The following is a 57671-nucleotide window of genomic DNA, read 5'->3' on the forward strand; positions in this document are numbered from 1 at the left end:
ATTCGAACCCTCGATAGAGCTACAAACTCTATACTCCCTTAGCAGGGGAGCTCCTTCGGCCACTCGGACACCTCTCCGTCTTGTGGGGCGTATAATAAAGATTTCAGAAAATATGTCAAACACTTTTATGCCAAAAATGACTATCTGGTTACAGAACGCACATAAGTCAGCTTTAATTGTATAATTGGTTTGAAAAGTAAACGATTTAAATATTTTTGTCTTGTGGATTAACGCCCATTAAAGGCACTAAATCATCTTTGAGCTGCGCTAAATATTGCTCTTGGTAACCTAATTGCTGAAACTCAGCAATACAGGCTCGGTAATAAGCTTGTCGCTTTTGCTCTGTGGTGTCAGTTTCTGGCGATTCTTCAACTCGGTTGTCTTTCATATTATATTCTAAGTCCATTTGAGAATTCATATTTAGAGTGCTATTTTAACCCAGCTCAAAATTTTGGCGTATTTTAGCTAAGTTTTTTACATAAATACAACATAATGTTTAAAAAACAGTCATAAAATTACGTTATAGCACTGTTATTAAGGTCATTTAAAACAAGGCTACATTAAATAACCCAATCTGAATTAACTATTAATAAGTACTAATAACTAGCTTTAAAATTTAGTTTAGTACTAATTAATTAAAAAGCGAACAATCTTATCCTCTCTTTCGTCTGTTTTTATAAAGCAATTTACTCTCCAACTTTTCCTGCATTGGCGCTTATTTTTGTACTCACACAAAAACGCCGCTAAAATTTAGCGGCGTTTATCACATTTATTTTGTTTAAGCTTAGTCAGCTTGTGGGCGCATATGCGGGAACAAAATAACATCTTTAATGGTTGGTGAATCAGTAAATAACATTACTAAGCGGTCAATACCAATACCTTCACCGGCAGTAGGCGGTAAGCCGTACTCTAGTGCGCGTATGTAGTCTTCATCGTAATGCATTGCTTCATCATCGCCGGCGTCTTTTTCTTCAACTTGGCGAGTAAAGCGCTCTGCTTGATCTTGTGCATCGTTAAGCTCCGAGAAGCCATTTGCAAGCTCACGTCCGCCAACAAAAAACTCAAAGCGGTCGGTAACAAATGGGTTTTCGTCGTTACGGCGCGCAAGTGGCGATACTTCCCACGGGTAGCCTGTAATAAATGTAGGTTGGATAAGCATATGCTCAGCCGTCTCTTCAAATATTTCACATAAAAACTTACCTGGGCCCCATACACAATTTTCAGGAATTTTAACGTGCACTTGTTTAGCGTACGCTTTTAATTCTTCAAAGTGGTTTTCTGGGTCATTAAATACCGCAGCATCAAACTCAGGGTTATATTTTAAGATAGCATCAGCCATGCTTAGGCGCTCAAACGGTTGGCCAAAGTCGTACTCTACTGAGTCGATAACTTCGCCGTTTTCATCTTTAGTTGTATTAACAACAATTGGGCTACCTAAAACGTTTGTTGCAACTGTACGTAGCATGTCTTCGGTAATATTCATCAGGTCGATGTAATCAGCGTAGGCTTGGTAAAATTCAATCATAGTGAATTCTGGGTTGTGGCGCGTTGATAACCCTTCGTTACGGAAGTTACGGTTAATTTCAAATACGCGGTCAAAACCACCTACTACTAAACGCTTAAGGTAAAGCTCAGGCGCTATACGTAAGTACATGTCTATATCAAGTGCGTTATGGTGAGTCACAAATGGACGCGCAGACGCACCGCCAGGAATAACCTGTAGCATTGGCGTTTCTACTTCCATAAAGTCGCGCTCTGCTAAAAAGCGACGAATACCTTCAACTACTTGTGAGCGAATGCGGAATGTTTCGCGCGTTGCTTCGTTAGTAATTAAATCAACATAACGTTGACGGTACTTGGTTTCTTGATCTGATAAACCATGAAACTTCTCTGGTAATGGGCGTAGTGACTTAGTAAGTAGTTCGTACTCGGTCATTTCTACGTATAAATCGCCTTTACCTGATTTATTAAGCGCACCTTTAACACCAATAATATCGCCAATATCTAGTTGGCCATATTTTGCTTTTAAGTCTTTTTGCACATCTTTAGATGCGTAAGCTTGTACACGGCCTTTCATGTCTTGAATGGCCATAAAAGGACCACGCTTAGCTAAAATACGGCCAGCAATTGATACAACGTGCTTAAGCTCTACTAATTCTTCTTTACTCTTATCACCAAACTCAGCCTGTAAATCAGCCGTGTAATGTTCACGACGGAACTGATTAGGATGACCGTTGGCTGGGCAATTTTCGCGAATAGCGTCTAATTTGCCGCGACGCTCAGCGATTAACTTATTTTCGTCTTGGATTTGATCAGTCATTTTTTAGCTCTTTTTTAGCTTGGTGGTTATAGGCCAGATTTTAGGCTGGCTTCAATAAATTTGTCTAGGTTGCCGTCAAGTACCGATTGCGTATTACGGTTTTCAACGCCAGTTCGTAAATCTTTAATACGTGCATCATCAAGTACGTAAGAACGAATTTGACTTCCCCAGCCAATATCCGACTTTGCGTCTTCTTGCGATTGCTTTTCAGCATTTTGCTGCTGAAGTTCAAGCTCAAATAATTTTGCTTTTAACTGCTTCATTGCTTGGGCTTTATTTTTGTGTTGTGAACGCTCGTTTTGACACTGAACAACCGTGTTGGTAGGTACGTGAGTAATACGTACTGCCGATTCGGTGGTATTAACGTGCTGACCACCCGCGCCAGATGCACGGTAAACGTCTATACGTAAGTCAGCCGGATTAATATCAATTTCAATATTGTCATCTACTTCTGGGTAAACAAACGCAGAGGCAAACGAGGTATGACGACGACCACTTGAATCAAATGGGCTTTTACGTACTAAACGGTGTACGCCTGTTTCTGTGCGCAGCCAACCATATGCGTATTCGCCTACAAAGCGCACTGTTGCACCTTTAATACCGGCCACATCGCCATCGGTTGCTTCTACTAGCTCAACTTTAAAGCCTTTCGCTTCGCCCCAGCGTAAATACATGCGTAATAACATGTTACACCAGTCTTGTGCTTCAGTACCGCCAGACCCAGACTGTAAATCAAGGTAAGCATCGTTTGCATCGTGAGAGCCCGAAAACATACGGCGAAACTCTAAACCCTCAAGCTGTTTATTTAAGCCTTCAAGTTCAGTTTGCGCTTCAACAAACGTGTCTTCGTCTTCTGCTTCTACTGCAAGCTCTAATAAACCTTCTACGTCGTCAGCACCTGCTACTAAGTTGTCGATTGTTTCAACAACCGCTTCTAAGGCTGATTTTTCACGACCAAGTGCTTGTGCGCGCTCAGGTTCATTCCATACGGCTGAATCTTCAAGTTCGGCGTTTACTTCTTCTAGGCGCTCTTGTTTGTGAGCGTAGTCAAAGGTACCCCCGAAGCAGTTCAGTACGTTCGCGAATTTCCTTGATTTGATTAATCACAGGATTCACTTCAAACATGTACATTACTCCAAAATGGCTAGATTATTGCGCGCTAAAATTAGCACTAAACGCAATAAATTATCGTCAAATGATAAAAACGCCCGATTTTAACAAAAAACCGCGCGCTTTATTAGCCTTTTATGCATGCATTGTGCATATTTTTTAATGCACTTTTTCAAGCTCGCGAACAATTAATTGCAGGCTAAACTTGCCTCTAAATTCGTTTATGTCGAGCTGATACGCCACTTTGACATAACGGGCCTCGGTGTCGGGCCATGCTTTTACATCTATTCCAAATGCAATGGCGTCAACTAAGCGCCCAGATTGATGTTTAAGCACCAGCTTTAAGTGTTTTTCGCCTACTATACGCTGCTGAATAACTTCAAAGGTGTGCTCAAATACCGGCTCAGGAAATTGCTGCCCCCATGGGCCTGATTGCTTTAATAGCTGAGCAAAGTCCATTGTAAAGCACTCGTTTGGCAGCTCGCCATCGGTAAATACAATGCAGCGTTTACTTTCTTCGCTTAACTGCGCGCTTACAGCTGCATCAAACGCGTTTTTAAAGTCATTAAAACTTTGCTCATCAATACTTAACCCTGCCGCCATGGCATGGCCGCCAAATTTATTAATTAAGTGCGGGTCGGCTGTATTTAGCCCTTCGAGTAAATCGCGCATGTGTAGCCCTTCAATAGAGCGGCACGAGCCTTTTATTTCACCGTTTTCGCCACCGGCAAAAATAACGGTTGGGCGGTGGTATTTTTCTTTTAAGCGACCCGCCAAAATACCAATAACACCTTGGTGCCAATCTTCTTGGTATAAACAAATGGCATCGGGAATGGTGTCGTCACTAAACGCAAGCCTATCAAGCACTGCTTGCGCCTCGGCTTGCATGCCCTGCTCTATTTCGCGCCGTGCATGGTTTAAGCTATCTAACTCGCTGGCAATCCGCCTTGCTTGGTTTATATCGGTACTCAATAAGCACGCTATGCCCAAACTCATGTCATCTAGTCGCCCTGCGGCGTTTAAACGCGGGGCCAACGAAAAACCAAAGTCACTGGCGCTTAAACGCGCTGCATTACGATTCGCCACTTCAATAAGCGCAGTAATACCTGGGCGTGTTTTACCGCTGCGAATACGCGCCAACCCTTGGTGTACTAAAGTGCGGTTATTTGCATCAAGCGCAACTACATCGGCCACGGTGCCAAGGGCAACTATATCAAGCAAGTCGGCTAAATTTGGCATAGCATGGCGTTCAAAATAACCTTGCTCTCGTAACGTGCTTCTAAGGGCTATAAGCAAGTAAAAGGCAACGCCGACACCCGCAATTGATTTTGAAGGAAAACGGCAATCATGTCGGTTTGGGTTAACAATTGCATCGGCATTAGGGAGCTGTTCCCCTTGCAAGTGGTGATCAGTAACCAGTACTTTAATGCCCACTTTTTTTAATATATCTATACCTGCAATACATGAAATACCGTTATCTACCGTAATAACCAGCTCTGGTTTTATATCAACAATTTGCTCAGCAAGCGCTGGGCTTAAACCATAGCCTAAGCTAAACCTGTCCGGTACAAGGTAGTCTAAGTTATTAAAGCCAAACATTGCCAAGCCTTGCATTAAGGTAGCTGTACTGGTTGCGCCATCGGCATCGAAGTCGCCAACAATTAAAATGCGGCTTTGCGCATTCAGCGCATCAATTAATAGCTCGGTGGCTTTGTCGATGTCTTTAAACAGTTTAAAGTCGATTAGCGTGGCTGCACTATTATTTAGCTCGTGTGCATTTTGCACGTTACGCGTGGCATAAATTTGCTTAATAACAGGGTGCAGATCGCTTGGCAGGTAAGAATCGTCTACATTTTCGCGCGCAATGATCAGTTTTTTCATGCTGGTTTTTAACTTATGGTGTTCATAATAAAAAGACAAAAAAAGGCCATAAAGGCCTTTTTAAACCAATTCGCTTAATTAAGTGATCTATTTTGAGGCTGAAAAAACGTGTTGATAGTTAGGCAATAAATTCGCTATTTAGTTGTTCTCGGCAATTGCTCCTGCATTGCTCTACCTTCTGCATCCATGCAGTCGTAAATAAGCATTTTTTAACGCCAGTAAAACACGTTTAGCCCCGCAAAATGATAAAGTATTATCGCGGATTGGTATTAAACAGGTATTCAGATTTTTAATTAACCTGCTTTGTTCGCCTCAAGCGCTGCACTTAATGCCGCGGCTGGCTGGTAGCCTGGGATCATTGTACCGTCTTCTAAAATAATGGCTGGCGTGCCGCTAATACCAAAGCTTTGGCCTAGCTGGTAATGCTCAGCTACTGGTGCGCTACAACCGGCAACAACTGTTGTGTCTTCGCCTGATTTAGCTTCTGTTAGTGCTTCTTGTTGGTCGCGTGCACACCATACATTCATTAAATCGGCGTAGCCCGAACCTTGCAGTCCACCACGCGGAAACGCTAAATAACGAACAGTAATGCCTGCATCAAGCAAGTCGTCTAGTTCGCGGTGTAATTTACGACAATAGCCACAGCTAATATCGGTAAATACCGTAATTTGGTGTTTTTCGTTAGGCGCTTTATAAACAATCATTGAATCTTGGTATTCTTTAATACCTTCAACACGGACACCATTTAGCGCTTGCTCGGTTAAGTTGCTGCGGTTGTTTAAATCAATTAGCGTGCCTTGCATTAAAAACTGGCCGTCTGGGCTGGCGTAAAGTACACCTTTATTTGTAATAAGCTCTTTTAAACCGGCAACAGGGCTTGGGTTTATTTGCTTAACTGTTACACCTAACGTGGCAAATTTAGTAACAATAGGATCATTAGCATCTGGCGTTGTGGCTACGCCATTTGCAAATGCACTAATACTTGTGCACAACATTGCACCTGCTAACATTAATTTTTTCATAATTTTCTCTATCTAATAATACGTACTAAATTGACCGCTAAGCTGATATTAAATTTCATATTACGCGCGCGGATGATGCTCTGAGTGTACCGATTTTAATCGCTCATTGGCAACATGGGTATAAATTTGTGTAGTCGATAAGTCGCTGTGCCCTAACATCATCTGCACCACTCTTAAGTCGGCACCATGATTAAGTAAATGTGTTGCAAAGGCATGACGCAACGTATGCGGCGATAAATCTGACTCAATAGACGCCAAAATAGCATAGTGTTTAATACGATGCCAAAAGGTTTGTCGGGTCATACCTACACCGCGTTTTGAGGGAAACACAAAATCGGTGGCGTGTTTTATCATTTGTGCACGCCCCCCTTTTAAAAACTGCTCAAGCCAGTACATGGCTTCTTCGCCTAAGGGTACTAAGCGCTCTTTGTTGCCTTTACCTTTTACAAACACAACCGACTGGCGCAAGTTAATTTGCTCCATACGCAGCCCTACAAGCTCGGTTACACGTAAACCAGTTGCATAAAGTAGCTCTAGCATGGCTTTATCGCGCAGCCCCATTGGTTCTTCAATATTGGGTGCACTTAATAATGCCTCTACTTCGGCTTCTGAGAGCGTTTTAGGTAACGATTGACCCGCTTTTGGTTGCGCAATGTTTTCAAGCGGTGAGCTTGCGATACGTTTTTCACGTACAAAATACTGATAAAACCGCTTTAACGCACTTATGCTGCGTGCCGTGCTACGTGGTTTTAACCCTAAATCTACGCGATACGCTAGGTAGCTTTCTATATCTAAGCTGGTTACCGTCATTAAGCTTTCGCCTTTTAAAAACTGACAAAACTTATCTAGGTCACTGCGATACGCGCTAAGGGTGTTTTCGCTTACACCTTGCTCTAAGTACAAGCTATCTAAAAAGGTTTCTAAAAAGTCGCTGTTGCTGTTTAGCTCGGTATTTGGTTCAGGTAAATCGTCAGGTAGCGTTGTCACGTTGTGATCTCATGTTGGTAATACCCACGGTAGAAGGTATCAATTAAAAATACCTTACGGTAAACTGCGCCCTATCATAACAGGCAATTACACAGTGATAAATACGATGCAGATTGGTTTATTTTTTGGCTCTACTACATGCTACACAGAGATGGCAGCAGAAAAAATTCGCGACCTTATTGGCGCCGATGTAGTGACCTTACACAATATTAAAGACGAACCACTTAAAAATGCAGAGCAGTACGACTTTATCATCTTTGGTATTTCAACATGGGATTTTGGAGAAATACAAGAAGACTGGGAGTCTAAGTGGGACGACATTAAAGATGTAAACCTAAATGGTAAAACCATTGCTTTATTTGGCATGGGCGACCAACAAGGTTACGGACAATGGTTTCAAGACGCCCTTGGTATGCTTCACGATGAAATAAATACCCAGTCGTTTACGCAACTTGGTTTTTGGCCAAACGATGAAAACTACGAGTTTGAAGCGTCAAAAGCACTTACCCCCGATGGCAAACACTTTGTTGGCCTAGCGCTTGATGAAGACAGCCAATACGAGCTAAGCGATGAGCGCATAGCCAGCTGGGTTGAACAAATAATGACAGAGTATAGCGAAACGCTATAACGAGTTTGGCCTAAACCATGTTTAGGCCAATACATTACAAATAACTAAGTTTTTTAGCACACTTTTTTTCACGTATTTTTGCTTGCCTTTGCAATAGCCAATTAGACGCAAAGGTATTAATAATACATGCCAGTACAATAAGCGCTGAGCCTATTACTTGCGATAAACTTAATGTTGTATCGTAAAAAATTAGCTGAAATAACAACGCAAATAATAAGTTAGAATAAATAAGCGGCGCTAGCTGCGAGTTAGAACTGGCTAATCGGTACGCCTTTCCTCTAAAAAATTGCGTTGCAGCAGTCGAAAACCCAATTAACGCCACCATCAGTAATAAACTGTAATTGCTTATATCGATTGCAAAACCTTGGTAAAAGCGCTCACCTTCGCTGGTAAACATTAATACTGGCACCATAAAAATGGCAGCCAGTGTAAAACTCCAACCGTTAATAACCATCATCGGAAGCTTAATTTTACTGGCTCGAAACAAGGTGATTTGCGAGCAGGCATTAAAAATACCAGCCCCTAAACCAATTAATAAGCTCCAGCGCCATTGTATGCCGTCGCTATGAATATTTTGAATAATCACACCCGCAAACATCAGCGCCATTGTAGGTAGCAATAACCAATTTAATTTAGTTTTAAAAAGCACCCGTTCTATTAGCGGTATAAATAACGGCCCAGTGCTAAATAAAATAACCGCTTCCACCAGCGTTAAAGTATTTAGCGCCACTAAAAAGCAGTTTTGGCACAGCACTATAAAAATTGCGCGAATAGCAAAGGTTCGCCATGCTGATTTATTAGGCAGTTGCCATTTAATACCTGCCGCCAAAGCCAGCATAATAATCGCGGGTAAAAACACCCGTAAAAAAACCACTTCGCTGGTGCTAAAGTAATTGGTAAGTAACTTGGCTATAAAGCTATTTAACGCCAAGGTAAATGTAGAGAGCAGCATAAACACACTAGCACGAGAATTTAACGTCACCGCAGTTATCCTTTGAATAAAAAATGAATGTAAAAAGCAAAATTAAAGGCTTAATTTTTTTAATCTATTTATTATTTTTCAAAAAATTGGCATTGGCTTTTATGGCGCTAATTTTACGTGTACTTTATAAATTTAAAAGCGAATAATATTAAACTAACCTGTAAGTAAAACTTAACTGTTAATAAATAACCTATGATCAAATCAGCGCCGTTAAAATCTCTCTATACGTTTATAGCTGTTGCCGAAACTGGCAGCATGGTGCTCGCGGCTGAGCAGCTAAGTATTAGTCACTCGGCGGTAAGTCAGTCTATTAAAGCGTTAGAGTTACAACTTAATACACCGCTTTTTAATCGCATTGGTCGCCGCGTTGAGCTCAACCCTGTGGGTGAGCGCTATTACAAACGCATAGCCCCGGCCATGGCTGAAATTTTAGCAGCCAGCCAAGAGGCAAGTAACACAGTGAATGAGCCAACTTATTTAACACTCAATATGGTTAACTCACTAGCACTGCACTGGTGGATCCCTAGGGTGGCTGATTTTCAGCGAATTTCGCCAAACAGTGACATTCGTATTTCTAACTTGGTGGGAGAATTTGATTTAGAGCGTGAAGGGATTGATGCAGCGATTATTCATGGCCAGCCCGATAAGTGGCAAAAATATCACTGTGAAAAACTAGCCGACGATCAGTTAATTTTAGTCTGTAACCCACAGCTTTTAGTTGGCTTAAATAAAGATGAGTTAACCGCGCAAAATTTGCTGCAACGCTTTAAAGCAATCTACGTTACCAACCCACGTAGGCAAAACGATTGGCAAACGTGGTGCGAGGCTAATAATTTAGCGCAGCCTAAGCAGCATAATAACTTAACCTTTAATATTTCAGTGCAAGCAACGCAAGCCGCGATGCGCCAGCTTGGCGTTTTGGTCACCCACAAACAGTTTGTACGCGACGATATAAAGCACGGCATGCTCACGCAAATTGGCCAAAGCATTGTTAATCCGCATCAGCAGTTTTATTTTGCAACGAGCCACGCCATGCTTAATCACCCACAGGTAAGCGCATTACGAGCGTGGCTTAAACGCGAGTTTTTAAAAACAGCAAACGAGTAGTGCTACTCCACACGTTGCCAATATTGGTTACGGTAAAAAAAGCCTATATAGCCACGTACTTCTAATGTTTTACCGTCGTTTTGTGGCGTTAGTTGCACGGTATAAGTTTTACCATTTGTAGGGTCAAGTATTTCACCATCGCCCCACACGCCATCATCTTCTGGTTTTACATCAGTGATTATGGTCATTCCTAAAATAGGCTGATTTTTTAATGCCCCATCACACTCTTTACAAATACCGGTTTGTTTAGCTGGGTCTAAAATAGTCTCAACTTTACCACTGAGCACCTTATCGTTTTGAGTAATGCGTACGTACGATTTAGCCTCGTTGGTGTCTTCATCTATGGTTTTCCAAAGCCCAACAGGACTCATGTTTGCAAGCGCACCTTGGCTTATAAATAAAGCCGCAGCGAGTGTTGTTAGTAACGGAAGTTTGTTTAACTTTTTCATTGTGTTGCCTAAATTAAAAATGGCGAATAAAACGATAATACCAGCTGATTTATAAACGCACCATGACATTAAACTGCTATTTAGGTACATATAAAAGTAAAAAACCAAGTACGCGTTAACCCACTTGGTTTTAAATTGGCTGATAGTTTTTTAACGTACGCGTTTTAAAGTACGTATTTAAAAGTCACGTACCTCTACATTTGAGCTGTTAAATTCAAACATATTAATTTTGCCACACTGTGCCATATGGTTAGTACTTGTATAGGGGGTATTTGCTTGGCTTATATCGCCTTCCCACTCTTCGCCATTTTTTATAAATGCTTTTAATTCAAACCATCCGTTAACAGCTTTACTGCAATCCATATCAACATCCAGCATCCAATAGTGTTCACCCCATATATTAAGGGGTGTAACACCAAAGCCATCTACTGTTACCGATTTTTGGGCGCCATATTCACTTGGCCAAACATTTGTAGTCCAATCCATGGCAGTGCCTTGCGCTTCACTGCTTTGGCCTTGTTCAATTCCATACCAATCTAGGTAGTTATCGTTTGCTTTCCAAGGCGTTGTGGTGTTGTTTTTTAGATTGTTATGGCGAATTGCCATAGCACATTCAACATTTGTTGTTTGGCAGTTTCTACCAAGGTTTGTATTTGCATAGGTGTGGTCTATACCACCCCGTACAAACATGTCTTGTCCGCTTTGTGTTTGAGCATTAATAAAAATAACGGTTCTTTGCCAGTCGCTATTATTAGGCACTGCTCCTTGAGTTAATTTAGCATTTTTATGAATTGCTATTGCATCCCATGGCGCTACATTTAAATTGATGGTGCCGTTGCTATTAACTGTTATTACTTCACCGCTACAACTAGTAGCATTACCCAAAAGCTCGCCTTTTAACACATTACAGTACTGTCCAGGCGCCATATCTGTTTGAATTGTTGTATTAAGCGTTGAGTCTTCTTTATTAATTGCCATATGACCAGAGCTACCACGTCCAAATGCAATCTGGTTATGGGTGTTATCCCACCAATTTGTTACTACCCAATTGTCGGCTGTGTTATTTCTAAAATCGACACCACCCGCAATATAAGACCAGCGATGCTCGCACTTCCAGTTACTTGCAAAACATTCTAAATTACCATTATTGTGCACCGGTACACTTGGCCCACCCGCATCTGTATCGCCGTGAAAATCATAACTCGACATTACTTTTGGATACCCATACGGATACGCCAACATAAATACGTTGGCTAGGTCGTATAAACGGCCATCTTCAAAGGTAATTACATTACCTGCACCACCATGGCCGCGCTGATTGTCGTGGTTATCTACAAATACCACAGCTGATGAACTTGGCATAAAGCCCCAGCCTTCACCAAGATTACTTAACCATGCAAGCGAGCCATTTCTAAAGGTATTACCAAGCTGAGTACTGTATTTAAACTCGGTAACTAGCCCTGTACTTAAATACTCTGAGGCTGCAACCGCTTCAGTACCTTGATCTATCACCTCATGAAACACCACTGGCGAGCCATTTATTTTTGCCATTAAACTTTGAATATCACTTGCAGCAACATGCTTAGCAGCATCAAACCTAAAACCTTTAACACCCATAGCTTGAAGGTCATTAATATATGCCGCTAATGTATTTTGCACATAATTTGAAGAAGTATTTAAATCGGCCAGCCCTACTAGCTCACAGTTTTGCACGCGATAACGGTTATTACCGTAATCTTCTGGGTTAATAGAACAACTTTCGTGAAAATCTTGTGGGCTATAAATAGGGTATTGTTTATTACCAAAAGTGTTACCAGCAGTGCCCGTACCACTGCCGGCTGCCATATGGTTTATTAATGTATCAACATATATATCGACGCCTGCGGCGTTACAGCGATTAACCATATCTATAAATTGCGAACGGTTACCGCCTCGGCTTTGTAGTTGGTAGCTCACCGGTTGATAGCGAGTCCACCATTGGCTACCTGTAATATGCTCGTTAGGCGGAGACACCTGTACAGCAGCGTACCCTTTTGGTCCTAAAAACTGCTCACATTCTCGGGCTACATCTTGCCAATTCCATTCAAATAAATGCACAAATGTTGTAGGTGCAGCCGATACTAAACTTGGTAAGGTTAAACCTAAGCTAAAACCTGCAGTGGTGATCATTTTACTGAGTTTCATAGTGTGTGTTTCCAGTGTTGGGCGAGTTAAACAACATACTCGACGTTATTTACAAGTGGTTAACACTAGTTTGAGAGTTGCTCAAATAAAAACTGAATACGTATGCATAATGGGTAAACTATCCTTTATTACTAGATAATTACCTGCCTTAAAAATTACATTTTCAAGTAAAACGCTTTACATAACGCAATATAATCATCGCAGTAGCGGTTTTTTTCATCTTTTATGCATAGGGAGGTAAGCTCAGGCAAAGTGTTGATTAAGCTAAAGCGCATCAAACTGCGGCTAAATGCTTTACTTGGTGTGGTTTTTACTTGGCAATGCGCGTTTAAATAAAGCCCGCTTTGTTTTGCCAATTCAACGAATAAGCCCGCCTCTGTGGTGGGTAAAATTACGTTAAAGCACGAATGCTCATGACTTAAACGCATATAGGCATGTATTAGTTCGTCAAAACTTAAACCATCGGTATGGCGTGCGGTGTTACGGGCATCGCTTAGCCCTTTTAAACTGCGGTTAAAATAAGGGGGGTTAGAAATCACGACATCAAATGGCGCCGCCTGTTTAAACGCTTGTATAGTGGTGTGCTTTACTGTGATATTTGGCCACGGGCTAGAGGCTATATTTTGCTGTGCTTGCTTGTAAGCAGCTTCATCAATTTCAACAGCGGTTATGCTAAGTGCTGGTTGACGCTGTTTGCACATAAGCGCAAGTAAACCGGTGCCTGTGCCTATATCGAGTAATGTATTGGCACCTTTTAAATACGCCCATGCGCCAAGTAAAATGCCGTCGGTTGAGACCTTCATAGCACAGCTATCGTGCTCAACCTTAAATTGTTTAAACGTAAACCCTAACATTTTTTCACCTTTTCATTCACCAACTGGCGTATAGCGCGTATAATTGCAGGTAATTGTCCCTTATTTTAGACACTCTATGCAATTTTCTGAATTTGATCTTGATACTAAACTACTCAACGCCATTGATAAAATGGGCTACGAGACACCAACCAGCATTCAACAACAAGCTATTCCTGAAGCGCTGCAAGGTCGCGATATTTTAGCATCAGCACCTACTGGCACAGGTAAAACGGCGGCATTTTTAATTCCGGCTATTCAATACTTAATGGATTTTCCGCGTCGCGACCCAGGTTTTGCACGTGTGTTAATAATGACCCCAACCCGTGAACTGGCTTATCAAATTCATGAGCAATGTGAACTGCTTGCTAAAGGCACTCACCTTAAAATTGGTGTAGTAACAGGTGGTATAAACTACGGCACCCACAAAGAAATTTTTGAAAACAATAACGATATTTTAATCGCCACACCAGGGCGTTTAATGGAATACCTTGAAACCGAAAATTTCCATGCTGAGAACGTAGAAATGCTTATTCTTGATGAAGCCGACCGCATGCTAGACATGGGCTTTAGAAAAGAAATGCTGCGCATATGTGACGAAGCTAAAAACCGTCGTCAGTGCTTTTTATTCTCTGCGACGTTAGAAGGCGATAGCGTTGAGTTATTTGCTGAGCGTATTTTAAACGACCCTGCTTTACTTGAAGCCGAATCGTCACGCAAAGAAAAAGCAAAAATTCATCAATGGGTTCACCTTGCTGATGACTACCACCACAAGCTTGAGCTGTTGGTTAATACCTTAAACGGCCCAGATGTAAGTAAAGCCATTGTGTTTGTAAAAACCCGTGAGCGCCTAGAGACGCTAATTGGTGAGCTAACTAACAATGGCGTAAAAGCCGCGTGGCTGCGTGGCGAAATGCCGCAAGATAAGCGCATGAAAGCGATGGAAAATTTCCACAGTGGCAAAACGCGCATATTAATAGCAACCGATGTTGCGGCTCGCGGTATTGATGTTTCTGACATTAGCCACGTAATTAACTTTGATATGCCACGTACTGCCGATGTCTATGTACACCGTATAGGCCGTACTGGCCGTGCGGGTAAAAAAGGGATCGCTATATCATTAATTGAAGCGCACGACATTGGCATTTTATATAAGGTTGAGCGATACACAGAGCAAAAACTTAAGCGCCGTATAATTAAAGGGCTTGAGCCACAGCATAAAGAAGCTAAGCCACCCGCTAAAAAGCGTAAAGATCCGGTAAAAATGAAAGCTAAGAAAAAAGCCAAAGCTAAAATTAAAAAGAAATAGCACACCATAAATAAACAAGCCGGCAGTTGCCGGCTTTTTTGTACCCGTTACAAATGTAACCCAAGCATGTAACTCATTCCCATTAAAATGTAATTATTGCCCACCTGAATTCTCACTTAATAAAATAACCTTATATTTCAATAAATTAAAACTGGCATCGAAATTGTAACTGAGAAAGTAACTCAGCTAAGAATAGCTGCACGATTAACCGTAATGTAAGGATGAAGTTATGAACCGCTTTAAGTTAACTATCGCTTTAGTATCATTTTGTTGTTTATTTTTATTAGCTTGCGCTACAAAAGTAAGTGCAGCAACTAACTTAGCCGTAGTAAGCAGTGTGGCTACTCAACCTAACTTACAACAAACAATCACCAATACGTTACGTACTAACCCAAACTTAGCATTAAGCGATATTCGCGTGCAGGTTGAAGACGGTGAAGTTGACCTATACGGTGAAGCGCAAACAGGTTTTCAGCGTGCACTTGCGCAAAAGTTTTTAGAAAATATGGATGGCGTTAAAATTATCCGTAATAAAATTAGTGTTATCTGATACAGCATTACAATATTTGTTTATATAACTTATTCCTCTGCGTGGCTTGTTTCTCCAACACAAGCCGCGCTTTTTTATGCTTAACAGCACACTTTAGTATCTAAACTTCTAGCTTTAGCTCCCCTATTAAAAAATAGAGCAAACACTGAGCCGTCCTTTCCCACTCTTTTAAATTAGTGACTTACTAAAGCTTTGATAAATGAATGCTATAACAAGGCTGTAAAGTTCATATAATCAGCGCATTTTTAATACCGTTGGCAACCTATTACTACTCACTAATTAACCACACCATAAATAACAGATAATATATGACTTAATGCATGCAAATGCCCCATAACTTACACAAGGAAGCTAATACATGAAATGGTTTATTTACTACTGCTAAACCCTCTTATTGGCCATGCAGAGGAAGCTATATTTGGCTTTGCTGCAGATGTGTCTGTATCCGGCTTTTTAGCCCAGAAATTAGTGAAATAGATATTATAAAAGTCTTTGCTGATTCTGTTGCTGATCTGGCAGGATTAAAAGTAGGCGACAAGGTAATAGAGCTAGATAGCTGCCCTATTCCAGATTGCCCTGCTGAGGTTACAAAAAAATCGATGACAAAAAACAGTGGTGAAACGCTTTTACTACTAATCAAAAAAACTCGATGGCAGCGAAAAGCAAATAAGTATTAACTTAAAATAAATTGATTAAAAGTATAGTTAAATTTAACCCGACTTAGCGCTTTGAAATTACTAGCAGCGCACTTTTTATGTAAAAATGCGCTGCTAGTGGGTAACTATTACTGGGCTAGTTTAAACCTGTATTAGTCGCTCATTCGCTTTGATTTGAACCCGTATTACTCCCGCCTTGTTGTTTGGGTGACTGTTGGTTTATTTTATCGCTTATCATGGCATCGAGCTTTTCACCGCCTTTAATGCCAAAATCTAACGTACGTATTGGGAATGGAATACTTATATCTGCAGCATCAAGCGCTTGTTTAACAGCGACTACGCCTTTATGGCGTACTGTCATAAAGTCTGGCTCGCCTGGGTATTTTATCCAAAACCACACCAGTAAATTAATACTACTGTCGCCAAAACCTTCTGCGTACACAGCGGTTTCATCTTTACGTATTACAAAGTCAAACTCGTTAATTTTATCAACGATAACTTCTTTGGCTTTTTCAATGTCGTCGCCGTATGAAATACCCACCGGTACCTCAATGCGCCTAACGCCTAACGTGGTGTAATTTTTTAACACATTTCTAAATAATACCTTGTTAGGTACCAGTATTAACTGCCCGTAAAAGCTCTCTATTAGCGTGTTACGCAGGTTTATAGAATGTACAGAGCCAAATACGTCGTCGGTTTCAATTACATCACCCGCTTTAAATGGCTTGCGTATTCCCATAGCAATACCGGCAATTAAGTTCTCGGTCATGTCTTGAAAAGCAAAGCCAATGGCTAAACCCACAATACCCGCACCCGCTAGTAACGATGTGACTGTGCCTTTTAACCCCATAAAATCTAAAGCGATAAATAGGCCCACACATAACACAATAACCTTAAAAATAGACGCCATTAAATCAGCAATTTGCTTAGAGTCGAGTGAGCGCCTTAATAGGTTTTTCATTAGCTGGCCGGCAAAGCGCGCTATTATTGAAAATACAATGGCTATTACCACTGCCACAATAAAGTTTGGGATGTGGCTTATTACTACATCAAACCACCCTCCGAGTTTTTCTTCGATGAGTTTTTCGGCTTCGGCTACTGAAGGTATGCTGATCATATTTTTACACCTATCTATTTTTTATCTCATTAATAGTAGGTGAAGTTAGCAAGTTTAGCGCCAGCATAAAAAAAGCCATGCAATGCATGGCTTTTTAACTCATTGTTTGCTGAGTATAAACGCTTAGTTTTGCTCGTCGCGCATAAATACAGGCTCAAGATCTTTAGTGGTTGCTTCAGGGCTAAAGTAATAACCCGCCACAGTAAACTCTTTTAATTGGCTAAGCTGTGTTACCTGGTTTTCTATAATGTAACGGGCCATCATGCCGCGCGCTTTTTTTGCGTAAAAGCTAATTACCTTATATTGACCATTTTTGCAGTCTTTAAAATGCGGGGTAATAATTTGCGCATTGAGTGCTTTCTTATCTACTGCTTTAAAGTACTCGTTTGAAGCAAGATTAACGAGGTATTGTGCGTCTTGCGCTTTTAATTCCTCGTTTAATTTATTAGCAATAATGCTACCCCAAAATTCATACAAATTTTTCCCGCGAGGGTTATCAAGCTTAGTACCCATTTCTAGGCGGTAGGCTTGCATTAAATCAAGCGGTTTTAGCAAGCCGTATAAACCTGAAAGTATCCGTAAATGGCTTTGCGCATAATCGAGGTTAGCTGCAGTGAGTGTTGCGGCATCTAAACCACCGTACACATCGCCGTTAAAGGCTAGTACCGCTTGTTTAGCATTACTTTGTGTAAATGGTTGCGACCATTCGCTAAAGCGCGCAGCGTTAAGCCCTGCAAGCTTATCGCTAATTTTCATTAGGCTGCCAATTTGCGCTGGAGTTAGTTCACGGCATACTTTCATGAGCTCTTCGCTGTGCTCTAGTAATTCAGGTTGAGTGAACTTATCTGTTGCGGGTGGCGTTTCGTAATCAAGATTTTTTGCTGGTGAAATAACAGTGATCATAGTTAGCTATTGACTTGTAATTTATTTAATGTCAATTTCAACATTAAATGAGACGAAAAGCACGTTTTGTTTATAAAATACCATTGAAAATTAATCGCAATGGCCTAAATCCTACCTTAATAAATCATGCATCGTCGTTTTTCTATTGATAAGGACATAAGACCTATCAAGCATTGTCACACTGTTGCAGTATTGAATACTTATATTAAGGTAGTTTAGATTTTCTTTTAACTTGCTTGGAATGAGGAAGGCAAATGACTAGCGCTCTACAAAGGCTAAAACAACATTCATCTATCGTAGCCGACACTGGCGATATTGAAGCGATCAAAAAGCATCAACCAGAAGATGCAACCACAAACCCGTCGCTTTTATTAAAAGCGAGCGAGATTGAAGCTTACAAGCCTTATTTAGATAAAGCTTGGAGCTATGCAAAAGAAACAGAGCAAGATGCAGCTAAACAGCTTGAACTTGCATGTGACTACTTTGCCGTATTACTTGGTAAAGAAATTAGCGAAATTGTACCTGGTTATATTTCTACTGAAGTAGATGCTCGTTTATCATTCGACACCCAAGCAACTATTGATAAAGCACATACCCTGCTTAGCCTTTATGAAAAAGAAGGTGTAAGCAAAGACAAAATTTTAATTAAAGTTGCGTCTACATGGGAAGGCATTAAAGCGGCCGAACAGCTAGAAAAAGAAGGGACTAAATGTAACCTGACTTTATTATTTAGCGATGCTCAAGCGCGTGCATGTGCTGATGCAAACGTATTTTTAATCTCACCATTTGTTGGCCGTATTTTAGATTGGCACGTAGCAAATGGTATGGAAAAACCAACCGATCCGCTACAAGATCCAGGTGTTCAATCTGTACGTAGCATTTTTGAGTTTTATAAACGCCATGATTACAAAACCGTTGTTATGGGCGCAAGCTTCCGTAACACTGGCGAAATTATTGCGCTTACAGGTTGTGACAAGCTAACGATTAGCCCTAACCTACTAGAAGACTTAGGCAATTTAGAAGGCGCAGAAGAATACTTACTACAAAGTGATATTCCTAAAGAGCCAAAGCCTGCTCCACTTACTGAGTCGCAGTTCCGTTGGTTACATAACCAAGATGCAATGGCCACTGAAAAACTAGCTGAAGGTATCCGCTCATTCGCAGATGCACAAGAGCAGCTAGAAGCACGTTTTAAAGCAATGTAATACGCGCTAATTATGTATTAAACGCCGCACCTGCGGCGTTTTTTTATGCCGTTAATATAATCCGCACTGCTTTATACTAACCTGCCACAGCATGTACCATTGCCTACACAGCTAAATAGCTCACTTTTAATATTTTTTATTTATTTTTTCTATCTAAAAATAGCGCGGTCAATAAAGCTAGTTAGTATTAAACTTCATCAATGCATCACATACTTGTAACAAATTCGTCACTTTTTTATTCTATTTTAGCTAGGCCTGTGGTATAGGTATTCTCGAGGTTCACTAAAATCAATAGGAGATAGTCATGGATAGCCTAAACGATATATTAGAGATATTAGAAGGTCCTGATACAACAAGAAAAACCTCTCAAAAGAATAAAAAAAGAAAGTGGCGCGAGATTGAGGCCATAAAAGACAAACAACGGTTACGTAAAGAACTACAGGAGTTAGACTTTTTTACAGACAGCATTGAAATTGATGAGCTAGATTTTTAATTTCAAACTAATTGCGCTCAATTAGGCAATTTATTTTGCGGCAGGAAAACCGTATCGATAGTAAAGCTAACGCCAGGTTTTACCCCTTCAAAATAATTGATAATTATTGCGCATGGGCATTAATACACAATAACTAAGTAAAAGGCTTTCATAATACGAAAGCCTTTTTTAATATATCAATTAAACCTGCCAGTTAATGGGCGTATCGCCTTGGGCTTGTAACAATTCATTTGTTTGTGAAAAGTGCTTACAACCAAAAAAACCACGATGCGCAGAAAGCGGCGATGGGTGAGGCCCTTTTAAAATATGATGGCGAGCGCTATTAATATTTTTACCTTTTTTTTGCGCATGAGCGCCCCATAAAATAAACACCACTCCTTTGCAGTGTGCATTTATATGGGCTATCACGTTATCGGTAAATTGCTCCCACCCTAAATGTTTATGCGAGTGCGCTTGGCCTTGCTCAACCGTGAGTACTGTATTGAGTAAAAACACGCCCTGCTCTGCCCAGCTTTGTAAGTAGCCATGGTCTGGTATTTCAAAACCGGGAATATCCGTTGCCAATTCTTTGTACATATTTTTTAACGACGGCGGTAACTTTTTAACCTCTGGCAACACAGAAAAACATAAGCCATGGGCTTGGCCTTCTCCGTGGTATGGATCTTGGCCTAAAATAACCACGCGAATATTGTTAAGGGCTGTCGCTTCAAAGGCGCTAAATACTTGCTCTTTGGGTGGGTACACTGCAACACCTTCGACACGGCGTTTTGCTACATAATCTAATGTTTGCTGCATATAAGGTTGCTGTAATTCATATTTTAAAAAGGCTGGCCAATCGCTCATTGTATACTCTTAATTTGTTTGCGTGATGCATCTATTTTATCACACATATTTGCCAGTCCATCTAGCATGCGCGGTGTAAAACGATGTAATAAATCGGCATTTACACGTATAAATTGGTTATGTTTTACAGCGGGGACTTCTGGCCATTTTTGCCAATTAATTTTAGGTTGTGGCTTATCGGCTTGTTCATCAGGAATAATAATAATCTGTGGTTTTTTAATCACCACGTTTTCAATACTTATTTGCGGGTAGTCGGTTGGGCTGTGTGCAAATAAATTGCTTACATGACATGTTTCTATAAGCTGGTTTATCCATGTATTTTCACTTACCGTCATCATTGGCTCTGGCCATAATTGATAAAAACCAGTTAATATTTTTTTGCTTTGCTGCTGCTTTTTAATTTTTTTGAGCTTAGTAATAAATGCGTTTGCTACTTGCTTGCTTTGCTCAATACGCCCTGTAAATTTTCCAAAAGCAATCAGCTCGTTTGCAACTTCTTCTATTTTTTTGGGATCACTTAAATGTATTTTTATACCAAGGCGTTTAATTTGTTCTAAATCTTCACTTTGGTTACCGCTTTTCCAACCAATCACTAAATCGGGTTTTAGCGCTAATAATTTTTCAAGAGAAATACCATAGTAACCACCAATGCGTTCAATACTTTTAGCTTCATTTGGGTAATCAGCGTAATCAACAGTGCCAACAATATTACTTCCCGCACCTATAGCAAACAGGTTTTCTACTATATGCGGTGCAAGTGCTACAACGCGCAGTTTATCTGGCGCAGCTGTATCACTGGCCACGGCACTGCCCCCTGAACACAATAACAGCAGTGCAGTAAAAAACGCTTTATACATTAGTAATCAAACCCTTCTAGTGCTTTTATACCTGAGTCGAAGGCGTGTTTAACATTGCGCACTTCGCTTACAGTATCGGCAAGGTCTGTTAACGTGCGGTGCGCTGCGCGACCTGTAATAATAACCGATTGCATGGGAGGGCGATTATTTAGCGCGTTTACTACCTCATCTAAATCAATATAACCGTAAGTCACCATGTAGGTAAGTTCATCAAGTAATACTAAATCAATACTGCTATCTGCAAGCATACGCTTTGACTCTTGCCATGTTGCTTGCGCGGCTGCGGTGTCGGCTTCTTTGTTTTGCGTATCCCATGTAAAACCGGTATTCATAACGGCAAATTCAACCCCTGCGCCTTGTAATAAGTTACGCTCTCCACACTCCCATGTGCCTTTAATAAACTGACAAACAGCGGCTTTTTTACCATGCCCTACGCAGCGAGCAACCACACCAAAGCCTGAGGTGGATTTACCTTTACCATTACCCGTAATTACCTGAAATATCCCTTTAACATCTTGCGCAGCAGCCACGCGTGCATCTACCTGCTCTTTTACTTTTTGTTGGCGCTGCTGGTGCTTATCGTTATTTGTATCCGTCATTATTATCTCCTTCATAAATCGATATAATGTGTTGTATGTTCAAATGCGCCTCGCACATAGTGGCCAAGCGCTCTAGTTGTTGCTCGCGGTGCGCTACAATACTCACAGGTTGTATAGTTGCATCGCTTTTTACCCACTTTAAAATTTGCAGTGTGGCAGCGGGTTCATCAAACAAGCCGTGTAAATAAGTACCAGCAATGGCATTGTCGTCACTAATAAAGCCATCGTTTTCAAATCCATGAGGGTGCGCGTTAAACGTTAAAAATGGCTTATTAAGTGCTGCGCCTTTACTAATGCCGGCATGAATTTCGTAGCCGCTACACGGTGTTTGCAAGTCATTTAACTGCATAGCCGCCGTTACTTTAGTTAGTACTTTTTGCGTGCTAAGTGTGGTTTCAAAATCGCATAGGGCAAGCCCCGTTACTTGCTTTAATGACGACTCGACTCCGTTGGGATCATTTATGGTATACCCCAACATTTGCATACCACCACACACCCCCAATACTTTGCCACCATAGCGTAAGTGGCGCTTTATCTGCGTATCCCAGCCTTCATTTTTTACAAAACTTAAATCGCCCAGCACGTTTTTACTGCCAGGAATAATAATCAGATCAACCGGTGGGATCGCGTGTGTGTGGCGTACATAATTTATATTAATATTTGGGTGCAGCCGCAATGCATCAAAATCGGTATGGTTACTAATATGCGGCAATAAAAGCACGGCTATATTAATGGTGGCAGTCGTCACCTTGTTATCTATTGCTACAGCATCTTCGGCATCAAGTGCTAAATCATGCAAATAAGGCAGCACACCAAGCACTGGTTTTTTTGTGTAGCGCTCAAGCCAATCTAGCCCACTTTGTAGCAAGCTTATATCGCCTCTAAAACTGTTTATAACAAAGCCTTTTACGCGCGCTTGCTCGGATTCGCTTAATAACGCAAGTGTGCCCACTAAATGTGCAAACACACCGCCTTTGTCTATATCGGCAATAATAATGACAGGGCAATCTACCGCTTCTGCGTAACCCATATTGGCAATGTCGTTCTCGCGTAGGTTTATTTCTGCGGGGCTGCCTGCGCCCTCAACCAATAATAAATCAAACTGCTTTGCTAGGCGTTTATGCGAGGCAAGCACTGCATCCATCGCAACCTGTTTATAGTTATGGTACGTCCCTGCCTCCATATTACTAATGGCTTTTCCATGTATAATGACTTGTGCCCCCGTATCACTATTTGGTTTGAGCAATATGGGATTAAAGTCGTTTTGAGGCTCTACTTTAGCGGCTACGGCTTGCAAAGCTTGCGCACGGCCTATTTCGCCGCCCTCTTTTGTAACCGCGCTATTAAGCGCCATATTTTGCGGTTTAAAAGGCGCGACCTTTATACCTCGCTTTACAAAAACTCTACAAAGCGCAGCCACTAAGGTGCTTTTTCCGGCATCTGACGTAGTGCCTTGAATCATTAAGGTTTTCATCAGCACTATGCCTTTGTTTTTCTAAAAAAGAGTAAGCTTAAAAAAAATACGCTACCCATAGCTGCTGTGATCACCCCTACAGGGAGCTCTTGATTTTTAAGTAATGAGCGCGAAAGCACGTCAACCCACACCATAAACGTGCCGCCCACTAAGCTGGTAATTAGTAAGCCAGCAGTACTGCCCTGAGATATAAAAAAGCGCACTATGTGCGGCACCATTAAACCTACAAAACCAATACCGCCACATAGGGCCACCAGCACGGCCGTTATTAACGAACTCAATACCAACATTAAAATTCTAAAACGGTGCACACGGACCCCAAGCGTTATCGCGCTTTCATCACCAAGAAGCAGCGCATTTAACTGCCTTTTAAAGCTCAGCATAAAGCTAATACACACCACTATAACCACGCATGGCAACCATAACGTGGCCCATTGTGCGCGGGCAAAGCTGCCTAACGTCCAAAACAAAATACCAGCCACTGCTTGCGGGTCACTCCAATACAGCAATAAACTTGTAAATGCGCTAAATAAAAATGACAGCGCCACCCCCGCTAGCAACATAGACTCTACTTGCGTGCTTTTTTGCCGCCCAGCAATAAGTATCAATAAGCCCATTGCTAAAAAGCTCCCTAATAAGGCAGCAGCCGATAACATAAACCCTGCACTAATACCCGCAACGGCCATAAGCAGTACGACCCCAAACGACGCGCCTGACGATATGCCAAATAAATACGGATCAGCGAGCGGGTTACGAGTAACCGTTTGTAAAATAAGCCCTGCAATAGCCAAACCTGCACCCGCCATAAAGGCAAGTAAGGTACGAGGTAACCTAAGCTCATAAATAATACGCGCGTTAAACGAGCCCTCCCCTGCTGATAAAATCCCTGTGAGCACATCACTTAACGGCGTATCTGCGGCGCCAAAGCTCAGTGCGCTAAAAAGGCTGCCCAGTGCAATTAATACGGCTGCTATAAATATTGTCCACTGGTTTATTTTTGTTATATCCATTTAATTAATAGCCATAAAAGTAAGTAATATGAGGAATAGTTTGGCCATTTTCTGTTCGCTGTGGGTGGCTAGTAACGCGCGCACATACCCCAAAAACATCCGCTAGCATGTCCTCACTAAGTACCTGCGCAGGCGAGCCTGTATGTGTTATTTTACCTTTATTAATAACCACCAGCTCATCGCACATAGCGGCTGCTAAATTTAAATCATGAAATGAGGCAAACACAGTGACCCCTAGCGATTTTGCTAGTTCCATCACTTGTATTTGGTATTTAACATCTAAATGGCTGGTTGGCTCATCCATGATGAGTAATTGCGGTTGCTGCACTATAGCGCGGGCAATCAATGCACGTTGCTTTTCGCCCCCCGAAAGCGATTCAAAATTTTGCTTACACTGTTGCTCAAGCCCTACGGTTTTTATTGCCTGTGTAATTTTTTGTTTGTCGCTGTGGGTGGTGGCGCTAAATAATGATTTATGAGGTGTAAGCCCAAGGGCAACCACATCAAATAATGTTAGGTTAAATTGCGCAGGCGTTTCTTGTAGAACTACAGCAACATATTTTGCGTAGTCTTCACTTTTAAGCTGCCAAATATCCTGCTGATTAAAGGTAACGTTGCCAGCGGTGGGTTTATTAAAGCGATACAAACAGCGCAATAAGCTCGACTTACCCGCCCCATTTGGGCCAATTAACCCAATAAACTTACCCTTAGCTATGTGTAAATTAATATTGTTTAAAATGGCGTGATCATCGACTTCCCACGACACATTTTGAACGTTTAATAAGGGTGTATTTGGCGCTAATGTAGTTTGCAAAAGTGAGTCCTTGGAAAGCGTGCACTCACTAACACACAGCTAAAAGACTAGTGCATCAATAAAAATGAGTTTACCCGCTCGTTAAAAAAGTATACCAATCTAGAGCTTCTCATGCTGATTGATATGTCTCATTTGTATCTGACTTAAAGCGTGGTGCTAATTACAGTTACGGGAATAGTTGAGGAATTTCACCCCATTCCAAATGAGGGTCTATTATGGGCGGGTAAGTAAATAATTTAAAGCAAAAAAAACCGCGCTCATTAGAGCGCGGTTAATAAAGGGAGTGTTTAAGCAACGCTTAAAACTTGTATTCCATACCTAGGCCAACGTAGTCTTGGTCAACATTGTTGTCCATATCGAAGCTTGAGTAAAAACCAAATACTTTAATGTTTTTATTAAACTTATGATCAACACCTACAGAAACTGCCGTTTTGTCGTCGCTGTCATCAAAGTCCATTGCTTGGTATTGCACTTTAAACGTGTTTTTACCCATGCTGTAGGCTGCGTTTAATAAATAGCCGTCAGCTTCTGCGCTACCGTCTACTTTTTCTTGAGTTTGGTACATAGCGCCTAATTTAAAGCTCTCTACTTTACCTTGAATTGACGCACGCACTACATCGTAGCCATTTACTTCGCTATCGGCTGCAACCGAGGCGTAAACCGCACTCTTTTTAAGTGCAGAGTCACCGTAGGTAACCGCCATTGAATAACCGTTATCTGCATCTACGTCATCTTCGGCAATAAATGTAGCAAGTACTTTAAAGCCTTCGTAGCTTTTAGATGTATAAGTGATTGAATCACCTAAGCGGTTTTCACCTTTAAATACATTTTTAATATCGCCTTCAAGGTCATTAAATAAATCTAACTTACCTTGCGATTGTTTAAGCGCTGTATCGTTACGACCCACAACAACTTGACCATATGTACCTTTTAAACCTACATACTGGTTACGTGCAGAAATATTGTCGTCGTTATCACCTTTAGAGTCAGCATCAGATACATCAACTTGAAACTCAAACTTATAAACCGCTTCTAATCCATCAGTAATCTTTTCAGACCCTTTTAGTCCAAAGCGAGATGCATTACTTTTAATTTCAGTGAAAGACCCTTCACCATCATCAGACGATTGCACAGTAACATTCGCTTTACCGTATACATCAACGTCTGCAAACGCGCTAAAAGATAAACCACTTACTAGTGCAACACATAAGCTCGATTTTACAAAATTCATGTTATTTCCTCGATAATCACAAGACTAATTTTTAAAACAGCTGCAGTTTGTCACCGTTAAATGACAGATATATTACAAAGGAAACATTTTTGTCTTTTTATTTTAATAAAAGTGTCTAAATTCTGAAAACAAAACGACATGAATATTTAATAAACAAAATTGTACCTATTCAACCTCATTAAAAATAATAGTCGGTATTTAGTGTTCATCAACAGGCTGATAAGCATTTATTTTAGGTAATAAGTTAATCAGGGTTTCTATTAACTCTTTTTGTTCGTTGTCTCTGTGGTAAGCCACAAAAATATCACGCGAAGTATGTTCTACATCTTTTACATGAAACAGCTCACCCTTTTCTAGGTGAGATTCAACAAGTACCTCGGGGATAAACGCACTGCCGCCACACTGAAGAATTAAATCAAGGGCAATACGCCCCGTACTGGTTCTAAAATAAGGCGGCGTTTTACCGGTAAATTGGCGCGCATGCCATAGCGAAAACGTAGTACCCCAATCAACATATACATATTGGTTATCAAAAAAGTTCTCGTTAGTGGCCGTGTCATAGCCACTAACCGGAATAATTGGCAGCTCGCAAATTCGCTCTACCACAAGCTCGTCTACTTTAGGGGGGTCAAATAAAATGGCCAAATCAAGCGTACGCTCTAATAATAACCGCGTGCTTTCTTGTTGGGCTTTAACCTCTGCGACCAACGACACCCCAGGCATAGCCGACACAATATTAGTAATGCCAAATTGTAAAAACGCATCCCATATATTAGGCGTACCCGCTAAACTTATTTGCTTGTGCATGTTATCGGCAAGTGCCACATCGACTTTGGCACGCTGCATGCCGGTGATGATCATTTTAGCGTGCGGAAGCAATCGCTCTCCTGGCGCCGTTAATTGAATATTGTTACGCTGGCGAATAAACAAGTTTACACCCAACCCCTGCTCTAACTGGCGAATTCGAAAGCTTACTGCCGATTGAGTGATATACAGGTTTTCAGCCGCTTTACCAAAGTGACGCGTGCGCACAACCTCTACAAATGTTTTTAATAAATCTATATCCAATTTTTTATCCTCACGATAAAAATAACTTGTTTAATAAATTGTCAAACTTGCATCATACTCCAGCAATAAACAGGGTATGAGGATACAGTTATGAGCAACGATATTTCACTACTTCGCCAAGCGTTTGTTAGCCAACGTCAATTTTATGATGATCAAAACTTTCCTCGCGGGTTTAGCCGCAGCGGAAACTTCACCTTATTAGAAGCCAGCATATTAGAGCAACACGGCGTTGTACTAAAAGGCCTTTATAATAAAACTTTAGCACCCCAAAATACGCTACAAGAGCAATTTGTTGACGTAGTTTGTGGCAGTAAAGAACCTACAAACCCAATCGAAAAAGCCTGGGTTAAATATTTAAAACTAACAACCTGTAAAACCAAGTTTCATACACTTTTTGGCCGTTCAAAAATGTCAGGGCCGGTACCAATAAGCCAAGACGATTATAGCGAATCAGATAGCGTATAAGCCTCTAAGATATTTGCTTTTTTGCGTTTTAACAGTTACAACTTGTATAAGCAAATACTTTTGCAAAATATCAAACAAGGTTGTTACGTGACGCGAAAAATACTCATAGTTGAAGATACGCCTACTATAGCGCGTGTGCAAAAGCATATCGCGCTTAAAGCAGGTTACGAAGTAGATATAGCCGAATCTTTAGCGGCAACAAAAGAGCTAATAAAACACAATAGCTACTTTTGCGCTGTTGTTGATTTTATCCTTCCCGATGCTCCTGCGGGTGAGGCGGTTCCGTATACTATTAATGCCGACATTCCCACCATAGTAATGACAGGCAATATAGATAAACAAACTCGCGACACGGTAGAAAAATACCCAATAATTGATTACATAATCAAAGAAAACAAACAAGCTTACCAATACCTAGAAAAACAACTAAGCCGTTTACCACGTAACGAGAACGTAAAAGTGTTGGTCGTCGACGACTCAACCTCTACCCGTAGATACATTTGTAGTTTACTAAAGCGCCATAAGTATCAAATACTCGAAGCTAAGGACGGCAAAGACGCGCTAGAAGTACTTGAAAGCCAAAAAGACGTGTCTGTTATTATTACCGATAACGAAATGCCAAACATGAATGGTGATGAGCTATGCGCCGAAATTCGCCGGCTTTACAGTAATGATGAAAAAGCCATTATCGGTATTTCAGGTGCTGACTCGTCAGCATTATCGAGCCTATTTTTAAAAAATGGTGCCAACGACTACCTCCATAAACCCTTTAACAGCGAAGAGTTTTACTGCCGACTAAGTCAAAACGTCGACATGCTTGAGCAAATCGCAACAATCAAACGCCAAGCAAATACTGACTACTTAACTAACCTGCCTAATCGACGTTACTTTTTTGAAGAGTCGAGCAAATCACTCAAGTATTTAAAAAAATCAAATCAAGATGGCGCACTCGCCATGCTTGATATAGACCATTTTAAATCGATTAACGATACATACGGTCACGATTCAGGGGATGAGGTTCTCAAAGGGTTGGCGGTGTGTTTTAAAAAGTACTTTGAAAAGCAGCTAGTCGCTCGCTTAGGCGGTGAAGAATTTGCCGTTTACTTTACTGATGCAACCACAGCGCAAGCGCTAAAACGCCTTGAAGGGTTTAGGCAATTTATAGAGCTTAATAGCCAAGAGTTTAGCCAAGAAAAAATTAAATTTACAATTTCTATTGGTTTTGCAAGCGGCCCTATTTATCAAATAGATGAGTTACTTAAACAGGCCGATTTAAAGCTATATGATGCAAAAGAAACCGGCCGTAATAAAGTAATAAGCTAAACCTTAACGCTGCTTTATAGCAACTTGCTTAAACTATTATTGCGCATAGGTATTAAACTTCGGCGGCGGTAACGGCCGCTTTTTTACGCTTACGCGATTGATGATAAGAGTCCCAGGTAAATATAGCCAGCGCACTCCAAATACAGGCAAAGGTAATCACCCGCTCTGCATCAAATACTTCATCGTAAAACACCACAGCAAGCATAAACATTAAACTTGGCCCTATGTACTGAAAAAAGCCCAATGTCGTGTACTGCAAACGCTTGGCCGCTCCAGTAAAGCAAAGCAGCGGCAACGTAGTAATAATACCGGCACTAATTAACAGCGCATTGGTATGCCAATCGTTTAGGGCTAAGTCGGAAGTAGGCGTTGGTGCCATTACCCACCAGTAAATTAATGCAACCGGCAGTAAAATTAGGGCTTCGAGTAAAATGCCTGGCAGCGCTTCAACAGGTAACTTTTTACGCAGTAAGCCATAAATAGCAAAAGACGTGGCAAGCGAAAACGCCACCACCGGAAACGAGCCAAAACTGACCAATTGCAATACTACGCCCGCAAAGGCTAAAAACACTGCAAACCCTTGTAACTTTCGCAGCCGCTCGCCTAAAAATAGCATGCCCAACAGCACATTAAGTAATGGATTTATGTAATACCCTAAACTGGCATCGAGCATATGGTTATTATTAACCGCCCAAATAAATAACCCCCAGTTAAAGCCCAGTATAGAAGAGGTAAGTACTAACATTAAAATAATTTTTGGCTGGGCAACTATGCGCTTAACCTTATCCCAGTATTTAAGCACACTGACCACAAGCACTAAAAAAACCACAGACCAGACAACACGGTGAGTTAAAATTTCAAAAGCAGAAACATGCTGTATTTGTTTGAAATAAATAGGCGCTAAGCCCCACATTAAAAAAGCTAAACAGGCAAAAATACCGCCTTTACGCTGCTCGTTTGCAATCGACATACATACTACTTATTCATACTAAAAGGCCGACAGTTTATACCAATTCGCGCTATTAAGTGATTTATTTTGCGGTAACTAAAGCTCAGCGTAAGGCAAAGCTTTTTATTTTAGCCGTGCGTAATTAGCAGCTTTAACCTACTAAATACGTACCTGTACCAAAGGCGATTTGGATTGCCTTTTCATTGTGTAGCTCCATTCTACATACACACACTTTATTACCAGAGCGGATCAAAGTAGCACTGGCTGTAAATGTCTCCCCTTTGCCAGGGCGCAAATAATCTGTGCGCAAATCAATAGTGCCTAAGGTAGCCAGCTTTTGCTGAACGCTAGGGATATCGAGCTCGGTTAATTTATCAATAACACTGGCTGCTGCAAGCATGCCGCCCACATTATCGAGCACCGCCGATATAATACCGCCGTGAAGAATTTTTTGCGCAGGATTGCCTATAAATACATCCTGCCAGGGAAAGGTAATTTTAGCTTGCTCAGGGCTGAGCGACTCTACCGAGATATTTAAAAACTGATTAAATGGCATGCCATTTACAAACAGTGCGCCAACTTGTTCAATTAACATTTCTTTATTCATTATTATTCTCTATGTTTAAATTAACACTGGTACGATGAGTTAAGCATACCTGAAGCAAAACCACGAGGCACTAATTAAATCATTTACCTCTAAGCTAAAGACATCCTATAAAAAAACCACTAAAATAGCCGCCGATGAATACTCTAACCCCTACACCTAGCACATTGGTCCGCAAGCCCGACACGGTTCTTAAACAAGTGTTTGGCTACAGCGAGTTTCGTGATGGCCAAAAAGCGGTGATCGACGCGGCCATTAATGGTCAAGACTCTTTGGTACTACTGCCTACAGGCGGCGGTAAATCAGTGTGTTACCAAGTACCAGCGTTAGTGCTCGAAGGGGTTACTGTGGTAATCTCACCGCTTATCTCGCTCATGCAAGACCAAGTAACGCAACTGCAAGCATTAGGTGTTAAAGCCGCTTACATTAATAATAGCCTGGCTCGCGAAGAGCAACAATTAGTGTACCAACAATTGCACCAAGGGCTAATAAAATTACTGTATGTAGCCCCTGAAAAAGTGCTTCAGCATGAATTTACCGAGCGACTCAGCCATTTAAATATTAGCTTATTTGCAATTGACGAAGCACATTGTGTATCGCATTGGGGGCATGACTTTAGACCTCATTACTTTAGATTAAATGAGCTTAAGCAGCGCTTTTCCCATGTACCTATGATGGCACTGACCGCCACGGCCGATAAAGCGACCCGCTTTGATATAGTTGAGCAATTAAAATTACAACAGCCCTATATACATACCGGCAGCTTCGACAGACCGAATATTCGTTACACCATCGAAGAAAAGTTCAAGCCAATGGCGCAACTACTGCGCTATTTAAAAGAGCAAAAAAATCAAAGTGGCATTATTTACTGCACTAGCCGTAAGCGCGTTGATGACATTGCCGAAAAACTCGCTGATGCAGGTTTAAATGCCGCCGCGTACCATGCTGGCATGAGCAACGAGCAGCGCCAATTTGTGCAAACCGGATTTGCCCGCGACGACATTCAAATAGTCGTTGCGACCGTTGCCTTTGGTATGGGCATAAATAAACCAAATGTGCGTTTTGTTCTGCATTACGATATTCCAAAAAGTATTGAAGCCTACTACCAAGAAACTGGCCGCGCTGGGCGTGATGGCTTAGCCGCAGAAGCCATTATGTATTTTGATCCCGCCGATATAGGCCGCGTTAGGCGCTTTTTTGAAGACATAGACGATGAACAACGCCGCCGCGTAGAAGAGCAACGCTTTAATGCCATGGCCAGTTTTGCCGAGGCGCAAACATGCCGCCGGCAAATACTATTAAACTACTTTAGCGAGTATAAACGCGAGCAATGTGGCAACTGCGATATTTGCATTAACCCGCCAAAAAGCTTTGATGGCACATTAGTAGCGCAACAAGCGCTTTCGTGTGTGTATCGAGCTGGGCAGCGTTTTGGCTTAGGCTATATTGTAGAATTATTACGCGGGGCTAATACCAGCCGCATACGCGACAACAACCACCACGAACTCAGCACCTATGGCATAGGCAAAGACAAAAGCAGTGAATTTTGGCTCAGTATATTACGCCAACTTATACACCAAGGCTTGTTAAGCCAAGATATTACCCAAGGTGCCTCGCTGCGCTTAACCGAAGCAGCACGCGCAGTGCTTAAAAGTGAATACGCTCTACAGCTTGCCGAGCCGCGCTTACAAGCTAAACACGTATACCAAGATAAACTGGCGCAGTTTAACTACGACAAAAAACTATTTGCCCGCTTACGGGCTCTGCGTAAAGAACTCGCTGATGCCGACGATGTACCGCCGTACGTTGTATTTAACGATAAAACCTTAGCCGAAATGGCGCAGTTAATGCCCACCAACGACAGCGAATTTTTAAAGGTATCGGGCGTTGGCTTTACCAAACTCAATAAATATGGCGGCGAATTTTTAACGGCCATTCGTAATTACCTTGCTAGCAATTAAGTAAACTATGACCCAAATTGAATACAATCACGCCCATAAATGCATTGTTATAAGCCCGGTAGAAGCCCCACACGATGAAGACTTTGAGCTGTGGAGCACGCTGTTTTTACACGCCGATGAAATAACAATTATTGACTACGCTGGGGGTGCTGACCGTCATCAATTGCGCTTTAGCTATCAACAGCAAACCTTTAATTTAAATTTTGAACACTACAGCGAAAGTATTTGGATTAATGGCGAAGGCCAAGAAGCCGAGCATTTATTAGCAGCCCTTGCTTTTTACTTGAGCTAAAACACCTCGCATATGCACTAATTAACAAAGGTGTATAACAGTAACAATTAATTAGTTTCAAAATCCATACCTTTTACTTACATTGTAATAACAATGATGTAAGCTGATATTACGACTCATAATTGCAGTAGTATTGAAGAGGTTGAATGGTGAATAGAAAATGGATTGCACACTGTTGTATAAGCTTAGCCCTTGTAAGCTTTAGTGCGCCTAAGGCCTTTGCACAACAACCACCCAATAAAACTAACACCTGCTCCGCTGTGCAAACTCACTCAGACAAAAGCAATAATTTACGCCGTGAGGTTGAAGATAAAACCACACTGATTAATAGTCGCAGCGACGCCCAAATAACCTCAATTACCCTTAAACAACTTAACGTTTTTAATACCGAGCTGGAGGAGGAAAATAACGCGCTTTTTCGTTTTGCCAACCGCGCGCATATTCAAACCGAGCCAGACGTTATTAGTAATATTTTATTATTTAAACAAGGCGATAATTACAATGCCAGAAAGCTCGCTGAGTCAGAGCGTTTATTACGCCAACAAAACTATTTATATGATGCGCAAATAAGCGCGGTTGAAAACTGCGACGGCAACGTAGATGTAACTGTGGTAACTCGCGATTTATGGACTTTACTACCCGAAATAAGCTTTAGCCGCAGCGGTGGCGAAAATAAATCGAGCATTGGCTTTCGCGAGTCCAATTTACTGGGTTGGGGCAAGCGCTTGTCGTTTTCACGTACTACCGACAGCGATCGTAATGGTTATTTATTTGTTTATGACGATCCTAATATATTATCTAGCCGGTATCGCGGGCGCTTAGAGTATGCCGACAACAGCGACGGTAAACGCCACTTATTAGAGCTAACCTATCCGTTTTACGCCATAGATACACCTTATAGCTATGGTATTAAAAGCTTTTCTGAACAGCGAGAAGAGTCGTTGTATCGCCGTGGCGATGAATACAGTGAGTTTGATCAAACAACCGATTTTTTTAGCGCTTTTTTAGGCCACTCTAAAGCATTATCTGATAGCTGGACACAGCGCTTAACGTTTGGCTATGTAAACCTAGAAGATAGCTTTGCAGAAATAGAAACAACCTTTGCTCCCTTGGCCAAAAACAGACAACTAAGTTACCCCTATGTGAGTGGTCATTGGTTTGAAGACTGTTATATAAAAGTGCGTAATTTTGACAGTATTTCGCGCACCGAAGACTTAAATTTAGGGTGGAATATTAAAGCCCTATTAGGCTACTCAGATGAATCACTAAGTAATGATGACAGCAGAGCCGTGTATTCGTTAAAAGCTAAAAAAGCACACTTTACTACCGACAGAACGCTGTGGCGTTTTAGTGCTCAAGTGGATGGTTATTGGAATAAAGAGCAAAAACAACTAGAAAACTTTTTAGCCACCAGCGAAGTGCAGTACTACTTAAATACCAGCGAAAACCAATCTTGGTTTGTTAAAGCCCGTGCCCAGTATGCTAAAAACCTAACCGCCGATAAGCAGCTAACACTTGGCGGCGAAACGGGCCTTCGTGGCTATCCTATGGATTACCAGCATGGCGACCGAAGCTTTTTAGTCAGCTTAGAAAAACGCTATTACTGGGAGTACGATTTACTGCAGCTATTTAAAGTAGGTGCAGCGGGCTTTGTTGATGTTGGCCGCGCTTGGTTTAACGATGAAGACAACGGCGAAAACGACCATGTTTTAAAAAATGTTGGGGTGGGTTTGCGTTTAGCACCTAGCAGAGCAAACTCTGGCACCATGATCCACCTTGATATTGCCGCCCCGCTTGATAGCTACGACGATGTTGATTCGGTGCAGTGGCTCGTAAGTGTTAAAAACACCTTTTAAATAGCGAGCAATAAACGAAAGCGTTACACTAGCGCTTTAAATTTTCCTAAAAACAGTACGGGATCACACTTTGGAATTGTTTGCGCTTTTAGAGCTAATGGGTACGCAATATAAATTGATTGTTACCCTTATGGCCATTTTACTTTTTCCTCTTTTATTAAAAGTCACTAAAAAGTTGCTCGAAAAAGCCATAAAAGGAAAAGTAGATGTTCATCGTAAATTTAGAGCGGAGCTATTATTAAAAATAATACTCGCGTTTGTAGTACTGTGCTTAGTGCTTATATTTTGGGGTATAGAGCTGCGCGGGCTATTAGTTTTGGGCTCATCATTATTTGCTATGCTCGGGGTCGCTTTATTTGCCGCTTGGTCGCTGCTTAGTAACCTTACCGCTTTTTTACTCATGTTTATTCAAAATGGTTTTCATGTGGGAAATTGGGTGCGTATTGTTGATGGCGCAAACCATATAGAAGGGCGCATTGTCGAATTAGGTTTAATGAACGTGCTACTTGATCATGTGGATGGGCACCGAGTTGTTTACCCTAATAACCTGTTTGTGACACGCCCGGTTATGGTATTAAATAAAGAACCTAAGCCTACAAAGGCACCGGTAATAAAACGGATTATTGGCCCTAAGAAGACATAGTTTAAAAAGTTATATCCGCAAAAAAGCCGCAGTAAGGCAAACCTCACTGCGGCTTTTTACTAGCTAACATAGTGCTAATTATTTAGCTCAGCTGTTTTAAGCTCTTCATCTAAATCATTTATTTCGTCAATAAAATGCTCTAATTGCTGCTCTACTAAGCTGTTATCATTTGCAAAGTAAGCAAGGTGGAATACCGCATCCCCTTCGTTTACTAGTGGCATAGTTTGCTGGCCTATCACAATACCGCCCTTAGGCGCTAAAAGCTCAAGTTCGGCATCACCTAATGGGCTACTTATGTACGCCAGCACTTGGCCTTTTTCTACGTGTTCACCTAGCGATACTTGTGCACGTACAATGCCATCTACCTCAGCGCGTATCCAACTTGTAGACCCTGCAATAATAGGATCGGGCAGCTTTTTAGGACGTTTGCCGCGGATCATTTTTAAATGCCGCATCACATAATCCACACCCTGCACACCTGCTGCAATGGCAATAGGGTCAAAGCGTAAGGCTTCACCGGCTTCGTAAGTAATAACCGGTATACCTAAATTAGCGGCTTCACTACGTAATGAGCCATTACGAAGGGATGCATTTATAACCGCTGGCGTACCGAATGCTTTGGCCATATCAGCGGTTGCTTCATCATCTAAGTTAGCGCGTATTTGCGGTAAGTTAGTCCGGTGAATAGCCCCCGTATGTAAATCAATAATGTGGGTACAATGTACCGCCACCTGATTAAAAAACATATGTGCCATACGCCCCGCTAGCGATCCACGCTCAGAGCCCGGAAAGCTGCGGTTCATATCACGTCTATCGGGTAAATAACGTGATTTATGAATAAAGCCAAACACATTAACAATCGGCACAGCAATTATGGTTCCGCGCAGTTGGCTTGCATCTATTTTAGAGAGCAGCTGGCGTACAACTTCTACACCATTTAGCTCATCCCCATGAATAGCGGCACACACCATCAGCACTGGGCCTTCCATTACACCATTAACCACTTCAATAGGAATATTGAGCGGTGAATGGGTGTAAAGTTTAGCAGCCTCTAAGGCAAGGGTTTTACGCTCGCCTACGCCAACACTTTCACCTAATAAGGTAAAAGGACGATTAATTTTAACCTTTGCCACGGGTTGCGGTTCCTTTAATAGCAGCATTTTTTTCGATGAAATCAATCACCATACCGGCAATATCTTTGCCTGTTGCCACTTCAATCCCTTCAAGGCCTGGAGAAGAGTTTACTTCCATTACCAAAGGCCCGCGAGATGAGCGAAGTAAATCAACGCCCGCTACATTTAAGCCCATTGCTTTTGCTGCAGCAACGGCGGTTTTACGCTCTTCTGGGGTAATGCGTACTAATGTAGCGCTACCACCACGGTGAAGGTTTGAGCGAAACTCGCCTTCTTGCGCTTGGCGCTTCATGGCCGCTATTACTTTATCACCAAGTACAAAACAACGAATATCGGCTCCGCCGGCTTCTTTAATGTATTCTTGAACCATAATATTGGCTTTTAAACCCATAAACGCTTCAATAACACTTTCAGCCGCTTTACGTGTTTCAGCAAGTACAACACCAATGCCTTGTGTGCCTTCAAGTAATTTAATAACAACCGGAGCACCGCCTACCATTTCTAGTAAGTCTTTAACGTCATCTGGTTTGCTGGCAAAACCGGTTACCGGCATGCCTACGCCTTTACGTGATAACAGCTGAAGTGAGCGTAATTTATCGCGCGAACGAGAAATAGCCACCGATTCGTTAACAGGATAAACCCCCATCATTTCGAACTGACGTAAAACAGAGCAACCATAAAACGTCACCGATGCACCAATGCGTGGAACAATGGCGTCAAAATCTTTTAAATTTTCACCACGGTAGTGAATTTCTGGCTGTTCTGAGTTTATATTCATATAGCAACGAAGCGCATCAATCACCTTTACCTCGTGACCGCGTGCCTCTGCCGCTTCAATTAAGCGACGCGTTGAATACAAATTTCTGTTGCGAGATAAAATACCAATTTTCATAGTTAAAACCTTAACTATCTAATAAATGAGATAAAGCCGGATCAACGACTATACGATTTTCCATGGCTGTACGCCCTAGTAACATTCTAAACTTCATTGTTGCTCTACTCGTTAAAGTAACTTCTATTGGCCAGCTGTGCTGCCCTGCATGCAATGTTGTTTCTATAAAGTAGCGTAACTCTTTTTGCCCACTTGAGCTGGTTACCGCCTTAATTTTTTTAACTTTTGCAGTGCACGCAACCTGAGTGTGTTCGTCATCTTGCAATGGTTGGACTATAAATTTTACCCACTTTTCTTCGCCTTCTTTGTACTCTTCAATGTTAATTGCATGAATACATGAAGTGCGGGCGCCAGTATCAACTTTTGCTTTTATCTTTTCGATGCCAAGCTCGGGTAAACTTAACCACTCACGCCAACCAACAGTTAACTTTGCTGTCATAAATGTGCCCTTAATAAAAAAGTGACTTATACGCTACGGCGCAAAAAACACCAGCGAAATAAATTTATCTAGTCGATGAGTAAATTAAATTGATCTTTTATAGGAACTAATCACACAATGCGCGCCTTGCTGTTTAGTGCCTTATTTAGCAATTAAAGCCTGCATATAGGTTTTACCTTAACGCTAACTTATTAAAAGTTAAGGTAAGTTTGTAAAGCACTATGCAGATACACTATAGTTAACTGTATTAAAAATACACTATTATATGAGTTTAAAATATGATTAATGGTTTACTGCATGCACTGGTGCTTGATGAAAAAGGCGGCGCGCACGCCATAGAAAACACCCGCGATTTAAATAACTGGCACCCTAGCCAAGGTAAACTGTGGATACATATGGACTACAGCCAAAGCGAGGCAGTAACGTGGCTTAAAAGCCAGGCTCACCTTACCGACTTTGAGCTTGATTCGCTTATTGCTGATGAAACTCGCCCTCGCTTAACACCTAGTACCAATGGCCATATGCTGTTTTTACGTGGTGTAAATTTAAACCCAGCGCAAAGCCCTGAGGACATGGTGTCAATTCGTTTATTTATTAGCGAATCTGTGGTTATCACAACGCGCAAACGTCGCTTACTTTCGATTCAAGATATATTAGCAGAGCTTAATGCTGGCCACGGCCCATGCTCAATATCAGAGTTGGTCGGCTCTATTACGCAAAAACTGACATCACGCATGCAAAGTGTCATTGATACGCTTGATGAAACCCTGGATGAATTTGAAGAAGAAATAGACGAGCCAAGTAAAAAGTTTGATAACCAAGGTTTATCTCAACTGCGCCGTCAAACTATTGCCTTAAAGCGTTACTTAAAACCGCAAAAGGAAGCGTTAAGTTTAATGGTAAATAACCATTACCCCTGGCTTTTAGATGAAGATAAAGCAAAGCTAAACGAAACCACTAACTTACTTATTCGTTATTTAGAAGAGCTAGATAGCGCCATAGAGCGTGCGCAAATTATTCAGCAAACCATTACTAACCAAGTGTCTGAGCAATTAAATCAACGCATGTATGTAATGTCGGTTGTGGCTGCGCTTTTTTTACCACTGGGCTTTTTAACGGGCCTTTTAGGGGTAAATGTAGGTGGCATACCTGGTACCGAAAACCCTTATGCATTTAGTGCATTTGTGATTTTTTTAATTGTGCTTACTGGCGGTATTGGCGTGTACTTTAAAAATAAAAAATGGTTATAAAATAAAGTTTTTTTATTATGGCCACTCAATTGAGTGGCCATAATAAGTCACTAATTAATTAGTTTCGCGCGTATAACTCACATTGGTCATCGTCACTTTTGACTCTGTAATGCCTAAATCCTCAAAACAGTTTTTAAACGAGTTAGAGTTTCCGGCCTCACCACATTTATCTAATGTGTATGGGTCTTGCGATTGCAGGTAGTTACCAAACTTAAAGTATGACTGCGAATCATCCTCTACTGGTATACCGAACGAGTTACCGAATGCCGTAACCTCTACATCGCCGTAGTTATTAACTACCCGCAAGTTAAATGTCTCACCGCTGGTCATTGTACCCAAAGCAAATTTTTCTTCATTACCGCTGGTATTACGTAAACGTACGTACACATCAAAAATTCCGTTGTTCGCTACGCTATCATTAAAGCCCGATTCATCAGTATCCGACACATACACTTTAGATATAGTGCCGGTATCACTAGCATGGTGCTGCGATATAATTGTTTTTCCGCCATCAGACATCTCAACTTTTACCGTAGCTTCGAACACTTCATAGGTTTGAGTCATAGCAACGCGTAAGCTTTCTTTAACCTTATACTCATGACGCCAGCCATTACCATTAGGCGTAATATGTTGTGCCTCTAACGGCACAAACACTAAGGTGCTATCGTCAACGAGAGGATTTGGGTTATCACCTTCTAAATCAAAAATGCTACCACTGGTTATGCTGCTAGGAATTGTTGAACCATTTGAGTTATCGCTGCCGCCATCTGAGCCACCATCATTACTGCCGCTGCCCTCAACCAAGGCAAAATTATCAAACCTTACATCGCTGGTGTTGTTGTAATGTTTAGCAAAAACCTGAAGTGAATTGGTGTTTGCTGAGGTAAATGTTTTTGTTACTTTAGTCCACGAAGAAACATTAAAGGTTTGGTTTTTAAATAAACCATTTAAATCGTTTACACCAATTTGCCCTTTACCCAGCACATAAGCACTTAGGGTGTATTCAGTGTTAGGCTGTATATCTACCACTTGATAAACCCGTGCTGGACTGCCCTGAATTTTTAACGATTTTGAGCCACTGTAAGCATCTGAAGAAATAGCGGCTGGGTCGGTTTCGTTCCAGTTACTAAAGCCACTTTCAAAGCCTGCATTATTAATTGTTGCAGCATGAGATAGCGCTGAACTTGTCGCAATTGCGCTGTAAAAAAACAGTTTTTTATGGTTAATCATTATCTTTATTCCTTTAAACCTGAATATAAAAATAACCTAACTACCTAGTTTTGTGTCAGTCACTAAAACTTAGATCACCCTGTGTAAACAGGTTTCTATTTTTGTGTATGAATAGATTTGGCAAGAACACTCGGGTTACAAAAATCAATCTAAAACCCTTAAATTGGCCTTACCAATATTAATGCCATATGGCGAGCTAAAGGCTATATTTTTTGTTACCAATATGTCAACAGAGGATATAATAGCAAATAAGTATTAGTTTTATTAAATATTGCATTACAACTTGTAAATAGTTATAACTATTCAACAGGTTATATATTAGGGACAGGTTAGCAATAAATAAAAATATTTTTTCAATTTAATGAATAAGTAGTACGTCGAAATAAGCTCTATTACCAATAGGAATATGAACAAGCTTAACTTTTAATGAATAAATTAAGGAGAATTAAGTTTTTTATATGAAAGATAATAATTGGTTATAACAAAAATAAAATTGGTAATACGAAAAGTATTAAATTTTTGCCGTTAAATAAGGCAAAATAAAGGGGGGGTATTAATACGCCATTACACTAAAAATGAATTAATATCTGAAAATAGGCTGCGGTTTAAAGAGTCATGTTTACTCTGTGCACAAAAAAAGCGAGCATATATAAATGCTCGCCTTTATCAACTAGCTAACGCCTTACTCTTGAAAGTAAGTGCCCCAACCGTCGTATTCAACGTCACACTCAACAGCTAGCGCTGCAAGTTTATCAACGTCTTCCATTATAACTTCAACGTCTAGCTCAGCTTCGACTACAATATCAAAGCTCCAAATTTTGCTGCCATCTTCTAGCTCAAGCTCTGCCGGTTCTTCAACATCGTAGCCTAATTTAAAGGCAGCCAGTGCCGCTTGCTCTAATTTGCTAAAATCTTCGCATACAAAATGATGCTCAACTTCATAAAGTATTTCAGGATCAGAGCCATCTTCAAGTAGTGAACTTACGATGTCTTCACTTATTTCACGCCAGTTTTCCATTATTTATCTCTCGCTTGAGCATCTAATTCAGTTATTTTAGCAGCCATAATACTATGCACTTGGGTGGCCTGTTCACGGGCACTCACTTTTTTATCAAGTGATATAGGCGCTAACATTTCAATGTAAATTGTACCATTATCCCAGCGGTTTAGCTTAATAGTTTTATCAGTTGTGCTCATACATACCGGTACTATGGGTACATCTGCGCTTAAAGCGGTGTGAAATGCACCGGTTTTAAATGGCAGTAAACCGCGGCCATAGCTTCTTGTACCTTCGGGAAATACCCAAATAGATAGGCCTTTTTGTTTAATTTTTTCAGCGGCTTTTGAAATTGTACCTGCCGCTTTTGAGCGATTGGCTCTATCAATCAATATGTTGCCCGACAACCAGTAAAGTTGTCCAAAAAATGGGATCCACTTTAAGCTTTTTTTGCCTAAGCTAACGCAGTTTTCAGGCACCATAGCCGATACAGTAAATAAATCGTAATTGTTTTGATGGTTTGATAGGTAAACCGCAGGGCCAGTATTGAGCGCATCAGGGTGGCGTTTAAGGACAAGTTTAACCCCTAACATTTTAGCCATTGAGCCAAACCAGCCGGCTATCACATGCACATTATTAGGGTGAAACGGTCTCACAATCGACAATAACAACCCAAACACGCAGCTGAAAAATATAAACAGCACCATAATTAAAATACGTATAACAGCTAACAAACTTCTCTCCAAAATGTGTGTGCAATGCGCTATAAGCCACGCATATTTCACTATTATAACGTGATTTTATGACGATCACGAGACAATAGCGAACAGCTGTAAGCTGAAAAATACAGGATAAACAAAAACGGCCTGCAAAAGCAGGCCGTTAGAGGTGTATATTTCGGGTTTATTCTTCGACTAATGTGTCATCATTTTGCTCATCTGCCGGCGTAAACTCCACCACTGCTTCATCAACACGCTGTAAGCCTCGCGGTAACTTATTACCTCTACGCCCGCGCTCACCATGATAATGCTCCAAATCGCTCGGTTTAAGCGTTAGCTTTCGTTTACCAGCATGAAGGGTAACGCTACTGCCTTGTGGTACCACCGCCAGCACTTTGACAAACTCTTCACGTGCTTGCACTTTAGCCCCTGGTATAGAGATAATTTTATTGCCTTTACCTTTACCCAGTTTTGGTAAGTCGCGCAGTGGGAACAACAGCATGCGTCCTTCGTTCGAAATGGCCATGCAGTAATCGGTTGCTACATCGTTTACTCTGATGGGTGAGAGTAAAATTCCGCCCTTAGGCACGCTCACCAAGGCTTTACCGTTTTTATTTTTACTTACTAGGTCTTTAAAGTCAGTAATAAAACCATAACCCGCGTCAGAGGCCATAAGTAGCACTTGATTATCTTCACCCATTACCACGTGCTCAAAATTAGCTCCAGTGGTGAGGTTAAAGCGCCCTGTCATCGGCTCGCCTTGGCTACGTGCCGATGGCAAGCTGTGTGCATCGGTTGCAAATGCACGCCCTGCTGAGTCTAAAAATACCGCAGGCTGATTACTCTTACCCTTAGCGGAGGCTTTGTATTCATCGCCAGCACGGTAATTAAGCCCTTCTACATCAATGTCATGGCCTTTACCAACACGTGCCCAGCCTTTATCAGAAAGCACGACTGTTACCGACTCTGAAGGAATTAAATCTTTTTCACTCAGTGCTTTAGCTTCTACGCGCTCAATAACAGGTGAGCGGCGATCGTCGCCATACATGTCGGCCGCTTCTTGAATTTCTTTTTTAAGAAGCGTTGACATACGACGGTCTGAGCCAAGCGTTAGCTCTAACTTGTCACGTTCTTTGGCCAGTTCATCTTGCTCGCCACGTATTTTAAATTCTTCTAGTTTTGCTAAATGACGAAGTTTTAATTCTAAAATGGCTTCGGCTTGAGTATCGGTTAAATCAAAGCGCTCCATCAACACAGGTTTTGGTTTATCTTCTGTGCGAATAATTTCAATTACTTCATCAATATTTAAAAAGGCAGCAAGTAAACCTTCTAGAATATGCAATCGCGCCAGTACTTTATCTAAACGGTGCTGTAAGCGCCTACGTACTGTTTCGCGTCTAAACGTTAGCCACTCAGATAAAATACTGCGTAGGTCTTTTACTTGCGGGCGGCCATCAAGGCCTAGCATGTTTAAGTTTACACGGTAGTTTTTTTCAAGGTCGGTGGTGGCAAATAAGTGCGCCATTAACGGCTCAGCTTTAATGCGGTTTGAACGCGGTACAATCACAATACGGGTTGGATTTTCGTGATCAGACTCATCTCGTAAATCAGCGACCATTGGCAGCTTTTTAGCATTCATTTGCGCTGCGATTTGCTCAAGCACCTTAGCCCCTGAACACTGATGCGGTAGCGCAGTAATAACAATATCGCCATGCTCTTCAGTATACACCGCGCGCATTTTAATTGAGCCTCGGCCGGTTTTGTATATTTTATGAATATCGGCTTTTGGAGTAATTATTTCAGCGTCGGTTGGATAATCAGGTGCGTGTACAAGCTCAAGTAACTCATCAAGCTCGGTTTTAGGCTTATCAAGTAATAAACAACAGGCACTGGCTACTTCACGCACATTATGTGGTGGAATATCGGTTGCCATACCTACTGCAATACCCGTTACGCCATTTAACAAAATATGCGGTAAGCGCGCCGGTAACACTAATGGCTCGTCCATGGTGCCGTCAAAGTTTGGCGTCCAATCAACGGTGCCTTGGCCTAGCTCTTTAAGTAATACCTCAGAGAACTTTGATAAGCGTGCTTCGGTATAACGCATTGCTGCAAACGATTTAGGGTCATCTGCTGCCCCCCAGTTACCTTGCCCATCGACTAATGGGTAACGGTAAGAAAACGGCTGTGCCATTAATACCATAGCCTCGTAACAGGCACTGTCGCCATGCGGGTGGTATTTACCTAATACATCACCTACCGTACGAGCCGATTTTTTATATTTAGCAGCGGCCGATAAACCCAGCTCGCTCATAGCATAAATAATACGACGTTGAACCGGTTTTAAACCATCACCAACATGCGGTAATGCACGGTCCATAATTACGTACATAGAGTAATTTAAGTAGGCGTCTTCGGTAAAACGCCCCATTGTTTGTTGTTCAATTCCTTGCATTAGCAAGGTATCTGTATCACTCATTAAAGCTTACCTAGTTTTTCTTATAGCTTACGCGGTAGATCACGTTTGCGTAATCGTCGCTTATTAGCAGACTGCCGTCATTTAATTGTGCAAATGCAACTGGGCGTCCAAAGGTTGTTTCGTTATGCATAAAGCCGGTAATAAAAGGCGTGTATTTAGTAATACGCCCTTGCTCTACATTGGCTACAGCCACTTTATAACCTGATTTTTTAGTACGATTCCACGAGCCATGTTCAGCAACAAATAGCTGCTCTTTGTAAGAACCCGGGAACTGTTTACCGGTATAAAAATGAATACCAAGGGGCGCAACGTGAGCACCTAGCGCAAGCACTGGCGGGCTGTAGTCGCTAATGTTTTTACCTTTACCAAACTCAGGATCTACAATGGCACCGGCGTGAACATAAGGAAAACCAAAATGCTCGTTTTCTTTACTTACGCGATTAATTTCATCAGGTGGAATATCATCACCCATCATGTCGCGGCCATTATCACTAAACCATAATGCTTGCGTGCTTGGATGAAAGTCAAACCCCACTGAGTTGCGTACCCCTTGGGCTATTGTTTTAATTTGTTTGGTTTCTACATCAAGTGCAAAAATACGCCCGTAACGCTCATCTTCGGCGCATATATTACACGGAACACCAACCGGAATAATAAGCTCGCCAGTGGGTGCAAAGCGTAAAAACTTCCACCCGTGGTGACGATCCGATGGCAACGCGTTGTAAACCACGTCAAATTTAGGGTCTTTTAACTGCGTGTCTACGTTTTTAAAGCGAATAATACGGTGTACTTCACCTACGTATAAGTCGCCATCTCTAATTGCTAAACCAGAGGGCATGTTTAGCCCCTCAGCAATCACCATTTTTTTATCTGCTACGCCATCACTGTTATGATCGATTAACGCATACACATTTCCTGCTTTGCGCGAACCTGCGTAAACAATGCCTTTTTTTGATACTGCTATTTGGCGTGCATTTTCAACATCATCAGCAAATAAGCTTACCTCAAACCCAGGTGCTACGGTGAGTTTGTCTAGTATGTCTTTTGCTATTGCTGGGGCTGTTGTTAAGCCAAGCAATAATAAACTTCCCAGTATTTTATTCATTTGCCTCTCCAAGTGTTAAACACAAGCCTATTATACCTGTGCTTTATTACCGTGATCTTCTAGCCACTGGCGTCTGTCTGACGAGCGCTTTTTAGCAAGTAGCATATCCATCATTTCTAATGTTTGCTCCTCTTCGTCTAGCGTGAGTTGCACTAAGCGGCGAGTATTTGGGTCCATTGTCGTTTCGCGCAGCTGCAGCGGGTTCATTTCGCCCAGCCCTTTAAATCGTTGCACGTTTACTTTACCGCGTTTTTTCTCTGCTTCTATGCGGGCCAAAATACCTGTTTTTTCATCTTCATCGAGGGCGTAATACACCTCTTTACCAATGTCGATTCTAAACAGTGGTGGCATAGCTACGTATACATGTCCTGTTTTAACCAGTTGCGGAAAATGACGCACAAACAAAGCACACAATAAGGTGGCAATGTGTAGTCCATCCGAGTCAGCATCGGCCAATATACAAATTTTATTATAACGCAGGCCGGTTAAATCAGTTGAGTCTGGGTCAATACCCAGCGCCACCGAAATATCATGCACCTCTTGCGAGGCTAATATTTGCCCTGATTCAACTTCCCACGTATTCAAAATTTTACCGCGCAGTGGCATTATTGCCTGAAACTCACGATCGCGCGCCTGCTTAGCCGAGCCACCTGCTGAGTCACCCTCTACCAAAAATAGTTCTGTACGGTCGTTATCGGCTGCACTGCAGTCGGTTAGTTTACCGGGTAACGCAGGGCCTGAGGTAACGCGTTTACGCACTACTTTTTTAGCCGCTCGCAATCGGCGCTGTGCATTTGAAATACACAGTTCAGCAAGCAATTCTGCAGTGTCTGTGTGCTCGTTTAACCATAAGCTAAATGAGTCTTTAACCACACCCGATACAAACGCTGCACATGAGCGAGAAGAAAGCTTTTCTTTAGTTTGACCAGCAAATTGTGGGTCTTGCATTTTTACCGATAACACATAGCTACAGCGCTCCCAAATATCATCTGGGGTAAGCTTTACGCCACGCGGTAATAAGTTTCTAAATTCACAAAATTCGCGCATTGCTTCAAGTAAGCCTTGGCGCAAACCATTTACGTGTGTACCACCTTGTGCGGTAGGAATAAGGTTTACATAGCTCTCAGCAATCGACTCACCGCCCTCAGGTTGCCATACAACAGCCCAATCAGCCCCTTCAATCGAGCTTGAAAACTCGCCTACAAATGGGTCTTTTGGCAGTACTTCAAAGCCTTTAACAGCTTCAATTAAGTAATCCTTTAAGCCTGTTTCGTAAAACCATTCTTGAGTTTCTTTAGTTTGCTTATTAACAAACTTAATGCGCAAGCCTGGGCATAAAACCGCTTTAGCTTTTAATAGGTGGTTTAATTTAGTAATTGAAAAGTTAGCTGAGTCAAAGTAACTCGCATCGGGCCAAAATCGAACGGTTGTACCAGTGTTGCGCTTACCAACAGTGCCAATGACATTTAAGTCTTCAACTTTATCGCCATTTTCAAAGGCCATTCTAAATTGTTGAGCGTCGCGCCTTACCGTTACTTCAACACGGTGCGATAACGCATTTACAACCGAAATACCTACCCCGTGTAAACCGCCCGAAAACTGATAGTTTTTGTTAGAGAATTTACCACCTGCATGCAGCTTGGTAAAAATCAGCTCCACCCCAGGAATACCTTCCTCAGGGTGAATATCTATAGGCATACCACGGCCATCGTCTATAACTTCAAGAGAGTTATCTTCGTGTAAGATCACATCAATTTTAGTGGCATGGCCCGCCATGGCTTCATCGACACTGTTATCGATAACCTCCTGGCCTAAATGGTTTGGACGTACCGTGTCGGTATACATACCAGGGCGGCGTTTTACCGGCTCTAATCCATTGAGAACCTCAATGGCTTCGGCGTTATAATTTTGCTGACTCATAATTTTTATCTTTATATGCGCTTAGGCTAATTTGTTTTAGGTAATTTAAGAAACTCTACAATACTATCTAAGGTGCGTTCAAAACCAACAAAGCTGTGATCGCCACCAAACTCAACTAACTGTTTGCATTGTGAAAAATAATTTACTGCGTGTTGATAATTTAACACTTCATCTCCCGTTTGCTGCAACAAATAGAGCAATTCGGGGGATGTTAATTTAGGCACATACAATGCTTTTAAAGCATCCATGTGGCTGGTATTTAACTCATAATGATAATCTTGATACGGATTATAATTGTGGCCAATAAGCGGCGCTAATAAGTTAAACGGTGCTACTGCTGGGTTTATTAATGCTGCTCGCAGGTTATAACGCTGCGACAAGTAGGTGGCATAAAACCCACCTAGTGAGCTCCCAAGTAACGCGGTATCTGGCGTTAATAAATGCTCAAGCTGTAAAATAGCTTGTAAGGGCTCGTGATTTAAACGCGGTACGCAATAGTCAACGTCATAGTTTGCCATAAGCTCGCCAAAGCGCACAGCTTTATATGATTTTTCAGAACTATTAAAGCCATGAATATAAATTACGCGTTTAACCATACAACATCCGTTTTAACTGTTAAAGCATTGTCCTGTGTAGTTAAATGCAACATTCGATAAGCGGGGCCGTGGTTTTCTTGCTGCCATTGCGGGCAATTTTTTGTAAATTGCACCGAACTGGCGGGCGTTGCATAAATACTCAGCTCTCTAAAAGTTTGCGTATAGTGATTATGCACATGACCGTGCAGCAACGCCGCTACATTAGCGCTATTAACTAACACGTTTAATAATTGCGGGCCGTTTTCAAGCATGTGTTTATCAAGGTAGCCATTAATAGCAAGCGGGTTGTGATGACAAAACACCACATGCTGCGATTGCGAACTTGCTAAACAATCCGCGATTTCATTTAAGTGCTCACTAGACACCCACCCTGCAGGTGTAGGGCCTTTTGAGTTTATAAGTAGCAGCTCAAATCCTTGTGCGATTATGCGTTTAGCTGACACTATTTGCCCACCACTGATGCGATTAAGCATGGCAATCTCATCATGATTGCCTGGTACCCAAAATACTGGGCAGGTCAAATCAGCGTTATTAATAAGCTCAGCAAATAATAAATAAGAGTCAAAACTATGATCTTGTGTTAAATCACCACCAAATATAACCGCATCTAATGACTGCGTGGCCATGTGCGCTAATGCGTGTGCAAAATGCGCGGCGGTGTTTACGTTAAAGTACTCTGCGTTAGGGTCGGCAAATAAATGGCTATCGGTTATATGCGCAACACGCAGCGATGAGCGGTTAAAGTGATAATGCTCATCAAACCAAGCCATTGTTTATGTCCCAGTTTAGTACTGCTCGGCCATGCTCTACACAGGCTACTAACCAGTCATATAAAAATGCATTAAGTTGATACTTTTCATCTTTTTGGTGCATTTTAGGATTTGGATAACCATAAGATGGCTTTATCCGTTGATGATAATCGTGGTGAATAATTTCAGCCACTTTTGCATCTTGATAAAGCCTGACTGTTAAATACAAAGGAGAAACGCCTTTAACCATCCCTGTTAGCTGTTTGATAGAAATATCCAGTGTGTACTTAGCACTATCGTCAATGATAATGGCAAATTCACTATGACCTAATTTAACTTTACGCACACTATTAGCGCTGCGCTCTTTAGGTAATAGTTTTGAAAGACGTACGTAATTATGCTCGCAAAGCGTCATGTACTTTGGGAGGCTCTGAATATATCTTTGGGTTGCTAAAAGTGCTGTCAAAGTACCGCCGTATTAAAAAGTTAAAATTATGTCCACTTACTGCTTATTTTTTCACGATTTAACGCCAACCACTGTAAACAGATTACCGTTGCCGCGTTATCTATTTCACCGTTATTGAGGCGCGAAAGCGCATCATCAAGGCTTAAAATATGGGTTTTGATGTCTTCACCTTCGCTTTCAAGGCCATATACACCACTTTGTACTTGGCTTAAATCTGCCCGCGCTAGGTATAAATGTAAGCGCTCAGTGGTACCGCCCGGACTTGAAAGGTAAGAGAGCATAAATTCAAGATCAGTAAGCTCAAGTCCAGCCTCTTCATAGGCTTCTTTTTTTACCACCCCTTCGTAATCGGTACTGCCATCGGTCATACCGGCAATACATTCTAGCAGCCAGGGCGAGTGTTTGCTGTTAATAGCGCCAATACGTATTTGCTCTATTAATAGTACACTTTGCGTAGTTACATCATAAGGTAGAACAGCAATGGCATCGCCCCGCTCTAGTATTTCGCGCTTTATAAGTTGCGATGTACCACCATTAAACAGGCTATGCTCAAACTCATACATATCCACCTTAAAAAAGCCATTATACAGACTTTTAACTGCTTTTAAGCTCACATCTTTATGTGTAAATTGAACCAAGCTTTTATCTGCCATATTATACATCCCGCTTATTTAAACGATTAAAGTTTGTTAATATATTCTGTTACATTTGAACATACAGTTTTACTAATTTCTTTTTTAGTTATTTAGCAAAACACGTTACCATGCTTTTAGTACAAAATTTGTCTAAGGACTGAACCTAACATGAAAAAGAACATCCTTGCGGCGCTCGTTAGTTTGTCGTGCGCATTAGGCACAACCACAGCAAGTGCTGAAGATTTAATGCAAGTTTTTGAAATTGCTACTGCTAACGATCCCACTGTTTTAAAAGCAAAAGCCCAAGCAGATGCGCAATCTTACGAAAGCGATTTAGCAATGAGTGCATTACTGCCGCAAATTGGCGTAAGCATGGGCTATGAAAAAAGCGATTCTACCTCTTTTCAGAGCGTTGGTGATTTAGCTGACCAAGTTAAAATAAACAGCGATACCGACCAATTCACGCGTGGTGTTAGTTTAAGCCAAACCTTATTCGACTTAGGCGCATGGAATACACTTGATATTGCCGAAAAACAAGCGCTGCAAGCCAATGCGCAATACGATAACGCAAAACAAAACTTAATTGTGCGCGTTGCTGAAGGCTATTTTAACGTATTAAGCGCCATTGATAACCTTGAATTTGTGCAAGCCGAAAAGCGTGCCATTGAACGCCAGTTAGAGCAAACAAAACAGCGTTACGCAGTTGGCCTTACAGCAATTACAGATGTTCACGAAGCGCAAGCACAATACGATAACTCAGTAGCACAAGAAATTATTGCCAGTAATGCCGTTGAAACCGCACGCGAGCAACTGCGTGAAATAACCGGTAAATACCACGCAAAACTTGATTTTTTAAACACCGAAACATTTTCAACAGTAAAACCGGTTAAAAAATCGACTGACTTTGTAAAAGTAGCTGAGAACAATAATATCAGCTTACAAGTGGCTAAAGTCACGGTTGATATTGCTAAGGATCAGATCACGCTTGCTAAAGCTGGCCACTACCCAAAGCTAACACTTGATGCCAGCTACGGTGATTCTTTAACTGACCAAAATATAAATGGTTTAAGCTTTAACGACCAACCTCGTGCCGACTCAACATCGGTTGCCGTTAATTTAAGTGTTCCTCTGTACACAGGCGGCGCAACCGTAGCTGCAACTAAACAAGCCCGTGCGTTTTATGTTTCAGCCAGCCAAGATTACGAAACAAATTACCGCGCCGTAACGCGTACCGTTATTACCTCATACAACCAGGTTGTATCAGACATCGCGACTTACAAAGCTCTAGAGCAAGCTGTGGTATCAGCGCAAAGTGCGCTTAAAGCAACAGAAGCTGGCTTTGAAGTAGGCACGCGTACTATTGTTGATGTGCTTGTAAGCACGCAAAACTTGTATGATGCTAAGCGTAACCTAGCTGATGTACGCTATCGTTATGTGTTATCTACGCTTCGCTTAAAGCAAGCTGCAGGTACACTAACAAGTGCCGATTTACTGGGTATTAACCAAGGCTTAAAAAAAGCCTAATAAGTTAAAAAGTAACGTTTAAAGCCAGCCATTGCTGGCTTTTTGTATTTTATAACACTAAGCGTTAAACTAGCGTTTTTATTTTAGAGAGTATTTTGTGGTCACCTCATCTCCTTTTAAAGCCTCGTTTTTAGGCCCTCGTTATTGGCTAACGTGGATTGGCGTTTTCTTTTTGTATTTGATTTCGTGGTTGCCACAAAAAATTCAGCTTAGCTTAGGTAAGTTATTGGGGCGCTTAGTACACAAATTTATGAAACGTCGTCGCCATATTGCCGAGGTTAATATAAAGCTGTGTTTTCCTGATATGAGCGAAGCCGAGCAACAACAGCTTGTGCTAAAAAACATGGAAAATACCGGTATTGCCATGGTTGAAACTGGCATGGCCTGGTGGTGGCCGCAGTGGCGCGTTAAAAAAGCGTATGGCTCTATTAAAGGATTAGAGCACTTTGAGCGCGTGCAGGCTCAGGGTAAAGGCGTATTGCTATTGGTGCCGCATATTTTGCATTTAGAAATGGCGAGTCGTGTTATGGGCACCAAATGCCAAGGGCTGGGGTTTTACCGCCCACACAACAATGCACTCATGGAATACTTTACAACCAATGGCCGCCTTCGTTCTAACGAGTATTTAATTGGACGAAAAGACGTAAAAGGCTTGTTAAAGTCACTAAAAAATAAAAAGGTGTGTTATTACCTACCCGACCAAGACTACGGCCGTAACCGCTGTGAATTTGTGCCTTTTTACGCAGTGCCAGATACAGCCACAACCACAGGTACATTACTTTTTGCAGCAAGTAAACACTGCGAAACCATGAGCCTAATTAGTCGTCGTGATGAGCACGGTAAATACCATTTAGAAATAGTACCTGAGCTTGAAAATTTCCCAAGCGGCGATGATAAAGCAGATGTAACACGTGTAAATCAGCGCGTTGAGCAATCAATTAACGCTGCGCCTGAGCAATACATGTGGCTGCACCGCCGTTTTAAAACACGCCCTGATAAAAATACCCCTTCTTTTTATAAAAAGTAGTGGTATAAATAAATAATGATAATAAATGAGCATGAGTTATGTGGTTTTGGGTTAAGCATTTAATACTAGCAGTTGCATTAATTTTACTAGCTACCTATGTGTTAGTTGGTACGGGTCCATTGTTTGACATAAAAGAGAGTAAAAACGCAGCTGCCGAGGGGCTTTCTCGCTTTTATTCCTCTATCCGTAACCAAGTTAAATCCGATAGGGAGCGCGATAAGTTTGTACTGCAGCTTAAAAAGCCCGAGCAAACACTTGATCGTGTTTTAGCAGAGCGCGGCAGAGCCGTTGACCCGATGCCTGCTAGCTGGACAGGAACAAGTGCACCAAGACGCTTTGAAAACGGCTCAACGTTAAAAGACGTACTTAACCAATACGCTAAAAGCGAAGGTATTCAATTATATTGGTATTTGAGTAAAGACTACGTTGTAAAAGATTATTTTAGGGTTGATAGCAGTTTTACCTCAGCGCTTTATCAAGTTGGCCGCGCAATTAATGATGACTTTGAATACGAAGTGTATACCTACCTTTGCCACAAACAGCGCGCAGCGGTGATCACTGAGCTGCCCTCTGAATTTGTGCGCAGCAATTGTTTAAAGCTTAATACTTAGAAGCGTAAATAAAGCAAACCCATACATAATAAAAACCCAAGCCTGTGCTTGGGTTTTTAGTGTTTATGTTTCTAGTTCAAATATTGCATTCCAGCATGCCGTTACACTTTCTATATCGGTTTGATACTCCTTACGCGACACCAAGCGACCTTGCTGATTTAGGCTTAATACGTGGTAACGTGAGCGATAATCAATATACGCCTGGATTAACTGCTGCTTTTGGGTTTTAGTGATACAACCAATCGCGGCAGCGTCTGTAAGTATTCTTACATTATCGGAAAACACCGTTAGCTGGCTAAACTGATTTGCGTTTTTGAGCACTAGGTATTGAGTTATAAATTCAATGTCGGTCATGGCGCCTACATCTTGTTTTAAATCAAAATGCTCAGAGTTTCCCTTAGCTAAGTGCGTGCGCATTTTTTCGCGCATTTTAAGCACATCCTGTTTGAGTGTATCTACATCCCGTGGGGCACATAATATCTCTTTACGAATTTGTGCAAAGCGCGCTCTTAGCTCATCTTGGCCTAATATAACGCGGGCGCGCACAAGCGCTTGGTGCTCCCAAGTCCATGCTTGGGTTTGCTGATAATGATTAAAGCTCTCTAAGTTAATAGCCAATAAACCAGAGGCGCCTTCAGGGCGCAGGCGTGTATCAAGCTCATACAATATGCCCGAGGCGGTACGGGTATTAAATAAATGCATTAAGCGCTGTGCAAGTTTTAAATAAAACTGTCGTGAGGTAATCGATTTATCGCCATTGGTGCTGCTATTACCGTCGTGATTATGCACAAACACAAGGTCTAGGTCGGAGTCGTAGCCTACTTCAAAGCCGCCCGTTTTACCGTACGCAATAACGGCAAAGCCTTTGTGCTCATCATCTGTGTTTGGTGGCATGCCAAAGCGCTTAACCGTGTTATACCACGCTATATTAACGGCTTGGTCTACCACAGCCTCGGCAAGAGCCGTTAAGTGATCGCTTACTTTCATAACATCAATCACACCGGTTGCGTCGGCAGCCGCAATACGTAATTGATGTGTTTGCTTAAACTGCCTAAGCGCTTCCATTTGTAGCTCTAGGTCGTCGTGTTCTATACGCAAAAAATATTGTCGTATTTCATCTTTATAAGCGCTCAACGGCGTAGGTTTGTAAAGCGCAGCAGGGTCTATTAGCTCATCAAGCAAAATTGGATAACGGGAAATATGCTCCCCTATCCATTTACTATGGCAACATAATAAAACAAGCTGCTTTAGCGCACCTTGGTTTTCGTACAGTAATTCAAGGTAAGCAGTACGCGATACAATTTTATTTAAAATTTGGCATACCAAGGTAAATGTTTCACCACTGGCATTAAAGTCACTGAGCTGTTTGAGCAATAAAGGCATTAGTTTGTCGAGAATATCTCGCCCACGATTACCTATATTTACCTTACTCAAACGTTGTTTAAAATCATGAAGTGGCACTTGCCATTGCTCTTTTATATCGTTTAAAAAGCTAACATCACCATGATCCCAAGCACTTATAAACGCACCTTCGCAGGTATCAAGGGGAACAGTTTCCTCCCCTATCACCAATAAAAATTCATCGTGAATTTTAGCCATGACCTGCTCAATATCGCTCATGGTATGGTCAAAGCTTTCAGACTCGAGTAAGTAATTTAAGCGCTCTTGATTAAGCTCATCATCGGGCAGGGTTTGTGTTTGTTGATCGTCAAACATTTGCAAGTATTGCTCTACTTTACGTAAGTGTAAGTAGTTGCGCTTTAGCTCATTCGCTTCTTGCTCATCCATCGCTTGGTTTAACGTTAACTGCTCTAAGGCGTACAGTAACGATTGGGTTTGTAAGTTAGCTTCTCGCCCACCACGCACCATTTGCAAAGCTTGTACAATAAATTCAACCTCGCGAATGCCACCAGCACCTAGTTTTATATTGTTGGTCAGGCGTTTTCGGCGAACCTCTTGAGCTATCATAAGCTTCATTTTCCTCAGTGATTCAATCACCGAAAAATCAATATATCGACGATAAACAAAGGGCTTTAAAAGCTGTATAAACTCATCCCAATATTGATTGGGTGTGCCAATTAGCCGCCCTTTTAACATGGCGTAACGCTCCCAATCGCGCCCTTGCTCTTGGTAGTAATCTTCTATGGCGTGAAAGCTCATCACTAAAGGCCCACTTTCACCAAATGGGCGCAGGCGCATATCAACCCTAAATACTTGGCCATCACCGGTTACTTGATTAAGTGCATTAATCAGTTTTTGCGCTACTTTGGTGTAAAACACTTGGGCTTCAATACGTTTACGCCCACCTTGGGTCGGTACATTGCGCGGGTAGGCAAAAATTAAATCTATATCTGATGAATAATTAAGCTCGTGGCCGCCCAATTTCCCCATGCCTAAAACCATTAAAGGCAAAGAGTTACCTTGCTCATCTAATGGCTCCCCTGCTGTTTTTGCCGTTTGCGCATGGGCCCATCTATTTGCGCTATTAATTAGCATATCAGCTAATAGGCTTATGTATTTTATGCTGTCACTGATTGGGTTATCGCAACACAAATCGAGGTACGCTACTTTTAGCCAGTATTTTTCTCGGTACTGTCTTAAAATTTTGTTGCACTGGTTTTCATCTACCTGCTGCAAGTCAAGGCCGTCGAATGGCGCGGGGACATCTCGGCTAAATTGCTCATCGGGGTTTATTAACCAGTCTTTTAGTTGAGGTTGCGACTCTAAACTGCGAAAAGCAAAGTCGCTCAAAGCACATAATTTTACAACTTCTTCTTGTATAGGTTGCTGCGGATACAGCTGTGCAAAGCGTGTTGAGCCAAGTTTTTGTAATTGAATAGGAAGTTGCATTTTGTTACTCATCAATCCTCTCTTTTATATATGCGCTAACCATACTAGAATAACTAAAACCAAGAAAGGTTATCTCTACTTAGGATCAGCATGTCATATTTATCATTATCTAACACTAGTTTAGTTGCGATTGCCATTAGTTTTGCGGTTATATGCATTACTATTTTTAGTCTTAGAATTGTCGCTCAAATAAAAGCAAAACAGGCACTTAAAGACGAACTAGCGCAGCATGATAATTTTGCAATGGGGATTAGTTTCGCCTCAGAAATTACCGTGGTTATTGCCACTATGGCGTTTTTATTTGATGAAATAAGTATGAGTACGGCACAACATAATCCATTAAAAGTGGTTATTTTAATTGTTCTATTATTTACATTTATAAAAGCCGGACATTTAATTCATAGAAAATGGATATTACATAGATTTAATGAAGAAGCTGCCATATTAAAGCAAAATGTATGCGCTGCATTGGTTGATTCTGGTATGTTATTAGCCAACTGTATTATTGCACTTGGCTTGTATACCTGGACTCATGCACAAGGGTTTAGTAACTTACTTATTGCTTTTGTTAGCTTTTTTACGCTCCAGGGGATGTTTGCGCTAGATAGTAAAATACGTGAATACCGCTTCGCTAAAGCAAACCAAGGTGCCTCACTGCAAAGTAACTTTAACCTTGAAAACACCTCTATCGGCATTAGATATGCTGGAAAATCAATAGGTTTAGCTCTAGCCGTGTATGCTGGATTATCTAGTGCGGCCTTTCAAAATGGAAAAATGGTCGAAAATATATTTACACTGGTAATGCATTGCGGTGTAATGTGGGTGTTATTATATTGTTTAAGTTTTGTAATAAAAGCTATTTCATTACCCAATATTGATGCCGCTTTAGAGGTCGACCATCAGGACAATATAGGCATAGCATGCATTGAGTTTGCTGTTTTTTGTGCTATAGGCTATTTACTTATTAGCATGTTTTCACTTTAACGCCACGCTATTAAATAAGTCGCCAAGCGCCCCGTATTTAGTTAACTGGCATAACACATTTGCATAAAGCAACGGGGCCCTATGTCATTTGAAGTAACTAACTATTTGTTAATTGATATAGATAACGAATTTAGTCGTACATTTGCCGAGTATTATTTTAAGCACGCGGCACCCAATACACCCAGCACCTTAATAGTTGCAGGCAGTAACACCCGTAAGCTGGTAAAAATGATGTTTGACGAACTCATTAAAGACTATTGCTATTGCGACCTAGAAAACGAAATTAGCGTATCTGAACTGGCCACTTACCTGCACGAGCACC

54 protein-coding genes (1 of these 54 running past the window's edge) are annotated in these 57671 nt (G+C 41.5%); 18 read left to right on the forward strand and 36 right to left on the reverse strand.

Translation table 11 applies throughout. The annotated features are described in order from the left end of the window. Positions 1-205: 205 nt before the first annotated feature. From MTF68_RS16230 to xerD, 6 genes are all read right to left on the reverse strand, one after another. Positions 206-388, reverse strand: a complete 183-nt coding sequence (locus MTF68_RS16230) for a hypothetical protein (RefSeq protein ID WP_024031585.1) — start codon at positions 386-388, stop codon at positions 206-208. 396 nt (positions 389-784) lie between these two features. Continuing rightward, complete coding sequence (gene lysS / locus MTF68_RS16235; protein ID WP_004588007.1) at positions 785-2320, reverse strand: lysine--tRNA ligase; 1536 nt, start codon at positions 2318-2320, stop codon at positions 785-787. 26 nt (positions 2321-2346) lie between these two features. Then, positions 2347-3445 (reverse strand): peptide chain release factor 2 gene (gene prfB, locus MTF68_RS16240; RefSeq protein WP_096041210.1). Its coding sequence is split into 2 segments (ribosomal slippage): positions 2347-3369 and positions 3371-3445, totalling 1098 coding nucleotides; the frame shifts between segments, so codons are not numbered across the junction. A gap of 144 nt (positions 3446-3589) precedes the next feature. Next, positions 3590-5311 (reverse strand): single-stranded-DNA-specific exonuclease RecJ, encoded by a 1722-nt coding sequence (recJ, locus tag MTF68_RS16245; RefSeq protein WP_248463076.1) that lies wholly within the window; start codon positions 5309-5311, stop codon positions 3590-3592. 293 nt (positions 5312-5604) lie between these two features. Next, positions 5605-6333, reverse strand: a complete 729-nt coding sequence (gene dsbC / locus MTF68_RS16250) for a bifunctional protein-disulfide isomerase/oxidoreductase DsbC (protein WP_054983743.1) — start codon at positions 6331-6333, stop codon at positions 5605-5607. Between the two features lie 60 nt (positions 6334-6393). Then, complete coding sequence (gene xerD, locus MTF68_RS16255) at positions 6394-7320, reverse strand: site-specific tyrosine recombinase XerD (RefSeq protein ID WP_055254835.1); 927 nt, start codon at positions 7318-7320, stop codon at positions 6394-6396. Positions 7321-7426: 106 nt separating this feature from the next. Between xerD and fldB the strand changes: the two genes are divergently transcribed. Next, complete coding sequence (gene fldB, locus MTF68_RS16260; RefSeq protein ID WP_004588002.1) at positions 7427-7948, forward strand: flavodoxin FldB; 522 nt, start codon at positions 7427-7429, stop codon at positions 7946-7948. Positions 7949-7982: 34 nt separating this feature from the next. Here the strand turns inward: fldB and MTF68_RS16265 are convergent, their stop codons facing one another. Then, on the reverse strand, positions 7983-8930 hold the full coding sequence (locus MTF68_RS16265) for a DMT family transporter (RefSeq protein ID WP_248463077.1): 948 nt from the start codon (positions 8928-8930) through the stop codon (positions 7983-7985). Between the two features lie 192 nt (positions 8931-9122). On the opposite strand from MTF68_RS16265, the gene MTF68_RS16270 reads away from it, so the two are divergent. Next, positions 9123-10037: a LysR substrate-binding domain-containing protein gene (locus tag MTF68_RS16270; protein WP_248463078.1), complete on the forward strand. Its 915-nt coding sequence runs from the start codon at positions 9123-9125 to the stop codon at positions 10035-10037. Between the two features lie 2 nt (positions 10038-10039). Here MTF68_RS16270 and MTF68_RS16275 read toward each other — a convergent pair whose 3' ends face one another. From MTF68_RS16275 to MTF68_RS16285, 3 genes are all read right to left on the reverse strand, one after another. After that, entirely contained in the window at positions 10040-10486 is a 447-nt protein-coding gene (locus MTF68_RS16275) for a DUF2147 domain-containing protein (protein WP_024031578.1), read from the reverse strand. Positions 10487-10663: 177 nt separating this feature from the next. Continuing rightward, positions 10664-12670: an alpha-amylase family protein gene (locus tag MTF68_RS16280; RefSeq protein ID WP_248463080.1), complete on the reverse strand. Its 2007-nt coding sequence runs from the start codon at positions 12668-12670 to the stop codon at positions 10664-10666. A gap of 155 nt (positions 12671-12825) precedes the next feature. Continuing rightward, the gene (locus MTF68_RS16285) at positions 12826-13524 is read right to left on the reverse strand and encodes a methyltransferase (RefSeq protein ID WP_248463082.1); all 699 of its coding nucleotides are present in this window, start codon (positions 13522-13524) and stop codon (positions 12826-12828) included. A 76-nt stretch (positions 13525-13600) separates the two neighbouring features. On the opposite strand from MTF68_RS16285, the gene srmB reads away from it, so the two are divergent. Next, positions 13601-14830, forward strand: coding sequence for an ATP-dependent RNA helicase SrmB (gene srmB / locus MTF68_RS16290; RefSeq protein WP_248463083.1), 1230 nt, complete (start codon positions 13601-13603; stop codon positions 14828-14830). A 229-nt stretch (positions 14831-15059) separates the two neighbouring features. Then, positions 15060-15380, forward strand: a complete 321-nt coding sequence (locus MTF68_RS16295; RefSeq protein WP_004587996.1) for a BON domain-containing protein — start codon at positions 15060-15062, stop codon at positions 15378-15380. Positions 15381-16196: 816 nt separating this feature from the next. Here MTF68_RS16295 and MTF68_RS16300 read toward each other — a convergent pair. Then, complete coding sequence (locus tag MTF68_RS16300; protein WP_029774207.1) at positions 16197-17153, reverse strand: mechanosensitive ion channel family protein; 957 nt, start codon at positions 17151-17153, stop codon at positions 16197-16199. A gap of 123 nt (positions 17154-17276) precedes the next feature. Beyond that, the gene (gene yaaA / locus MTF68_RS16305) at positions 17277-18056 is read right to left on the reverse strand and encodes a peroxide stress protein YaaA (RefSeq protein WP_004587994.1); all 780 of its coding nucleotides are present in this window, start codon (positions 18054-18056) and stop codon (positions 17277-17279) included. A gap of 254 nt (positions 18057-18310) precedes the next feature. Between yaaA and tal the strand changes: the two genes are divergently transcribed. Beyond that, positions 18311-19261 carry a transaldolase gene (gene tal, locus MTF68_RS16310; protein WP_004587993.1) on the forward strand — a complete coding sequence of 317 codons (951 nt, stop codon included), beginning with the start codon at positions 18311-18313 and terminating at the stop codon, positions 19259-19261. Positions 19262-19565: 304 nt separating this feature from the next. Beyond that, positions 19566-19754: a DUF3545 family protein gene (locus tag MTF68_RS16315; RefSeq protein WP_004587992.1), complete on the forward strand. Its 189-nt coding sequence runs from the start codon at positions 19566-19568 to the stop codon at positions 19752-19754. A gap of 180 nt (positions 19755-19934) precedes the next feature. On the opposite strand, the gene ung is transcribed toward MTF68_RS16315, so the two are convergent. From ung to MTF68_RS16355, 8 genes are all read right to left on the reverse strand, one after another. Beyond that, positions 19935-20597 (reverse strand): uracil-DNA glycosylase, encoded by a 663-nt coding sequence (gene ung / locus MTF68_RS16320; RefSeq protein WP_029774206.1) that lies wholly within the window; start codon positions 20595-20597, stop codon positions 19935-19937. Next, on the reverse strand, positions 20594-21454 hold the full coding sequence (locus MTF68_RS16325) for a cobalamin-binding protein (protein WP_248463085.1): 861 nt from the start codon (positions 21452-21454) through the stop codon (positions 20594-20596). Before MTF68_RS16325 ends, ung begins: the two co-directional genes overlap by 4 nt. After that, positions 21454-22053, reverse strand: a complete 600-nt coding sequence (cobO, locus tag MTF68_RS16330) for a cob(I)yrinic acid a,c-diamide adenosyltransferase (RefSeq protein WP_004587989.1) — start codon at positions 22051-22053, stop codon at positions 21454-21456. Before cobO ends, MTF68_RS16325 begins: the two co-directional genes overlap by 1 nt. Next, on the reverse strand, positions 22037-23527 hold the full coding sequence (locus tag MTF68_RS16335; protein ID WP_248463087.1) for a cobyric acid synthase: 1491 nt from the start codon (positions 23525-23527) through the stop codon (positions 22037-22039). Before MTF68_RS16335 ends, cobO begins: the two co-directional genes overlap by 17 nt. Positions 23528-23532: 5 nt before the next feature. Then, complete coding sequence (locus MTF68_RS16340; RefSeq protein WP_004587987.1) at positions 23533-24537, reverse strand: iron ABC transporter permease; 1005 nt, start codon at positions 24535-24537, stop codon at positions 23533-23535. 4 nt (positions 24538-24541) lie between these two features. Then, complete coding sequence (locus tag MTF68_RS16345; protein WP_024031566.1) at positions 24542-25351, reverse strand: ABC transporter ATP-binding protein; 810 nt, start codon at positions 25349-25351, stop codon at positions 24542-24544. Between the two features lie 298 nt (positions 25352-25649). Then, positions 25650-26582, reverse strand: coding sequence for a porin (locus MTF68_RS16350; protein WP_248463089.1), 933 nt, complete (start codon positions 26580-26582; stop codon positions 25650-25652). A 198-nt stretch (positions 26583-26780) separates the two neighbouring features. Then, positions 26781-27650 carry a LysR family transcriptional regulator gene (locus tag MTF68_RS16355; RefSeq protein ID WP_004587984.1) on the reverse strand — a complete coding sequence of 290 codons (870 nt, stop codon included), beginning with the start codon at positions 27648-27650 and terminating at the stop codon, positions 26781-26783. 90 nt (positions 27651-27740) lie between these two features. Here MTF68_RS16355 and MTF68_RS16360 point away from each other — a divergent pair, with 90 nt between their 5' ends. Both MTF68_RS16360 and MTF68_RS16365 read left to right on the forward strand, forming a co-directional pair. Then, entirely contained in the window at positions 27741-28115 is a 375-nt protein-coding gene (locus tag MTF68_RS16360) for a DUF413 domain-containing protein (protein WP_004587983.1), read from the forward strand. Between the two features lie 87 nt (positions 28116-28202). After that, positions 28203-29438, forward strand: a complete 1236-nt coding sequence (locus MTF68_RS16365) for a response regulator (RefSeq protein ID WP_054983768.1) — start codon at positions 28203-28205, stop codon at positions 29436-29438. A 52-nt stretch (positions 29439-29490) separates the two neighbouring features. Here MTF68_RS16365 and rarD read toward each other — a convergent pair whose 3' ends face one another. Together rarD and MTF68_RS16375 are read right to left on the reverse strand one after the other, a co-directional pair. After that, positions 29491-30408 (reverse strand): EamA family transporter RarD, encoded by a 918-nt coding sequence (gene rarD, locus MTF68_RS16370; protein ID WP_004587981.1) that lies wholly within the window; start codon positions 30406-30408, stop codon positions 29491-29493. A gap of 130 nt (positions 30409-30538) precedes the next feature. Beyond that, on the reverse strand, positions 30539-30994 hold the full coding sequence (locus MTF68_RS16375; protein WP_004587980.1) for a thioesterase family protein: 456 nt from the start codon (positions 30992-30994) through the stop codon (positions 30539-30541). 134 nt (positions 30995-31128) lie between these two features. Between MTF68_RS16375 and recQ the strand changes: the two genes are divergently transcribed. The 4 genes from recQ to MTF68_RS16395 all read left to right on the forward strand — a co-directional run bounded on the left by recQ (position 31129) and on the right by MTF68_RS16395 (position 35743). After that, the gene (gene recQ, locus MTF68_RS16380; protein ID WP_054983758.1) at positions 31129-32952 is read left to right on the forward strand and encodes a DNA helicase RecQ; all 1824 of its coding nucleotides are present in this window, start codon (positions 31129-31131) and stop codon (positions 32950-32952) included. A 7-nt stretch (positions 32953-32959) separates the two neighbouring features. Then, the gene (locus MTF68_RS16385) at positions 32960-33244 is read left to right on the forward strand and encodes a DUF3630 family protein (RefSeq protein WP_029772370.1); all 285 of its coding nucleotides are present in this window, start codon (positions 32960-32962) and stop codon (positions 33242-33244) included. A 146-nt stretch (positions 33245-33390) separates the two neighbouring features. Then, a complete protein-coding gene (locus MTF68_RS16390) occupies positions 33391-35100 on the forward strand; it encodes a ShlB/FhaC/HecB family hemolysin secretion/activation protein (RefSeq protein ID WP_248463091.1) in 1710 nt (569 codons plus the stop codon). 70 nt (positions 35101-35170) lie between these two features. After that, a complete protein-coding gene (locus MTF68_RS16395) occupies positions 35171-35743 on the forward strand; it encodes a mechanosensitive ion channel domain-containing protein (protein ID WP_248463092.1) in 573 nt (190 codons plus the stop codon). Between the two features lie 74 nt (positions 35744-35817). Here MTF68_RS16395 and MTF68_RS16400 read toward each other — a convergent pair whose 3' ends face one another. From MTF68_RS16400 to MTF68_RS16410, 3 genes are read right to left on the reverse strand one after another with little or no spacing between them, the layout of a single operon-like run. Then, a complete protein-coding gene (locus MTF68_RS16400; RefSeq protein WP_024031557.1) occupies positions 35818-36876 on the reverse strand; it encodes a succinylglutamate desuccinylase/aspartoacylase family protein in 1059 nt (352 codons plus the stop codon). Next, the gene (gene rimK, locus MTF68_RS16405) at positions 36863-37768 is read right to left on the reverse strand and encodes a 30S ribosomal protein S6--L-glutamate ligase (RefSeq protein ID WP_004587974.1); all 906 of its coding nucleotides are present in this window, start codon (positions 37766-37768) and stop codon (positions 36863-36865) included. The genes MTF68_RS16400 and rimK overlap by 14 nt, the downstream gene beginning before the upstream one ends. Before the next feature lie 10 nt (positions 37769-37778). Continuing rightward, the gene (locus tag MTF68_RS16410) at positions 37779-38207 is read right to left on the reverse strand and encodes an ATP-dependent zinc protease (protein WP_024031556.1); all 429 of its coding nucleotides are present in this window, start codon (positions 38205-38207) and stop codon (positions 37779-37781) included. 278 nt (positions 38208-38485) lie between these two features. On the opposite strand from MTF68_RS16410, the gene MTF68_RS16415 reads away from it, so the two are divergent. Next, on the forward strand, positions 38486-39457 hold the full coding sequence (locus MTF68_RS16415; protein WP_029772374.1) for a zinc transporter ZntB: 972 nt from the start codon (positions 38486-38488) through the stop codon (positions 39455-39457). Positions 39458-39511: 54 nt separating this feature from the next. Here MTF68_RS16415 and MTF68_RS16420 read toward each other — a convergent pair whose 3' ends face one another. The 10 genes from MTF68_RS16420 to MTF68_RS16465 all read right to left on the reverse strand — a co-directional run bounded on the left by MTF68_RS16420 (position 39512) and on the right by MTF68_RS16465 (position 50371). Next, the gene (locus MTF68_RS16420) at positions 39512-40687 is read right to left on the reverse strand and encodes a polysaccharide lyase family 7 protein (protein WP_004587971.1); all 1176 of its coding nucleotides are present in this window, start codon (positions 40685-40687) and stop codon (positions 39512-39514) included. Positions 40688-41369: 682 nt separating this feature from the next. After that, positions 41370-41705 (reverse strand): ribonuclease E inhibitor RraB, encoded by a 336-nt coding sequence (gene rraB / locus MTF68_RS16425; protein ID WP_004587970.1) that lies wholly within the window; start codon positions 41703-41705, stop codon positions 41370-41372. Then, positions 41705-42418, reverse strand: coding sequence for a 1-acylglycerol-3-phosphate O-acyltransferase (locus MTF68_RS16430; protein WP_096739122.1), 714 nt, complete (start codon positions 42416-42418; stop codon positions 41705-41707). The genes rraB and MTF68_RS16430 overlap by 1 nt, the downstream gene beginning before the upstream one ends. A 169-nt stretch (positions 42419-42587) precedes the next feature. Then, entirely contained in the window at positions 42588-44882 is a 2295-nt protein-coding gene (gene parC, locus MTF68_RS16435) for a DNA topoisomerase IV subunit A (protein ID WP_004587968.1), read from the reverse strand. A 10-nt stretch (positions 44883-44892) separates the two neighbouring features. Then, positions 44893-45987, reverse strand: coding sequence for a PQQ-dependent sugar dehydrogenase (locus MTF68_RS16440; RefSeq protein ID WP_248463093.1), 1095 nt, complete (start codon positions 45985-45987; stop codon positions 44893-44895). A 30-nt stretch (positions 45988-46017) separates the two neighbouring features. Continuing rightward, positions 46018-47907 (reverse strand): DNA topoisomerase IV subunit B, encoded by a 1890-nt coding sequence (parE, locus tag MTF68_RS16445; protein ID WP_055254871.1) that lies wholly within the window; start codon positions 47905-47907, stop codon positions 46018-46020. 26 nt (positions 47908-47933) lie between these two features. Then, positions 47934-48503, reverse strand: a complete 570-nt coding sequence (locus MTF68_RS16450; protein WP_004587965.1) for a YqiA/YcfP family alpha/beta fold hydrolase — start codon at positions 48501-48503, stop codon at positions 47934-47936. Beyond that, positions 48488-49273, reverse strand: coding sequence for a metallophosphoesterase (locus tag MTF68_RS16455; RefSeq protein WP_248463094.1), 786 nt, complete (start codon positions 49271-49273; stop codon positions 48488-48490). The genes MTF68_RS16450 and MTF68_RS16455 overlap by 16 nt, the downstream gene beginning before the upstream one ends. Continuing rightward, positions 49260-49718: a DUF1249 domain-containing protein gene (locus tag MTF68_RS16460; RefSeq protein ID WP_024031550.1), complete on the reverse strand. Its 459-nt coding sequence runs from the start codon at positions 49716-49718 to the stop codon at positions 49260-49262. The genes MTF68_RS16455 and MTF68_RS16460 overlap by 14 nt, the downstream gene beginning before the upstream one ends. A gap of 26 nt (positions 49719-49744) precedes the next feature. After that, positions 49745-50371 carry an NUDIX domain-containing protein gene (locus MTF68_RS16465; RefSeq protein WP_004587962.1) on the reverse strand — a complete coding sequence of 209 codons (627 nt, stop codon included), beginning with the start codon at positions 50369-50371 and terminating at the stop codon, positions 49745-49747. A 150-nt stretch (positions 50372-50521) separates the two neighbouring features. Between MTF68_RS16465 and tolC the strand changes: the two genes are divergently transcribed. The 3 genes from tolC (at position 50522) to MTF68_RS16480 (ending at position 53515) form a co-directional block, all read left to right on the forward strand. Next, positions 50522-51877 carry an outer membrane channel protein TolC gene (tolC, locus tag MTF68_RS16470; RefSeq protein ID WP_029772380.1) on the forward strand — a complete coding sequence of 452 codons (1356 nt, stop codon included), beginning with the start codon at positions 50522-50524 and terminating at the stop codon, positions 51875-51877. A gap of 97 nt (positions 51878-51974) precedes the next feature. After that, complete coding sequence (gene lpxL / locus MTF68_RS16475; protein WP_054983765.1) at positions 51975-52904, forward strand: LpxL/LpxP family Kdo(2)-lipid IV(A) lauroyl/palmitoleoyl acyltransferase; 930 nt, start codon at positions 51975-51977, stop codon at positions 52902-52904. Positions 52905-52942: 38 nt separating this feature from the next. After that, positions 52943-53515, forward strand: a complete 573-nt coding sequence (locus MTF68_RS16480) for a toxin co-regulated pilus biosynthesis Q family protein (RefSeq protein WP_248463095.1) — start codon at positions 52943-52945, stop codon at positions 53513-53515. Positions 53516-53578: 63 nt separating this feature from the next. On the opposite strand, the gene glnE is transcribed toward MTF68_RS16480, so the two are convergent. Continuing rightward, a complete protein-coding gene (glnE, locus tag MTF68_RS16485) occupies positions 53579-56377 on the reverse strand; it encodes a bifunctional [glutamate--ammonia ligase]-adenylyl-L-tyrosine phosphorylase/[glutamate--ammonia-ligase] adenylyltransferase (RefSeq protein WP_248463096.1) in 2799 nt (932 codons plus the stop codon). 78 nt (positions 56378-56455) lie between these two features. On the opposite strand from glnE, the gene MTF68_RS16490 reads away from it, so the two are divergent. Both MTF68_RS16490 and MTF68_RS16495 read left to right on the forward strand, forming a co-directional pair. Next, positions 56456-57349: a hypothetical protein gene (locus MTF68_RS16490; RefSeq protein ID WP_024031545.1), complete on the forward strand. Its 894-nt coding sequence runs from the start codon at positions 56456-56458 to the stop codon at positions 57347-57349. Between the two features lie 81 nt (positions 57350-57430). Further along, a protein-coding gene (locus tag MTF68_RS16495; protein WP_024031544.1) for a hypothetical protein crosses the window boundary here: on the forward strand, positions 57431-57671 show its 5' portion. It continues 236 nt past the right edge of the window; 241 of the gene's 477 nt are visible here — the first part of the coding sequence; the start codon lies at positions 57431-57433; the stop codon falls past the right edge of the window.

Origin of the sequence: Pseudoalteromonas sp. 2CM37A, from assembly GCF_023161885.1 — a bacterium.
Taxonomy (GTDB): Bacteria; Pseudomonadota; Gammaproteobacteria; order Enterobacterales; family Alteromonadaceae; genus Pseudoalteromonas; species Pseudoalteromonas atlantica.

Bases quoted from the DNA above. Each gene is read 5' to 3' on its own strand.
- MTF68_RS16230 (WP_024031585.1), bottom strand. From the start codon at position 388: ATGAAAGACAACCGAGTTGAAGAATCGCCAGAAACTGACACCACAGAG.
- lysS (WP_004588007.1), bottom strand. From the start codon at position 2,320: ATGACTGATCAAATCCAAGACGAAAATAAGTTAATCGCTGAGCGTCGC.
- recJ (WP_248463076.1), bottom strand. From the start codon at position 5,311: ATGAAAAAACTGATCATTGCGCGCGAAAATGTAGACGATTCTTACCTG.
- dsbC (WP_054983743.1), bottom strand. From the start codon at position 6,333: ATGAAAAAATTAATGTTAGCAGGTGCAATGTTGTGCACAAGTATTAGT.
- fldB (WP_004588002.1), top strand. From the start codon at position 7,427: ATGCAGATTGGTTTATTTTTTGGCTCTACTACATGCTACACAGAGATG.
- MTF68_RS16270 (WP_248463078.1), top strand. From the start codon at position 9,123: ATGATCAAATCAGCGCCGTTAAAATCTCTCTATACGTTTATAGCTGTT.
- MTF68_RS16275 (WP_024031578.1), bottom strand. From the start codon at position 10,486: ATGAAAAAGTTAAACAAACTTCCGTTACTAACAACACTCGCTGCGGCT.
- MTF68_RS16280 (WP_248463080.1), bottom strand. From the start codon at position 12,670: ATGAAACTCAGTAAAATGATCACCACTGCAGGTTTTAGCTTAGGTTTA.
- MTF68_RS16285 (WP_248463082.1), bottom strand. From the start codon at position 13,524: ATGTTAGGGTTTACGTTTAAACAATTTAAGGTTGAGCACGATAGCTGT.
- srmB (WP_248463083.1), top strand. From the start codon at position 13,601: ATGCAATTTTCTGAATTTGATCTTGATACTAAACTACTCAACGCCATT.
- MTF68_RS16295 (WP_004587996.1), top strand. From the start codon at position 15,060: ATGAACCGCTTTAAGTTAACTATCGCTTTAGTATCATTTTGTTGTTTA.
- MTF68_RS16300 (WP_029774207.1), bottom strand. From the start codon at position 17,153: ATGATCAGCATACCTTCAGTAGCCGAAGCCGAAAAACTCATCGAAGAA.
- yaaA (WP_004587994.1), bottom strand. From the start codon at position 18,056: ATGATCACTGTTATTTCACCAGCAAAAAATCTTGATTACGAAACGCCA.
- tal (WP_004587993.1), top strand. From the start codon at position 18,311: ATGACTAGCGCTCTACAAAGGCTAAAACAACATTCATCTATCGTAGCC.
- MTF68_RS16315 (WP_004587992.1), top strand. From the start codon at position 19,566: ATGGATAGCCTAAACGATATATTAGAGATATTAGAAGGTCCTGATACA.
- ung (WP_029774206.1), bottom strand. From the start codon at position 20,597: ATGAGCGATTGGCCAGCCTTTTTAAAATATGAATTACAGCAACCTTAT.
- MTF68_RS16325 (WP_248463085.1), bottom strand. From the start codon at position 21,454: ATGTATAAAGCGTTTTTTACTGCACTGCTGTTATTGTGTTCAGGGGGC.
- cobO (WP_004587989.1), bottom strand. From the start codon at position 22,053: ATGACGGATACAAATAACGATAAGCACCAGCAGCGCCAACAAAAAGTA.
- MTF68_RS16335 (WP_248463087.1), bottom strand. From the start codon at position 23,527: ATGAAAACCTTAATGATTCAAGGCACTACGTCAGATGCCGGAAAAAGC.
- MTF68_RS16340 (WP_004587987.1), bottom strand. From the start codon at position 24,537: ATGGATATAACAAAAATAAACCAGTGGACAATATTTATAGCAGCCGTA.
- MTF68_RS16350 (WP_248463089.1), bottom strand. From the start codon at position 26,582: ATGAATTTTGTAAAATCGAGCTTATGTGTTGCACTAGTAAGTGGTTTA.
- MTF68_RS16360 (WP_004587983.1), top strand. From the start codon at position 27,741: ATGAGCAACGATATTTCACTACTTCGCCAAGCGTTTGTTAGCCAACGT.
- rarD (WP_004587981.1), bottom strand. From the start codon at position 30,408: ATGTCGATTGCAAACGAGCAGCGTAAAGGCGGTATTTTTGCCTGTTTA.
- MTF68_RS16375 (WP_004587980.1), bottom strand. From the start codon at position 30,994: ATGAATAAAGAAATGTTAATTGAACAAGTTGGCGCACTGTTTGTAAAT.
- recQ (WP_054983758.1), top strand. From the start codon at position 31,129: ATGAATACTCTAACCCCTACACCTAGCACATTGGTCCGCAAGCCCGAC.
- MTF68_RS16385 (WP_029772370.1), top strand. From the start codon at position 32,960: ATGACCCAAATTGAATACAATCACGCCCATAAATGCATTGTTATAAGC.
- MTF68_RS16390 (WP_248463091.1), top strand. From the start codon at position 33,391: ATGGTGAATAGAAAATGGATTGCACACTGTTGTATAAGCTTAGCCCTT.
- rimK (WP_004587974.1), bottom strand. From the start codon at position 37,768: ATGAAAATTGGTATTTTATCTCGCAACAGAAATTTGTATTCAACGCGT.
- MTF68_RS16410 (WP_024031556.1), bottom strand. From the start codon at position 38,207: ATGACAGCAAAGTTAACTGTTGGTTGGCGTGAGTGGTTAAGTTTACCC.
- MTF68_RS16415 (WP_029772374.1), top strand. From the start codon at position 38,486: ATGATTAATGGTTTACTGCATGCACTGGTGCTTGATGAAAAAGGCGGC.
- MTF68_RS16420 (WP_004587971.1), bottom strand. From the start codon at position 40,687: ATGATTAACCATAAAAAACTGTTTTTTTACAGCGCAATTGCGACAAGT.
- rraB (WP_004587970.1), bottom strand. From the start codon at position 41,705: ATGGAAAACTGGCGTGAAATAAGTGAAGACATCGTAAGTTCACTACTT.
- parC (WP_004587968.1), bottom strand. From the start codon at position 44,882: ATGAGTGATACAGATACCTTGCTAATGCAAGGAATTGAACAACAAACA.
- MTF68_RS16440 (WP_248463093.1), bottom strand. From the start codon at position 45,987: ATGAATAAAATACTGGGAAGTTTATTATTGCTTGGCTTAACAACAGCC.
- parE (WP_055254871.1), bottom strand. From the start codon at position 47,907: ATGAGTCAGCAAAATTATAACGCCGAAGCCATTGAGGTTCTCAATGGA.
- MTF68_RS16450 (WP_004587965.1), bottom strand. From the start codon at position 48,503: ATGGTTAAACGCGTAATTTATATTCATGGCTTTAATAGTTCTGAAAAA.
- MTF68_RS16455 (WP_248463094.1), bottom strand. From the start codon at position 49,273: ATGGCTTGGTTTGATGAGCATTATCACTTTAACCGCTCATCGCTGCGT.
- MTF68_RS16465 (WP_004587962.1), bottom strand. From the start codon at position 50,371: ATGGCAGATAAAAGCTTGGTTCAATTTACACATAAAGATGTGAGCTTA.
- tolC (WP_029772380.1), top strand. From the start codon at position 50,522: ATGAAAAAGAACATCCTTGCGGCGCTCGTTAGTTTGTCGTGCGCATTA.
- MTF68_RS16480 (WP_248463095.1), top strand. From the start codon at position 52,943: ATGTGGTTTTGGGTTAAGCATTTAATACTAGCAGTTGCATTAATTTTA.
- glnE (WP_248463096.1), bottom strand. From the start codon at position 56,377: ATGAGTAACAAAATGCAACTTCCTATTCAATTACAAAAACTTGGCTCA.
- MTF68_RS16490 (WP_024031545.1), top strand. From the start codon at position 56,456: ATGTCATATTTATCATTATCTAACACTAGTTTAGTTGCGATTGCCATT.